Here is a 57671-nt window from a genome sequence, read left to right as displayed (position 1 = left end):
ATGCGCGTCGAGCGGTCGGGCGTGGCGGCGATCTGGTCGAGCGCCTTGCCGACCTCCGCCGCATAGGCCGCGCCGACGCCCGTGAGGCGCACGGAGCGTGTGCCGCGATCGAAGAGCTGGATGCCCAGCCTGTCCTCGATGTTGCGGATGGCGCGGCTGACCGCGCCATGGGTGAGGTTGAGCTCCTCCGCGGCCTTGGAGAAACTCAAATGCCTGGCCGCCGCGTCGAAGGCGGGCAAAGCGGTGAGGGGCGGCAGTCTGCGCGGCATCGGATCGACCTGTGAGTGTTACTCACAAATCCTGCACAAAGAGTCGTTTGTCGTCCAGCCCTCAATGGCCCAATATTCAGGCGTACCAAGCATCCACACCGGCTTTCCGGTTCATCGATGCGCTGAATTGACCAGACAAATGTGAGCAATCGTCATGCTCGCCCCACTCGGGCGACATAGGCAGGCTTGCGCCCAGTGAAACACAGGAGACGGATTATGACCTTGACCCTTCGACCCATCGGCGCCGCGATGAGCGGCCTTGCCATGCGAAGCGCGGCAGCGTTCGAGCGCCGCCGCACGTTGCGCCGGATCTCCCGGCTTTCCGATCGCCGTTTGCATGACATCGGCCTCGAACGCGACTGGGACGGTTCGATCCTTGCTAACGGAATTCTGGCCAATGGGAGGACGATATGACCAGCACCCTGATCATCGGCGCGACCGGACTGCTCGGCAGCGAGATGGCCAAGGCCAGCGCGCGCAATGGCGACAGCCTCCATGTTCTGGTCCGGCAGGCAACGTCGGCCAATGAAGCGCGGATGCGCCCGCTGAAGGATCTCGGCGCCACGGTGCATGTCGGCGATCTCGACGACTATGACAGCCTCGTGCGCGCCGTCGGCAAGGTCGACCGCGTCATCAGCTCGGTGCATGTGGGGTCGGCCAGCGAGATGACGCTGGTGCGCGCCATCAGGGATGCCGGTATCTCCCGCTATGTGCCGTCCGCCGGTTTCGGCCTCGACTTTGCCGCCGCCGCACCCGGCTCGATCGAACCGCTCGACATCAAGCGGGCCGTCTTCGACGCGGTCCGGGAGGCCGACCTGCCCTATACGGTGATCTACACCAACGGCTTCTTCTCGACCTGGGTGGCGACGCTGGGCGACCTGACGCGCTTCGGCTCGTCGCCGCTGCCGCCCGACGAGGTGACGCTCTATGGCGAGGGCAACGTTCCGGCGACCTTCGTCAGCGAGAAGGATATCGCTGCGGTCACCATGCGCGCACTGGAGGATGCCAATGCTGTTCGCAGCGAGATACGGATCGCGCAAAACAAGATCACCCAAGGTGAAATGATCGAGCTGTGGCGGCAAGTGAGCGGCCGTTCGCCCCGCGTCAAGCAGATGAGCGCCGAGGAGCTGGAGGCGCTGATCGCGGCGGTTCCCGGCCTTGGATTGCTGCGCGCATTCTGGATCCGCGGCGAGACCGCGCTCGAGACGGCCACCCCGGAAGCCGGGACGCTTTATCCGGAGCTGAGGTTTGAAAGCATCGAAAGCGCTTTTGTGGCGATGGCTGGCGCGGGTGGGCATAGGTTGTGAAGGCGGCGGACATGGCTGGCGTTGCGACAGCGGTTGACCGCGCTGTCCATCCGGCCGATAGGTCCGCGCAAACAGCCGAGACGCCCGATGCCCAATCTCAAAGATGCGACCCGCGCCGCCGACAGCGCCTGGCAGGAGGATGTCCGCGCCGGCGTGCGCCATGTGCGCGACCTCGCTTCCCTGCCGCTCTCGCCGGCCGAGCGCGAAGCCGCGCAAGCCGCCGCGGCGCTTCACAAAGTGCGGGCGCCAAAGGCCTATCTCGACTTGATCGACTGGAACGATCCCGCCGATCCGATCCGGGCGCAGGTGATCCCGTCGCCTGGGGAATTGGACGAGGCTGAGGGTGAGCTTGGCGACCCGATCGCCGATCATGAATTCAGCCCGGTGCCGCGGCTGACGCATCGCCATGCGGATAGGGTACTGTTGTTCCCGACCTATCAATGCGCGGTCTATTGCCGGTTCTGCTTCCGCAAGGAATCGCTGACGTCGATCGGCCGTGGTTATACGCGCGAGGCGCTGGAGCCGGCGCTGGCCTATATATCGGACCATCCCGAAATCCGCGAAGTGATCCTGACCGGCGGCGATCCGCTGTCGCTGCCCGACAAGGCACTGGCCGAGATCCGGGCGCGCATCGAGGACATTGCCCATGTGCGGTTGCTGCGCCTCCACACGCGCGTGCCGGTGGCACTGCCGTCGCGCATCACGCCAGGGCTGGTCGCGGCGCTGCAGGGTCGGCTGATGGTGACGGTGGTCACCCACTTCAACCACGCGCGCGAGATCACCGACGCCACCGAAGTGGCCTGCCGCGCCTTGCGACAGGCCGGCTTCGTGATGCTCAACCAGAGCGTTCTGCTGAAGGGCGTCAACGATACGGTCGAAGCGCTGGAAGAGCTCTGCCGCGAGCTGATGTACCGGCTGGGGATAAAACCCTACTACCTCCACCATGGCGATCTCGCACGCGGCATGGCACACAGGCGCACCACGATCGCGCAGGGGCAGGCGCTGGTGGAAGCGCTGCGCGCGCGCCTGTCGGGCATCTGCAACCCTGTCTATGTGCTCGACCTGCCCGACGGGGGAGGGAAAGTGCCGCTTGGACCTTGCCATGTCGAGGAACAGGACGGGCAGCGCTGGCGCATACGTGGGCTGGATGGTGCGGTGAGGGCCTATCGAGAGGTGGTTGGCGAATAGGCCAACGCCTATCTGGCAACAAACGCCAGCACGACCACGCGCGGGGCGATACAGTGTGCGAGGCTGACCTTGCGGCCCGTCCTCGTTGTCGCGTGGCCGGTTTCGAGGTCCACGGCGATATCCTCATAGCCCAGCACCTCGCGATCCAGCGGATAGGCGGCCTTGTAGACCGCTTCCTTGGCGGCGAAAAGGATGCGGCCGGCAAGCTGCCGGTCGGCGGCGTCGATCCGGTCTTCGGGAATTGCCACGAGCGAGAAAATCTCATCGGGCAGGGGCAGCGCCGGCTCGACGTCGATGCCGAGCGAGGCGATGCGGCCAACAGGCGCGACCGCCGCCACGGCCATGTCGTCGTCATGCGCGAGCGAGCCCGTTATCCCGTCCGGCCATGCGGGTGCACCGGACGGCGTGCGCAAGAGGGCGAAACCGTCGAAGCCGGCATCCGTCAGCAGTCGGTGCGCGAGCAATCGCGCCGCGCCGCTGGCCCGCCGCATGGACGGCTGGCGAGCGGGGATGGAGCGTGCTTCCGCCGGCAACAGATGGGTCTCGTCGCCTTCGCGGATGATCCGGCAACCGGTGCGGACCCCGGCAGGAGCCATGGCGGCCATGGCGCGCGCCATGGCGATTTCCTCGGACGGATCGGCGGGCGGCGTCATCGGTCGCCGGTGGGCAGAATGAGATCCGCGATCATTTCGCCGTCCTCGTCGAGCCCCTGTTCGACGAAACCGGCACTGCGATAGAGCTGCCGTGCCGCCTCGTTCTCCGGTTCGTAGCAGATCGACACGTGCCTGATGTGGCCGAGCCCGTCGATTTCCTCCAGCACTTCACGCAACGCGGCCTTGCCGTAACCCCGGCCTTGCGAGGCACGGTCGATCATGAAGCGGTAGATGCGCGCCTCGTCATCGTCCCGCGGCGCCTCGTACATCAGGAACCCGACGATCTGGTCGCCTGCCATGACGGCGCGTGGCCGCGCGTCACGATCGGATCTGGCCTCACGCAGGGAGGCTGCATTGCTGGCGACGAAATCCATCTGCTCCGGCGCCAGCTGCAATGCGGTGACCAAAGCGCGATTGGCTGGGGTCACCGGGCCGATCCGGATGTCCGCGGTGCTTCCGGATCGCTCTGCCATGTGGCCTCCGACGATATCGGGATCGAGCGTCAGGACGACGCCCTGGAGCCGTCTTCCATGACCGGCTCGACGAACCGGTGCAGCTTGGCCGGATTGCCGCGCCAGATCGAGTTGGGCTCCAACTCCTCGCCCTTCATCACGAAGGAATCGGCATCGACCATCGATCCCTTGCCCATCACCACGCCGTAATGGACAAAGGCGGAAGGTCCGAGCGTGCAGCCATCGCCGATACGGATGAAGTCGGACTTGAACGCACCTTCTTCCAGCGAGTGGGCCTGGATGACGCAGCCTTCATTGAGCGTGACGTCATCGCCGATCACCACGAGGGAACGCTCGGTCAGGTTGGCGCCGCCGTCATAGACGCGCTTGCCCACCTTGACCCCAAGCATGCGCAGGATCATCGGCCGGAACGGGGTGCCGGCGAACAGGCGCACAACAGGCGAATCCGCGAGCTTCCAGTGGCGCTCGTGGCGCCAGAATGTGACGTCGTAGATCGTCGTTATCTGCGGCTTCAGCTTGCGAAAACCGAGGCTTGCCCGCTCGACAAAGATGTAGAACGGAATGGTGATCGCCGAGGTCAAAAGCACCGCCACGAAGAGGGCGATCTCAGCCCATTCGGTGTAGTAGTTCAGTGCCCGGTCCCAGATCGCAAGCGTGGCGAACAGCATGACCCATTGCGTTGCCATGAACAGGAGGATCGTCACCAGATTGTGACGGTTCTTGAGCGGGATGCGCTGGCGTCGGTCTTGCTCGTCGATGCCGGCGATGAGTTCCTTGTCGCGGTTCACCATGCGCGGGATTTCAAAGGGCGGCGAGCCCAGAAGGCCGACATTCTCGCGCAGTGGCCCGTCGATGGGGACCATCACCTTGGTGCCGAGCAGGACGTTGTCGCCCGTGCGTCCATCCGGCGGATAGTAGATGTTGTTGCCGAGATAGTTGCGCTCGCCGATCCGGGTCGGCTCGAGCCGGAACGCGGAAGCGGACTTGTGCATGTTGATCATGAAAAGCCCGTCCGACACCATGGTCTGGGTGCCGATCTCGCACAGGAGCGGGTTTTCGTGCTGCTGGTTGGAGCCGAAATTGGAGCCCGTCTGCACCACCTTATTGAGGTTCCAGCCGATGGCGCTCATGTAATGGACGATGGCCGAGCTATCACCGAACAGCAGCCCGAGCACGCGGGAGTTGCTCGAGAACTCGGCAACCGTCTGCAGCCAGTAGCGGAAGCCATAAAGCGTGTAAGTACGGCCGGGTTTCAGGATCAGGCTGAACAGGCGCGGCACCACCGTGGCGGCGAAAAAGGCCGCGGCGATGTAGCCGAACAGTGTGACCGTGGTGCCGATCGCCACAATGCCGATGGTCTCCTGATAGTCGTCGCCGACATTCTCCCAATAGCTGTGGAACAAAAGCGGCAGCGGGGTGACGATGGCAAACAGGCCTATTAGCTGCACGGCCTCATAGAGGAAGCGCCGGATGCGGGGAGGATTGACGTTGCGCACCTTGCAATAGTCCGCCGTGGTCGGCACCGCGGGCGATCCATGCCAGTGTTCGCCGTCGGGGATGCTTTGCCCGTGCTGCAGCGAGGAAGAATGACCGAGCTGGCCGCCGTCGCCGATCGCGGTGTCGATGTCGAGCGTGCAGCCGACGCCGACGAAGGCGTCGCGGCCGATGGTCAGCGGCCCGGTGTGGATATAGCCGGCCTGGGCGCGATAGCCGAGGATCAATGATTCCTTGCGCAGGATCGTTCGGTCGCCGATCGAAATCAGGTCCGTGCACACCGGCACGGCCCGGGATTCGATGACCACGTTCTTGCCGATCCTGGTTCCCAGAAGCTGCAGGTAGAGGCTGTAGAGCGGGCTTCCGCGGAACAGCACGACGGGTGCCGTGCGGATCAAGGTTTTGACCACCCAGAAGCGATAGTAGCGCAGGCCCCAGATCGGGAACGCTTCCGCCTTCCAGCGGCCCACCAGCACCCATTTGGCGGCAATGGCGAAGCCCGACATGCCGAAGAACACGCCGGCAGAGAGCACCACGCACCTGACGTAAAGCTGCAGCGGGTCGTCGAGCGTGTCATAGACCCAGTTGAGGCCGTCATTGATCGCCCACAGCGCCACGTAGCTGTAGAGCGCGTAAAACAGCAACTGCGCCGCGCCGCAGGTCCAGTAGACGAAATTGGACGCCTGGCGGGTGAGAACGGGCTCGTTGGTGGCCGTCGTCATCTCTTCCGCGACGCTCAGGTGCTTGGCCAGGCGCGCCACCGTCGGATAGAGATAGATGTCGCGCATCGACGTCGTCGCCCATTCCTTGCGGGTGCGCACACGCGCGCAAAAATGCGCCATCAGCAACGAGTTGGCGCCGAGATCGTCGAAGAAATTGTCCTCGACGGACACGTCGTCGAACTTCAGCACGGCGCATAGCGCGTCGGCCAGGAAACGCTCGTCGTCATTGCCGGGCGGCACCATGGCGCGATCGGCCGAGAGCCGGATGCTGGTTGGTTTGGGCAACTGGCGAAGGTCGACCTTGTTGGAGACCGTCATCGGGATCGCCGGCAGTTCCTCCAGATAGGAGGGCACCATGTAGTCGGGCAGCCGCCGCTTCATCGTCTGGGCAATGTCGGCGCGCGAGAGCGCCGGCTGGCCGACCTTGGGCGCGTAATAGGCAACGAGTTCGACGCGGCCGGGCTCGATCTCCCAGGTGGTGACGGCGGCCTGCGCGATCTCGGGCTGGTCGAGCAGCACGGCCTCGATCTCGCCGAGTTCAATGCGATAGCCGCGGATCTTCACTTGGGTATCGATGCGCCCGGCATACTCGATCTCGCCGGCGTCACTGATCCGGCCAAGGTCGCCGGTGCGGTAGATGCGCTTCGACGGGTTGTTCGGCAGGCCGAGGAAATCGGCGATGAACTTCTGTTCGGTCAGGTCCGGCCGGTTGAGATAGCCGGCCGCCAGCCCGATGCCTGCAATGCCGATCTCGCCCAGTTCGCCAGGTTCGGCGAGCCGCGGCAGCGAAGGGTCGAGAATGACGATCGAGTAGGTGGGCAGCGGCGCGCCGATCGTCACCGGCCGGTCCGGCGTCAATGCACCCATGGTTGCCGTGACGGTCGCCTCGGTGGGGCCATAGGTGTTGAGGATCTGCCGGCCGGGCTTCGACCAGCGCACCACCAGATTGTGCGGGCAGGCCTCGCCGCCGACCAGCAGCGTGCGCAGGCTGGGCACGTCCGATGTCATGGACGACAGAAGCGTCGGGCTGCAGGCCATGCAGGTGATGTCGTGATGGCGCAGGAAATCGCCGAGCTCTTCGCCCACGAGAGGCATCTGGCCTGGTGCCGGCACGACCGTCGCGCCGGCGACGAACGGCACCCAGATCTCCTCGGAGGAAAAATCGAAGGCGATGGTCATGCCCTGGTAGACGCGATCGCCCGGCCGGTAGCCGTAGGATGCGGCGGCGACGCGGATGAAGTTGACGAAGCTCTGGTGGCGGATGGCCACGCCCTTCGGCCTGCCAGTCGTGCCGGACGTATAGAGGATGTAACAGATGTCTTCGACCGCCGTGGGGGCCGGCGCCTTGTGCGTCTTCAGCGGCGCGTCGGACTGGGCTGATATTTCGGCGGCGGCGCTGTCGATCAACAGGTGCGGAACCGGCAGCTGGTCGGCCCGCGAAGCGTAGGTGGCGATGGTGACGACCAGGCTGACGCTGGCGTCTTCGATGATGAGCGCCATGCGCTCTTGCGGAAAGGCGGTGGCCAGCGGCACGAAGGCGGCACCCGCCTTCGCCACGGCGAGCAGGGCCACATAGGTTTCCGCGGACCGGTCGAGGATGAGCCCGACACGGTGACCCGGCCGCACGCCGCGCTTGACCAGCAGGCGAGCAAATTGGTTGGCGCGCTTGTCCAGCTCCCGATAGGTCCAGGTGCGGCCCTCGGAGATCACCGCCGGCAGCGTGGCGAATGTTCCGGCGAGTTGCTCGAAGACTTTGTCGAGCCGCTCGTCCGGTTGGCCTGCCCGGGCAAAATCGGCGCCCGCCAGGACCTGGCCGTGCGCTCCGGAGGCAATTCCCGCAAGTGCATCGACGCTGTCGGAGCTGGTCTCGGGCCCTGCGCCCAATCGTGCCGCTTCCCTGTCCAGTTCGGCGATATCGATACCGTGGTCCATTTCCAAACTTTCTCGTCCTGGCAAGCCGTTACAGGCACATCTCGGTCACGCCGCCGCGCCGGCGGGCATTGCCGGCTGTACCGTCGCTGCAATTTGATCGTTGTTCATGGAGGGGGAACGACTGAAGCTTCCAGAACGGAAGATTCCGGAATTCAGACCGGCGATCGCCGGCCGCACCCTCTTTGGCCGGGCGGTTATCACGGAATCGACCGCCCTGTCTTCACAGTTTCGGGAGCACGGGCGTAGGGCGCAAGCGCGCGCATTGCCTGGGCGCTGCCGGCGGCGAGCGACATGCCAGGCAGGGCACCCATCGATCCGTTCGAACCTCGTTGCATTGCCGTACCCAATTCCGTGCCCCTGTGTCCGTGCGCCTGCATCCGTGCACTTGTGCGGCGGCCAGATTTCCGGCCGTTGAGGGATGCTTATGCCATCCGATCTTTTCGCCAGTTTTTCCGAACTGTTGAATCTTGTTTCTGAATTGTGTCTGGGCAGCTTTCCGTAGGGCCGCTTTCTGCGGTTTCAGCCCTTCCAGAAAAATCTCATAGCGCCCGGGAATAAAGCGCGGCCCTTGCGGGTCTTCTCTGCAAGCGGGGCAATCTTGCGGTCCGCGACCCATAGAAAACGAAACAAGGATTTACCGAAATGACCAAGCTCGCTCTCAGCGTGGCTGCGATGTTGCTTGCCTCGACTTCTGCCTTTGCCGGCAGCGACCATTTCAACGCCAATGCCCCCAACCAGCCGGGCGTCGCCGTCGACACCAATGCCACCGCCTCGATCCCCTACACGGCACGTCCTCACGGCGTCGACACCAAGGTGACGACCAAGCCGAGCCGGCCGGCGACCAAATCCGATGCGGACGAACCCGGCCAGGGCATCTGGGGCAACTGAGTTCACGGGTCGACACCCGATCCCGGCGGCGCCAATCCGATCCGCGACCAGCGACGGAGGGCCAGGGCTTGGCGCTCCGTCATTCCCTTCGACCTTTCGCCTTAGCCACCACTCAACAGAGGAGATCATCATGTTCAGCATGTCACGCCGCACAGTGCTTCAATCCGCCGCCGCCGCTGCCGCCTTCGGCCTTGCCGGCAAGCTGGAATTCACCCGTCCCGCTTTCGCGCAGACGCCGGTGGAACCCACCGTCGGTTTCTACAAATACACGGTCGGCGATATCGAGGTGACCGCCGTCTATGACGGCATCTGGAAGAAGCCGCACGACCCGGCCTTCATCAAGGATGTTTCGGTCGACGATACCAAGGCAGCGCTCGCCAAGGCGGGGCTGACGACCGACTTCATGCCCATTCCGCTCACCGTAGCCGTGCTCAAGATGGGCGGCAGGCTGATCATGATGGATGCCGGCTCGGGCGTCGGCCAGTGGCAGGCCAACGCCACGCACCTGCCGGCCAACATGGCCGCCGCCGGAATCGACTACAAGGCGATCGACACCATCATGATCTCGCATTTCCACCCCGACCATGTCTGGGGCCTCATGGAGAAGGGCACCAACACGCCGGTGTTCCCCAATGCCGAGCTCATCGTCAACGCCACCGAATACAATTGGTGGACCGACCCGAGCAGGCTGGCGAAGCTGCCCGAGGGCCGCAAGCCGGCGGGCAAGCGCATCGCCGAAAACTTCCCGAAATGGAAGAACTGGAAGCTGGTCGAGGATGGCGCCGAGGTCGCGCCCGGCATCCAGATCATCGCCGCCCCCGGCCACACGCCCGGCCATTCGGTGTACCTCGCCAATTCCGGCAAGGAACAACTGATGATCTCGGCCGACACCATGTATGTGCCGGCGCTTCTCGCACCGCATCCGGAATGGCAGGGCGCCTATGACCAGGACGGGCCGACGGCGATCGCCACGCGCCACAAGATCATCGACCGGGTGATCGCGGACAACATCCGCATTTCCGGTTCGCACTTCCCGTTCCCGGGCACCGGCGTCTTCGTCAAGGACGGCAATGCCTACGGCTTCACGCCTGTCGAAATCTGAGCGCGAGCTCCCAACCCAAGCGAGACAGACAATGAAACAATCCTTTTTGGGCAAGCACGCCCTGTTCGGCCTGCTCGGCGCCATTGCCGTGCTGACCGTGGTTCCCGTCGCAACCATCATCCCAGCCTATGCGGTCGACGACATCGAGGGCGCCGACGCGCCCGACCTCACCGCCGTCAAGGCCAAGATCGACGCCAAGGATTACAAGGGCGCGCTGGCGGACCTGCGCGACCTCGCGCAGGACAACCAGCAGGCCGACGTCTACAATTTGCTCGGCTTCACGCTGCGCAAGACCGGCGACTTCACCACCGCGCTGACCTACTACAACAAGGCACTGGAGCTGAAACCCGACCACAAGGCCGCCCGCGAATATCTGGGCGAGCTCTATGTCGAAACCGGCGACATGGCCAAGGCCGATGAGCAACTGGCCTCGCTGCAGAAACTGTGCCCGACCGGCTGCGACGAGCTTTCCGACCTGCGGAAAGCCATCGATACCAAGGTGACGAAGTAAGTTCTCCCCCCGGATTGCCCCCACTTGCGAAGGGCAATTCGGGGCAATCCGACCTCCCCCTCGGGGAGAGGAGGCGCCGCCTTTCTCTTCTCCCCGCTGGGGAGAGGTGGCCGCGAAGCGCCCGGATGAGGGGCTTGGCGCTAACCCACCAAAGTTCGGGCGCTCGTGGCTGGCGCCCATTGCCGGAGCCGGCGCCTCTCCCTCGAGCCGGCTCCGGCCCTTTCAAGCATCACATTCGGCAGGCGCCGTCCTCGCGCGGCGCATGCACGGTGTCAAAATATCGGAGGCTGACCATGACCCTGAACGAACGCGCCGAGAAGCTGCACGCCCTCGCCATCAAACTCTATGTCAGGGATCTGACCCTGCTTGTCGGACGCCTGCTCATGTCCTTCATCTTCCTGCATGAGGGGGTGACACTGGCCACCCATTTCGACGGCGCCACCAAGGCGATGGCCGCGCAAGGCGTCGGTCTGCCGCTGTTTGTCGCCACCATCGCGTTGCAACTGGGGGCAGGGCTCTCGGTGGCAACGGGCGTGCTGACGCGGCTGGGGGCGATCGGCCTCGGCCTCTTCTGCCTGGCAACGGCCACACTGTTCCACACCAACTTCGCCAGCCAGAGCGAGCTGCTGAATTTCGAAAAGGATCTGGCGATCGCCGGCGGCATGTTCGTTCTGGCCGTCGCCGGCGCCGGCCGGATCTCGCTGGATTGGCTGCTGGCCCGTACCCTGCAGCAGCGCCAGCGCGATAGGGAAACGGTGGCGTCGCTGCTGGCGGTCGAGAACCAGTTTTCCCCAGAGGTGAGGCTGCCGGTCTGAGGAGGAGCTGAGCCCGCGCGACCCGTTCAAGCGCCTGCGACACGTACTTTGCTGGAACCAGCCTTGATGCTCCGCATTCTATAAGCAGGGGCTGAAGGAGCGTGACGTGAAAGCGATTTTGGCATTGGTCGGCGGCTTTGTCTTGACCCTTGCGGTCTTCGGCAGCGGGCTGGGCTTTGCCGCCTGGCTGCTCGCCGCCAAGCCCGCGCATGAGGCAAGGCCGACTGTCAGCGTGGCGGAACTGTGGACCAGGGACGCGCGGCCGGTGAACAAGGCGGCGCAAAATCTGCAACGCTTGCCAGCCGACCAGCCCGCGCCGCCCGATATCGCCGTCAAGCCGCGGGCACCCGATCCGGCCGCGACCGGATCGATCGCGCCGGCTGCTGGAGCCGACGCGCTGCCGGCGTCCCATGTCAGTTGGTGCGCGAACCGCTACCGCTCCTACAATCCGGACGACAACAGCTACATGTCTTATAGCGGGCAGCAGCGCCCCTGCGTCTCGCCCTATCTCGACGCCGGCGACGACCAGGGCGCGCAGCCATCGGCAGCCGTCAGCTATGTCGAGGGGGGTGTCGCCCCGGCGGTCGCCACGACGGCGCTTTCCGCCGACCATGTCGATTCCTGCTTCAGCCGCTACCGCTCCTACAGGCCCGACGACAACAGCTATCAGCCATATTCCGGGGGACCCAGGCGCCAGTGCGAGTAGCCGCCGGTGCCATGCAGGCCTGGCTGAAGGGTTGCATCTTGTCATCCCGACGATCACGCAAATTTTTTGGATCGTTCGCACCGGCGCGGCGTTCATGCCTCACATGAGTGGAGGAATGACATGAGCGACGACGACCGCGACGACAAGATCAGGAACCGCGCCTACGAGATCTGGCAACGCGAAGGCGGCGGCGATGGCGACCATGAGCGGCACTGGAGCCGGGCCGAGATGGAGATCGACAGGGAAGCCGCCCTGCCGCTGACGGCGGATGACGCGCTGCCACAAACCGGCGAGATCGCGAGCTCCGACGTTCTGACGGTGGAGGAACTGGCGATCCGCGCGGGCATATCGGGCGAGGAGGCGCAGGAGCTGATCGACCGTCTCGGCACCGACCGCGCCGCGATCGAGCAAGCCGCGCGCAGCCTCAAGCCAAAGCGCGGGCGCTGAACGCGCGAGCCTTTCGAAACAACGCGTTGGTGCAACTCGATGACAAGATGATTCATCGAGCCACCGAGCGCAAAACCATGATCGCCCCGAAGCCGGCGCTCTCTTGGAGCACTATCCCTGGTCATCTCCGACAATGTCGGAACCCTTGGCCGCCTCGGAGGTTCACCCTGTCCCACCGCAAAGGAGATGCACTCATGGACCACGCCAATCACGTAAGGCTCAGCCGCGCCGAACTGACCCCGGATACGCTTGAAGGCGCGACCATCTACGGCCCCAACGACGAGAAGATCGGCTCCGTCGACCATATGCATGGCAGCAGCCAGGTCGTCATCGACGTCGGCGGCTTCCTCGGCATCGGCGCCAAGCCGGTCGCCGTCGCCGCCAACGAACTCGATTTCATGCGCGACGAGGACGGCGACGTTCACGCCGTGACCAGCTGGACCAAGGACCAGCTGAAAGCCATGCCCGAACACCGCGACTGACAATAGGAAGGGCTCGGCGATCGTCGGGCCCTTCGTCCTTTCCTGAGGAGAGACCGATGATCAGGAAGTTGAAAGACGGAAAATATCGGCTTTATTCAAGGAAAAAGGACGAGAAGACGGGCAAGCGGCGGAATCTGGGCACGTTCGACAGCCGCGAAGCGGCGGAGAAGCACGAAAGGGAAGTGCAGTATTTCAAGCGGCATTGAAGGGATCGCTGTTGCATAGCGGTACACAGAGACCGAGGCCGCTGTAGGCCTGTCGGCCTCCTAGGGGGCCAGCAAAGCGCGGCGGACCTTTCAGCCGCGCTTGCAAGCCATATGGAACCAAATACGCGGCCACGCGTTAAGGGCTTCGGCCTGATCCGGCCGGGGGTTCGCGTGGAGGGGTTTTTGGGCGCATCTCGGTTACCAAAAGAACAACTGGACTCTCGACAAATCCTTAGCGCTCTCAAAGCTTTTCGAAACGGCGATTTCTCCGTCCGCATCGAAAACGTCTATGATGGGCTGAGTGGCGAGATTGCAGACACGTTCAATCAAATCGTCGAACTCAATGACCAGGTGACGCGGGAATTCGCGCGGCTCAGCCGGGTGGTCGGCAAGGACGGGCGCATCAGCGAGCGCGGCCATGTCAGGAACGCCAAAGGTAGCTGGGAATCGAGCGTCCGATCGGTCAACGACCTGATCGAGGACATGGTGCAACCGACCGCCGAGGTGGCCCGGGTCATCGGCGCCGTCGCCAAGGGCGATCTGTCCCAGACCATGATGGTGGAGATCGACGGCAGGCCGCTGCGCGGCGAATTCCTGCGGATCGGCAAGATCGTCAACACAATGGTCGAGCAACTCGCCTCGTTCACTTCGGAGGTGACGCGCGTGGCGCGCGAGGTCGGCACCGAGGGCAAGCTAGGCGGTCAGGCCCGGGTCAAGGGGGTGGCGGGCACCTGGAAGGATCTGACCGACAATGTGAACGCGATGGCGACCAACCTGACGAGCCAGGTGCGCAACATCGCGGAGGTGACCACCGCAGTCGCTTCGGGCGATTTGTCGAAGAAGATCACCGTCGACGTGAAGGGCGAGATCCTGGAGCTGAAGTCGACCATCAACACCATGGTCGACCAGCTCAACTCGTTTGCCGGCGAGGTGACGCGCGTCGCGCGCGAAGTCGGCACCGAGGGAAAGCTCGGCGGCCAAGCCCGCGTCGAGGGCGTCGGTGGCACCTGGAAGGACCTGACGGACAGCGTGAACCTGATGGCCGCCAATTTGACCGGCCAGGTCCGCAATATCGCCGATGTGACGACCGCGGTCGCGCTCGGCGACCTGTCGAAGAAGATCACCGTCGACGTGAAGGGAGAGATTCTGGAGCTGAAGTCCACCATCAATACGATGGTCGACCAGCTCAACTCATTTGCCGGCGAGGTGACGCGCGTTGCACGCGAGGTCGGCACGGAGGGAAAGCTCGGCGGGCAGGCGCAGGTGCGGGGTGTCGCCGGAACCTGGAAAGATTTGACCGATAACGTCAATTCTATGGCGGCCAACCTGACCGGCCAGGTGCGCAACATCGCCGAAGTGACCACCGCGGTGGCTCTTGGCGATCTGTCGAAGAAGATCACGGTCGACGTGAAGGGCGAGATCCTGGAGCTCAAGAACACCATCAACACGATGGTGGACCAGCTGAATTCCTTCGCCTCGGAAGTGACGCGCGTCGCGCGCGAAGTCGGCACCGAGGGAAAGCTCGGCGGTCAGGCGGAAGTCCGTGGCGTCGGAGGCACCTGGAAAGACCTGACCGACAACGTCAATCTGATGGCCGCCAATCTCACCGGCCAGGTGCGCAACATCGCCGATGTGACGACGGCCGTCGCGCGGGGTGATCTCTCCAAGAAGATCACGGTCGACGTGAAGGGCGAAATCCTCGAGCTCAAGAACACCGTCAACACGATGGTGGACCAGCTCAACTCATTCGCCTCCGAAGTCACGCGCGTTGCCCGCGAAGTGGGCTCGGAGGGAAAACTCGGCGGCCAGGCCCATGTCGAGGGGGTCGGCGGCACCTGGAAGGACCTGACCGACAACGTCAACGCCATGGCCGGCAACCTGACCGTGCAGTTGCGCGATGTCTCCAAGGTCGCGACCGCGATCGCGACCGGCGATCTCACCCAGAAAATCACCGTCGATGCGCTGGGAGAGATTCTGCAGATCAAGGACGTCATCAACACGATGGTGGACCAGCTGAACTCCTTCGCATCCGAGGTGACGCGCGTGGCCCGCGAAGTGGGGTCGGACGGCAAGCTTGGCGGCCAGGCACAGGTCCGCGGTGTCGCCGGTACGTGGAAGGACCTGACGGATAACGTCAACGCCATGGCCGCCAATCTGACGGGCCAGGTCCGCAACATCGCGGAAGTGACGACCGCCGTTGCGCTGGGCGACCTGTCGAAAAAGATCACGGTCGACGTTCGCGGCGAAATTCTCGAGCTCAAGGACACCATCAACACGATGGTGGATCAGCTCAACTCTTTTGCCTCGGAAGTGACGCGTGTCGCGCGCGAAGTCGGCACCGAGGGGAAGCTTGGCGGCCAGGCACAGGTGCGCGGCGTCGCCGGCACCTGGAAGGACCTGACCGACAACGTCAATTCGATGGCCGAGAATCTGACCGGCCAGGTGCGCAACATCGCCGATGTGACGACCGCGGTGGCGCGAGGCGATCTGTCGAAGAAGATCACCGTCGACGTCAAGGGCGAGATCCTGGAGCTGAAGTCCACCATCAACACCATGGTAGACCAGCTCAACTCATTCGCGGGCGAGGTGACGCGTGTGGCGCGCGAAGTCGGCACCGAGGGCAAGCTCGGCGGCCAGGCACAGGTCGAGGGCGTGGCGGGCACCTGGAAGGACCTGACCGACAACGTCAACCTCATGGCGACCAACCTGACCAACCAGGTGCGCGGCATCGCCGATGTCGTCACCGCCGTGGCGCAGGGCAATCTCAAGCGCAAACTCGCCGTCGATGCCAAGGGCGAGATCGCGTCCCTGGCGGACACCATCAACGGCATGATCGAAACGCTGGCGACCTTCGCCGATCAGGTGACCAACGTCGCCCGCGAGGTCGGCATCGAGGGCAAGCTCGGCGGCCAGGCGAGGGTGCCTGGCGCCGCCGGCCTGTGGCGCGACCTGACCGACAACGTCAACCAGCTGGCGGCGAACCTGACCACCCAGGTGCGGGCCATCGCCGAGGTGTCGACCGCGGTCACCAAGGGCGATCTTACGCGTTCCATCAGCGTCCAGGCTTCCGGGGAGGTCGCGGCGCTCAAGGACAACATCAACGAGATGATCCGCAACCTGAAGGATCAGACGCTCAAGAATGCCGAGCAGGATTGGCTGAAGACCAACCTCGCGCGGTTCTCGCGCATGCTGCAGGGCGAGCGCGATTTGGCCACGGTGTCGCGCATGATCATATCGGAACTCGCGCCGCTGGTGAATGCGCAGTATGGTGTTTTCTACGTGACCAATCGCGACGAGGAAGAATCTTATCTGGAACTGGCCGCGTCCTACGCCGCCGAGGGCAAAGCCAAGATCCGCCAGCGTGTGGACTTCCGGGAAGGCCTGATCGGTCAAAGCGCGGCCGACAAACGGGCGATCATGCTCGACGAGGTTCCCTCGAGCTTCCTGCGCATCAGCTCGGGCCTCGGTGAAGCGCCGCCGGCCAGCGCCATCGTTCTGCCGGCATTGTTCGAGGAAGAGGTCAAGGCGGTCATCGAACTCGCTTCGTTCAGCCGCTTCAGCGACACGCATCGCCTGTTCCTCGAGCAATTGATGGAGTCGGTCGGTATCGTGCTCAACACGATCGCCGCGACCATGCGCACGGAAGGGCTTCTCAAGCAGTCACAGCTTCTGACGTCCGAACTGCAGTCGCGCCAGACCGAGCTCACCAAGAAACAGGAAGAGCTTCACGCCACCAACGAGGAATTGCAGGAGAAGGCGCAGCTTCTCGAGAACGAGAAAAAGCAGGTCGAGAACAAGAATCTCGAGATCGAAATGGCCAGACGCGCACTCGAGGAGAAAGCGGAACAGCTGGCGCTGACGTCCAAGTACAAGTCCGAATTCCTGGCCAATATGAGCCACGAGCTGAGGACGCCGCTGAACTCGCTGCTGATCCTGTCCAACCTGCTCGCGACCAACCAGCAGGGCAACCTGAACGACAAGCAGATCGAGTTCGCTCGCACGATCAACTCGGCGGGCACGGATCTGCTCAGCCTCATCAACGACATACTCGATCTTTCGAAAATCGAATCCGGCACGGTTTCGATCGAGCTCAACGACATGCCGCTCGCACATCTGCGCCAGCATATGGAGCGAACCTTCCGGCAGCTTGCGGCCGACAAGGGGCTTGGGTTTACGATCAAGATCGATCAGATCCTGCCCGAGACGATCCGCACGGACGAAAAACGGCTGCAGCAGATCGTCCTCAACCTTTTGTCCAACGCCTTCAAGTTTACCTCTCAAGGCGACGTGACGCTCAGCATCCATGCCGAGCGGACCGGCCGCGCAAACGGCGCGGCGGCACTGCCGCAAGCGCTGGCCATCGCCGTCACCGACACGGGCATCGGCATTCCGGAGGACAAGCAAAAGCTGATCTTCGAGGCGTTCCAACAAGCCGACGGCACCACCAGCCGCAAATATGGCGGCACTGGCCTCGGCCTCTCGATCAGCCGGGAAATCGCCCGCCTGCTCGGCGGCGAGTTGCGCGTCGAAAGCCAGCCTGGAACGGGATCGACCTTCACGCTTGTCATTCCCTTCGACGGCCCGCGCAGCAGCAGTCTTGCACCGCAGGTCGAGCTTTCGCCGGCCGCCGTTTCCGTTGCGGCCAGCAGCACGACAGGAACGCCGGAACTCGCCGACGACCGTGATGCGATCGATCCATCGGACAGGGTGGTGCTGATCGTGGAGGACGACCCCACTTTTGGCGGGCTGCTGCTTGGTCTTGCGCGATCGGCCGGATTGAAAGGCGTGCTCTCCACGGCCGGCTCGGGAACGCTGGCGCTTACGCGCAAGCTCATGCCCGATGCGATCACGTTGGATCTCGGCCTTTCGGACATTGATGGCTGGGTGCTTTTCGACCTTTTACGGCACGATCCGAAGACCAGGAACATACCCATCCACGTTATCTCCGGCGCCGAAGACATCGAGCTCCTCACGCGCCGAGGCGCCGCAAGCGTTTCCAGCAAGCCGGTGTCCGCCGGCGAACTTTCGCGTGTCTTCGACGACATTCAGTCGAGGACGCTCAGGACACAACGCAATGTGCTGGTCGCGGATCCGGACCCCGAGCGTCGCCTGGCGCTGGTCGAAGCCATTCGCGACGGCGTCACGTCGGTCACCGCCATCGGCCGTGTCGCGGCCAATGCCGACGGGGGTGGTATTGCCGGATATGATGCCGTCGTGTTCGGTTTTGGCCGTTCGGCCAAGGACAACGCCCAGATGCTCGATGAGATCATGTCGCAGTTCGGCGATTTTGTCCCGCGCCTGCTCTTCTTCACGCCCCATCCGGACGCCTTTCAACAGCAGATCGCCCTGCATCCGCCGCTCAGCGATGTTCCGCGTGCCGACAACTTTGCCCAGCTTGGCTTGTTGATGTCCGCAGCCCTTCCAGGCGACAGGCCCGACAAGGAAATCCTGGCTTCCGAACAACTCGACAACGCCGATCTGGCCGGGGCCAAGGTTCTGATCGTCGACGACGACATTCGCAACATCTATTCGCTGACCAGCGTGCTGGAAACCTACGGTATCGAGGTGCAGCATGCCGAGCGGGGGCGGGACGGCATAGCCATGCTTGAAGAGGCACCGGACGTCGACGTCGCCCTGATCGACATCATGATGCCCGAGATGGACGGGTACGAGACAATGCGCCGGATACGCTCCCAGCCGGAAATCGCGCACATTCCGCTGATTTCCGTCACGGCCAAGGCGATGAAAGGAGATCGCCAGAAATGTCTGGACGCCGGCGCGTCCGACTACATCGCCAAGCCCGTCGACCTCGACCTGCTCCTCGCCCTGCTGCGGGTTTGGGTCGGTCGCTCGCGCTCGCGAGTGGGGACATCGCGGGCAGACGGCGACGACCGCAATCTGATCGCGCCCCGGCGGATTTAGCCAATGGCGGCGATGGAAGCAGAAAGCAGCGAACCGTTCGAAAAGCTGGGGCCGGTTCGCGTTCTCGCTGTCGACGACGACGCGCGAAATCTCCTTGCCATTGAGGAGGCACTTGACGGGGTCGGGCAGGTGATTTGCGCCCAGTCGGGCGACGAGGCGCTGCGCTTTCTGCTCAAGGACGACTTCGCCGTCATTCTGCTGGATGTGCTGATGCCCGGTCTCGACGGCTACGAAACCGCTTCGCTGATCCGGAGGCGCGAACGTTCGAACGCCACGCCGATCATCTTCCTGACCGCCATCAACAAGGAAGAAGCACATATGTTGCGCGGCTATGACGCCGGCGCGGTGGATTATCTGTTCAAGCCATTCGACCCGTCGATGCTGCGGTCCAAGGTCATGGTCTTCGTCGATCTCTATGAAAAGACGAGGGAAATCGAACGGAATGCTGCCAGGGAGCAACTGCTGCTTGAGCGAGCGCTGAAGGCGACCTCCGACAAGCTCGACGCCGAGCGGGCGCTGCGGCATTCCGAGGCCCGGCAGGAGGCGATCCTCGCTTCGCTGCCGATCTGTTTTCACGCCCGCGCGGCCGAGGCGCCATTCGCCGCAAGCTATGTTTCCAAGGGGGTCGAGCGGTTGACGGGATTTTCTCCGGACCGGTTCATGGCGGATCCAGATTTCGGCATCAGCCGGGTCCATCCGGCTGATAGGGACGCGGTGACAAGATCGCTTTCGGCCGCCCACGAGACCGGCTCTTATGCGTGCGAGTTCCGCTGGCGATGCGCCAATGAGGAATACCGGATATTCCTCGACCAGGGAGTGGTCGCCAGGGATGGCGCCGGGCTCGAACTGCTGGGCACCATGCAGGACATCACCGAGCAGCGCCATCTGGAAAGCCAATTGCTGCAATCGCAGCGGCTCGATGCGATCGGCAAGCTGACCGGCGGACTTGCCCACGATTTCAACAATCTGCTTGCGGCGATCCTCTCCGGGCTGAGCCTGCTGGAAAGGCAAGTGAGCCTCGACGGCAAGGCGGCCCAGGTTCTCGACATGACGCGCCGCTCCGCTTCCCAGGGCAAGGACCTCATCCAGCGCATGCTCGCCTTTTCAAGGCGCCAGGATCTGAAACCGGTTGCCGTGCGGATGTCGAGCCTGGGAGACACGATGACCGGCCTTGTGGCGCCGATCCTGGGCGGCCTGGTGCGCTTCGACTGGCATGTCGGTGACGACATATGGCCGGTGCATGCGGACCCGGCGCAGCTTGAGCTTGCTTTGATGAACCTGGTCTTCAATGCCCACGACGCGATGCCTTCCGGCGGGACAATCTGCGTCAAGGCCCACAATCGCAGCGTCGGCCACACCGGCCAGGGGCTTGCCGCGGGCGACTATGTCAGGCTTGCGGTCGAGGACACCGGGACAGGTATCGCCGCGGATGTCATCAGCAAGGTGATCGAGCCGTTCTTCACGACAAAGCCGATCGGGAAGGGCACGGGTCTGGGCCTCAGCACTGTCTATGGTTTCGCCAAGCAATCGGGTGGCACGCTCAGGATTGACAGCGAGCTTGGTCACGGCACCACCATGGAGCTCTGGCTGCCCCGTTCACGCGAGGCGCAAGACGTCACCGCCAGGGATGAGCCCGTTTTCGAAGCCAGTGCCGCGAACGATGCCGGCACGGACCTCCCGACGGCGGCCGAGGATCAGTTGCCGACTGTTCTGCTCGTCGACGACAGTCAATCCCTGCGGGAGTTGACGGCGATGTCGCTGCGGCAATCGGGTTTCGACGTGACGGCGTTTTCCGGCGGCGCCCAGGCACTGGCCGCCATCGAAAAGGAACCGGACCGTTTCGACGTCATCGTAACCGACTTCGCCATGCCGCTGATTTCGGGCATCGACGTCATCCGCTTCGCCCGAAGCCTGCGCGCGGATTGGCCGGCACTCATCGTCACGGGCTACGCCGATGCCGAGAAGATCTCGGACCGCCCTCACGACGTGGCGTTGATCAGCAAGCCCTTCGAAGATGCCCACCTGGTAGCAGCCATTCGATCAGCTTCGCGCCGCCGCTGATGCCCTTGCTTCGGAGGAGCCGCACCTGCCGTCGGTCTTCGCAGGCGCTTAGCCGACCTCCCAATTTCTCGCACCAGCTGCCGAGTTGCCCTCTCCACGTTAACCATTCGTTAACCATTAACCCCCTAGCGTTTACCTCTCAGTAAGGATTCGCTGGCCGTGACCTTTGCCGCCCCCGTCGAAACAAAATCCATTCGTTTTCGCGCCCGTTCTTTCGTGGCCTTTACGCTCACGCCGGAGGCGCCGATTTCCGCCTGGCTGGAGGGGCTGGATCACTGGATCGGCAATTCGCCGGGGTATTTTGCGGGACGGCCGGTGGTGCTCGATCTGAACGTGCTGAAGCCCGAAATCGCCGACATCGGGCTGCTGGTTGCTTCGCTCGGTGCGCGAGGCATCCGGGTCTATGCGATAGAGCTTGAAGGCGCCTCGCTCGGGCTTGACCTGCCGCCGTTGCTTAGCGGCGCCAAGGAGGCCACCACGGATGGCCTGCTGTCGCAGCCCGGCCGCAAGGGCAAGGCGGAGGCGGCTGATGAAGCCGGCAAGCTGGAAACGGTGTTTTCGGATCGCGGCAAGGATGCCGGCAAGGCCGGCGAAGTCAAGGCAGGCGAGGGCAAGGCCGGCGAAGCCAGGGCCGAGGCGGGCAAGGGCAAGGCAGCCAAGGCCGCGGAAGCAGGCGCGATCGAAACGGTCCAGGCCGGCACGCTGATGGTCAAGTCGCCGATCCGCTCGGGTCAGTCGATCTTCCATCCGCATGGCGATGTCATCGTTTTGGGCTCGGTCGCGTCCGGCTCCGAAATCATCGCGGCGGGCTCTATCCATGTCTATGGCACCTTACGCGGCCGCGCCATCGCCGGCTCGCAGGGCAATCGCTCGGCACGCATCTTCTGCCGCAAGAACGAGGCTGAGCTGATTTCGGTCGACGGCTGGTACACCACCGCCGAAGAGATGGAAGGCGTCTCGCGCGGCAAGGCCGTGCAGGCCTTCCTCGAAGGCGACATGCTCGCCGTCGTGCCGCTGAACTAGGGCGGCGCGATGCTGACGCCCGGCTTCACGGTTCCGGCCCGGACAAGCGCCGAGGCACCATCGCCGCGCGCAAGCCTCGGACCGGTTTGGGATGGCATGATGGCAGGCTCTGACAACAGCCGTGCGGCGCACGGCACAACAAACGACAACAGGCAACGGAGGCTTTTTCCATGGGCAAGGTAGTGGTCGTCACATCGGGCAAGGGGGGCGTCGGCAAGACCACCTCGACGGCCGCGCTGGGTGCCGCGGTCGCCAAGACCGGCAAGAAGGTGGCGCTGGTCGATTTCGATGTAGGCCTGCGCAATCTCGACCTGATCATGGGCGCCGAGCGGCGCGTCGTGTTCGACCTCGTCAACGTCATCCAGGGTCAGGCCAAGCTGTCGCAGGCACTGATCCGCGACAAGCGCGTCGACACGCTGTTCCTGCTGCCGGCGTCGCAGACGCGCGACAAGGACGCGCTGACCGAGGACGGCGTCGGCGAGGTGATCGACAAGCTGCGCTCGGTCTTCGACTATGTCTTCTGCGACAGCCCGGCCGGCATCGAGCGCGGCGCGCAGCTCGCCATGCGCTTTGCCGACGAGGCCGTCATCGTCACCAATCCGGAAGTGTCGTCGGTGCGCGATTCCGACCGCATCATCGGTCTGCTCGACGCCCGCACCATGCGCGCCGAACAGGGCGAGCAGATCGCCAAGCATGTGCTGGTCACGCGCTATGACGCGGCGCGCGCCGCGCGGGGAGAAATGCTCTCGATCGACGACGTGCTGGAAATCCTGTCGGTGCCGCTGCTCGGCATCATCCCGGAAAGCCAGGATGTGCTGCGCGCCTCCAACCTCGGTTCGCCGGTGACGCTGTCGGAACCGCTCAACAACGCCGCCAAGGCCTATCTCGAAGCGGCACGGCGGCTTGAAGGCGAAGACTTACCGGTGGTGGTTCCCTTCGAACGCAAGGGTTTCCTCGACCGTCTGCTCGGAAGGAGGGCCGCATGAGCATCCTCGACCTCTTCAAGCGGCGCACCAGCGCGCCGGTGGCGCGCGAGCGGCTGCAGGTGCTGCTCGCCTATGAGCGCCGCAGCCGTGGCCAGCCCGACCTCGTCTCCATTCTGCGCGAGGAAATCATGGCTGTGATCGCCAAGCATGTGCAGATCGACCAGGACTATCTCCAGGTGTCGATGGATCGGGGCGAGACCATGTCGACGCTGGAAATCGACATCCAGATCCCCAACAAGAGCGCCGTGCCGCTGGCCATGGCGGGGTAAAAAACGGTGCGCCTTTTCCTCGCCCCGCTCCACAGGGGGCGAGGAACCCGGATTGCCGGGCCGGCAGCGCCGGTTTTCGTCCAGATCAGTTCAGCAAAAATCTCGACCTGAAGCCCGCGGCGCTGTTGCGATTGGGATAATCCTGATCCGGTATCGCAACGCCCAGATGAGTGCACAGCGGTTCCCAGCCGTCGCCAAGAGCGTGGACCAGCAGCCGCTCCCGTGGCACTTCGGCGTACACGGCACGGACATTGGCCTCGTAGCAGGCAATGGCATGCGCTCGATCGCCGGGCCGGCCGCCGAACACCTGCCTGGCGATCAGGGCGAGGCCCAGCGATTCTTGATCGACGCTTTGCTCAAGTCCCGCCGCGATCGTTTTTTCAAAACTTTCCCACCAGCTTTCGGCCGAGCGGTAGGTCAGGATCACCCTGGCATTCGGATAGAATTCGATTAGGTCGCGCCAGTAGTACGCCGAAGGCCAGTCCAGGCAGGAGACATAGCCCGACAGCAGCTGGTTCCAGTCCGGCGCGGCACCTTGGGCCAGCGCACGCCACATCCGTTTCTGCTCCTCGTTGCCGATCACTTCATGCATGTGATGACAGGGGCCGTAGCCGAGAATGGCCAGCGCCTCACGCATCGAATCCGTGCCCGTTCGGCCAAAGCCGGTTCCGATCACCTTGATCGACATCTCCATCCCCTCCCGTTCGACCTGCAAGCCGTTTGCTGGCAGCATATCAGGCTGCACACCGAATATGCACGAGAAGCGTTGACATCGCCGCGAACGCTACGGTCTGTGCCAGCCCGGGACCCGGCACTGGCTGTCGCGGCGGTGCAAATCCCCAAATGTCTGAAATTTACATTTCCCTAGGGGGGCTTCCCCTGCGGAATAAGCGGATGTAAGGATACATATTAGCAGTTTGTTAAATATCTGGTTTTCTTTGCGTAAGAGGGAGTTCCGTATGAACTTCAAGAGCCTGATCAAGCGTGCTGAAGACGTAGACGACGCACTCCAGGAGTTGCAGGACGATCTGGCGGACGCCCTGGATGCCAGCCTCGACAGCGAATTCGAGGCACCGCCGCAGGGCGACGATATCCCCGATGACGCGTCAACCGTCTCGCCACCCCAAGCCGATGCGGCGCAAGCGGAGGGCGCGGACAATCCCGACGATGCGGGCAACACCGACACCGCCGAAACCACGCCACGACTGACGCCCCATGCCCAGACCCGGCTCGCGGCGTTGAACGCCTTCGAAGGAATGTTCCACGACGCCAGGGATTATCTGGATGAGATCAACGGCAAATTGTCGGAAATCTCGACCTCGCATCATCTGACGCGCGAATTCCTCAACATCCTCCACACCGACATTCTTCGCGCCAATGAGCTGGAGCTCGCAAATGCCGGCCTGATCGCCGAGCAAAGAGCGCTGTCGGAAAAGCTGCACGACACGGCGGCGAAGCTGCGCGAGCGTGACAGCACGTGCGAAGTGCTGCAGCAGCGCGAGACAGACCTGGTCCAGGACCGGGACGCGCTTCGCACAGCGCTCGCGGCGGCAAGGCTCGAGCTCGCCGAGATGGGCAATGCCAGCGCCAAACGCGACGCGGAATTCGGCGACATCGCCAACCGGCTGACGGCAAGGACGGTCGAGGCCAACAGGCGCTTGCGCGAGAGCAAGATGCTGCGGGAAAAACACGTCAGCCTGTCGGTCGAGCTCGACAAGGTGCTGAAGCGGGAGAGCCAGGCGCGCCACAGGCTGGACGAGCTTTCGGCAGTCCACGCCAGCGAAGCGGCGCGCCTTGCCGAACTGATGGCGGCGCTTGGCAAGAGCGAGAAAGAGGAGATCCGGCTGCAGAAGGCGCTCGAGGCCACACAGGCGAAGCTGGCGGAAAAGACCGAAACGGCCAGCCTGATGGAAGGCGACTGGGAAGCCGAACGGGCTCGCGGCCAGACGGAGATGCGCGGATTGCGGTCCGAGATCCAAGACCTGGAATCGCGGCTGGAGCGGGCCTCGAACGAGAACAGTGCGGCCGCCGCCGAAATCGCCAGGCTCAAGACCGACCTGGACGACGCAGTGGCCGAAAAGAAAATCGCCGATGAAAGATTGTCCGCGCTCGCCGACGAGAACGAAGCCGACAAGCTGAGCCTTTCGAAAGCGAACGCCAATCTTTCGCAACTTGCGCTGCAACAGGCATCGGAGGACATACAACGGGATGTCCAGCGGCAGGAATGCGAGGATTTGCGGGCCGAAATCGCGTCGCTCAATGCCCGGATCAAGGAATTGCTGCCCTACGAGCGGCTCCACAAAGCCACCAACGGCAAATCGCGCGAGGGCGAGGTGGTGGAGATCGCTGCCGTGGTGGCCGAGAAAGCCCGTGCAACGGGCAGGCGTCCCATCCGCAGGAATCTGCGCGCCACGTCGTAACGCGCTTCGCAGGCCTCGTTGCTTGGCAGTCCCCGCATTGGGCTGCCTTTCGCGATGTGGACGGGCCTGACCCAATCACACCGCCGCGAACACCACCGTCTGCGCCAGCCCGCCGCCCTGGCGGTTCTCCAGCGTCACGGTGCCGCCGTAGCGCTCGATGATCTCCTTGGCGATGGCGAGGCCGAGGCCGGCGCCTGGAATGGATTGCTGGCGGCCGGGGTCGACGCGGAAGAAGGGCTCGAAGGCCTTGTTGATGAGGTCGGGCGGAATGCCCGGGCCGACGTCCGATATGGAGAGCACGGCGCGCCTGTCGGCGAGGTCGAGCGCGATCGTGCAGGCCTTGCCGTGGGTGGCGGCGTTGACGACCAGATTGCGCAGGGCGCGGCGCAGGCCGAGCGCGCCGGCGCGGACCGCAACCCTGTCCAGATGCCCGATCGAGACGGAATGGCCGAGCGTGACCATCTCGGCAGATATGTCGCGCACCATCTTTTCAAGGTCGAGCGGTTCGACGGCATCCTGGTTCACCTCCTCGCGCACCAGGCGGATGGCGCTGTCGGCGATGCGGTCGAGCTCGTCGAGGTCGTGCAGCCACTTGTCGCGCTCCTCGTCGAGGAATTCGGCGCGCAGCCGCATGCGCGTCATCGGCGTGCGCAGATCGTGGCCGGCGGCGGCCACCAGCCGCATGCGGCTTTCCATGGCGGTCTTCAGCCTGGACGAGAGCTGGTTCAGTGCGTGCGCCGTGGCCTTGACCTCGGCCGAGCCCACCTCCGGCACCGGCGCCAGCACGCCGTCCCTGCCGATCTTGGAGACGGTGGCCTCCAGCATTTCGAGCGGCCGGATCAGCACCGAGGTGAAATAGACAGAGACGGCGGTGGCGCCGGCCACGATCAGCGAGATCCAGCCGGCCAGAACCAGCCATTCGCGCCTGGGCGGGTCGATATGTGCTATTTCGAGGATCGCCCACCGGCTGTCGGGCAGGCGCATCGAGGCACGTTGGCTGGGTTCACCCGGTTTGTCGCTGACGATGGCCAGCACGTCGAAGCCGCGGCGGCGCAGCAGATCATTGAGCATCGCCGTCTCCTGCCGGTCCACCTTGCCATCCGCCGGCCGGTCGCTGAATTGCACCCGCAGCACATCGGGTATGGGCCCCGGCAGCAGCCGCACCACGAGTTCCATCTGCTGGGCAACCCAGGGCACGACGAGTTCCGGCGGCGGCCCGCCGCCGCGCACGCTGAGGACCGCCGCCGTCGCCAGGCCGACGACGCCGACGATAGAGGCGACCAGCAACAGGATGAGGCGGCGGCGCAGCGAGTTCACGCCTGCGCCTCCACCGTCTCGACGCGCGCGGTCAGCTGGTAGCCGCCATTGCGCACCGTCTTGAACAGCGGCCCGTCGCCGGTGTCGGTGAATTTGCGGCGCAGCCGGCTCATCAGCACGTCGACCGAGCGTTCGAGCGGGTCGCGTTCGCGGCCTTGTGTGAGATCAAGCAGCTGGTCGCGCGAAAGCAGCCGGCCGGGGCGGTCGAGGAACACCTGCAACAGGTCGAATTCGGCGCCGGTGAGATCGACGGCCGCGCCCTGCGCATCCGTCACCTTGCGGGTGTCCGGCTCCAGCCTGTAGCTGGCGAAGCGGTAGGCGCGGGGCGGAGGCGCGGGCGCCGCTTCTTCCGGCGTCGAGCGCCTGAGCACGGCGCGGATGCGGGCGGTGAGCTCGCGGGGGTTGAACGGCTTGCCGAGATAGTCGTCGGCGCCGAGTTCCAGCCCGATGATGCGGTCGACATCCTCCTTCAGCGCCGTCAGCAGGATGACGGGAATATGCGGCTTGCGATCGCGCAAGCCCCGGCAGATGTCGAGCCCCGAACCATCCGGCAGCATGACGTCGAGCACGGCCAGGTCGAACTGGCCAGTGGCCAGCTTCTGCTCGCATTCGCGCCTGTCGGCCGCTACCGAGACGCGAAAACCCTGGCCGTCGAGATAGCGCCCGAGCAGCGTGCGGATTTCGCGATCGTCGTCGACGACGAGGATGTGGGGTTGTGACTGCATTATCGTGCCCTTGCCCATGATCCCGGGTTTGTCCTGATTATAGGGAGCGCCCGTGCAAGCGGCATGGAAAATTGCAACCCAATGTTTCTGGCCGGGGGATGGCAACATTCGGAAACAAATTGCCCTTTTGCGGAAACCTTCGGCAACATGCCGACGCGAAGCAGACAAACACGCTTCCTATCCTCCTGACGTCCAAAGCATGGATGAAAGGAATACCGTATGCGAAGCAGACTTCTTGCGCTCGGCCTGTTTTCCGCCGCCGCCATCCACCCCGCGCTGGCGGCGCAGCCCGACCCGGGCGCGGCGCCAGGCGGGCCGCCGCCTGCCATGGCAATGCAGGATGGAACGGACCATGGCTCGATGCCGCATCCTTCGCAAGGATGGGGTCCGCAAGGTTTTGGCCCGCACAGTTTCGGCCCGCAAGGCTTCGGCCCCCGCCGCGTGGGGCCGCCGCCGGAATTCATGCTGGCCGCCCGGCTCGCCGCGCTCGAAACACGCGTCGGCATCCGCAGCGAACAGCTCGACGCCTGGCGCGACTACACCAGCGCGCTGCAGGCGGTGCTTTCGCCACCGCGGCCGGACCGTGGTCCGGGTGGCACTGGCGGGCCTGGAGGGCCGGATGGCGGGCCGCAGGCGAAAGGCCCCGATGCAGGGCCGGCCGGCAAGCCCGATCCGTTCGCCTTCCAGGAAAGGCTGGCAGACGACGTCACGGCGCGTGCGGCTTCGGCCGCCAAGCTGAAGGACGCGATCGCCGAGCTGCGCGCCAAGCTCACGCCTGAACAGCTCGAAATCCTCGTTTCGGCGGAACGCCCCCATGGACCACCCCCCGGTCCATGGGGCGGCCCGCCGAATGACGCAGTCGGTCCGGCAGGCCCGCCCAATGATGGCCCGATGCCGCCGCCCCAGCCCGGGAACGGCTGACAACCGACCGGCTGCGCCGGCCGGCCCCGGTACCCAACCCGTTCCCGGGCCGGCCGGGTTTCCTTCTCCGGGATGGCGGATCGCGCCTTCCCGGATTCACCCCATGCAACAAGGCACGACAATGTGGGAAGCCCTGATGCTGCTGCGGCTGATCGCATCGGCCAGCCCGAAATATTCGTTCGGCCGGCGCATCGATCATGCCGCAACGCCGCCGGCCTTGCCGGTCGACACGCTGCAAGGCGCGATCCGGCTGGAATTCGCCGCCTGGCGCCTGTCGCTGCCGATCTCGCGGCACGCCGATGGCCACGGAAACCATGACCGCAAGATCGCGTGAGACCTGGCAAGGCGCTTGGCATGTCGGTGCTGATCGGCATAATGGCGCGGAGGGCATCGCGGCCAGCCATCCGATCCTCGGGTGCGCTCCAGCCACGAAGAAGGAGCGCGACATGAGCCGCTTCGAAGCACTGCTCGACGCCGCCCGCAAGTGGGCGCGACCCCTCGTCACGACATCGTCCGTCTCAAGCCTCACCTGCGACCGCCGGCGTTCGGCCTCGCTTTGCATTGGCCAACGCCCATGCGGTCACCGCACCTCCAGCGAAAGATCATTCAGCCATGTCCATGCAGTCTAGGCAGTCCTCCCCGCCAGTTCGCCGACTCGCGTCCTGGACGGCGCTTGCCGCGGCTCTTCTCCTGGCGGCCTGCTCACAAGAGGGCGGCAAGGCTCCCGCAGGCATGGGCGGCGTCGGCAAACCGGAAGTCGGCGTCGTCACGCTGCATCCGCAATCGGTGGCGATCACAGCCGAACTGTCGGGGCGCACGGCGGCCTCGCTGATCGCCGAGGTGCGTCCACAAGTGAACGGCATCATCCAGCAACGACTGTTCAAGGAAGGCAGCGAGGTGGCGGCGGGACAGCCGCTCTACCTCATCGACCCGGCGAGCTACAAGGCGGCTTATGACAGCGCGGTCGCGGCGCAGCAGAAGGCGGCGGCGGCGGTGCCTACCGCGCAGGCCAAGTTCGACAGATACGCCGGCCTGTTGAAGCAGAACGTTGTTTCCAAACAGGATTATGATGACGCTGCCGCCACGCTTGCGCAGGCGCAGGCGGATGTGGCTTCCGCCAAGGCGAGCGCCGAAACCGCGCGCATCAGCCTCGACCGCACCTCGATCACCGCGCCGATCGCCGGCCGCATCGACAAGTCCACGCTGACACCGGGCGCGCTGGTGACCGCCAACCAGGAGACGGTGCTGACCACGATCCGCTCGCTCGATCCGATCAATGTCGACGTCACGCAGTCGAGCACCAATTTGCTCAACCTGCGCCAGGCGATCTCGGAAGGGCGGCTGAAGTTCAGCGGCCCCAATGTCAGCGTCAAGCTGAAGCTCGAGAACGGCACCATCTACGCGCAGACCGGCAAGCTGGAATTCGCCGGCGCCAATGTCGACCAGACCACCGGCACGTTCGCGCTCAGGGCCGAGTTTCCCAATCCCGACCGCCTGCTTCTGCCGGGCATGTATGTGCGGGCGCTGGTCGAGGAGGGCGTTGCCCAGAACAGTTTTCTCGTGCCGCAGCGCGCCGTCACCCGCAATACGAAGGGTGAGGCGACGGCCATGGTCATCAATGCGCAGGGCAAGGTCGAGACGCGCGTGCTTGCCGTGCGCAACACCGTCGGCAACAGCTGGCTGGTCGACAGCGGCGTGGGCGATGGTGACCGTGTCGTCGTCGAGGGCCTGCAGCTCGTGCGCCCCGGCGGCGATGCGACCGGCGTCGAAGTGACGATCGACGAGGCGACCGGTGAGATCAAGGATCGCGGCCAGACCTCCGCCTTGCCGGCCCCATCCAAGATGGCCAGCACCGGCCGGCAACCCGCCGCGTCGACCGGGAACTGAGACGATGTCAGCATTTTTCATCAACGGGCCGATCTTCGCCTGGGTGATCGCCATCGTGATCATGCTGGGCGGTCTGCTCGCACTCACCACGCTGCCGATCTCGCAATATCCGCAGATCGCGCCGACCACCGTCAATATCAGCGCTACCTATCCGGGCGCGGACGCCCAGACGGTCGAGAACTCGGTGACCAAGGTCATCGAGCAAGGCATGACCGGCATCGACAATCTCGACTACATGACGGCGACCTCGACCGCGACCGGTTCGGCGTCGATCACGCTGACCTTCACCAGTTCGGCCGACCCCGACACCGCCCAGGTGCAGACGCAGAACAAGCTGCAGCTGGTGCAGTCGCAATTGCCGCAGGTGGTGCAGAGCAACGGCATCACCGTCTCCAAATCCTCGACCGGCTTCCTGATGGTCATCGGCTTCGTCTCCAGCGACGGCAAGATGAACTCGACCGACCTCGCCGACTATGTCGACGCCACCGTCAACGACACGCTGAAGCGCGTCGAAGGCGTGGGCTCGACGCAGCTCTTCGGCTCGGGCTATGCGATGCGGATCTGGCTCGACCCCGACAAGCTGGCCAAATACGCGCTGATGCCAAGCGACGTGGCGAGCGCCATCGAGGCGCAGAACACGCAGGTTTCGGCCGGCCAGCTCGGCGGTCTGCCGGCGCGCAAGGGCCAGCAGCTCAACGCCACGGTGACCGCCAAGAGCCGGCTGCAAACCGCCGAACAGTTCCGCAACATCATCCTGAAGAGCCAGACGGACGGCTCGCTGGTCCGGCTGAACGACGTCGCCACCGTCGAACTCGGCGCCGAAAGCTATACGACGCAAGCCAACTACAACGGCAAGCCGGCGGCGGGCGTCGCCGTCAACCTGGCGACCGGTGCCAACGCGATCAGCACCGCCGAAGCGGTGCGCTCGACGATAAACCGGCTGAGCTCGACCTTCCCGCAAGGCGTCGAGGTCGTCTATCCCTACGACACCTCGCCCTTCGTGCGGCTGTCGATCGAGGAGGTGGTCAAGACGCTGGCCGAGGCGATCGTGCTGGTGTTCCTGGTGATGTTCATCTTCCTGCAGAATTTGCGGGCGACGATCATCCCGACCATCGCGGTGCCGGTGGTGCTGCTGGGCACGTTCGGCGTGCTGTCGCTGTTCGGCTATTCGGTCAACACGCTGACCATGTTCGCCATGGTGCTGGCCATCGGCCTGCTCGTCGACGACGCCATCGTCGTGGTCGAGAATGTCGAACGCGTCATGCAGGAGGAAGATCTGTCGCCGAAGGAGGCGACGCGAAAATCGATGAACGAGATCACCGGCGCGCTGGTCGGCATCGCCACCGTGCTGTCGGCGGTGTTCGTGCCGATGGCCTTCTTCGGCGGCTCGACCGGCATCATCTACCGGCAGTTCTCGGTGACCATCGTCTCGGCCATGGTGCTGTCCGTGCTGGTGGCTCTGGTGCTGACGCCGGCATTGTGCGCCACGATCCTGCGGCGGCCGAAGGACCATGCCACGCAGATCGGTCCGTTCGGCTGGTTCAACAGGATGTTCGATCGCGGCACGACGGCCTATCGCGACGGCTCGCACGGCATCATCAACCGGTCGTGGCGATTTCTTGCCATCTTCCTCGCCATTGTCGTCGCCATGGGCTGGATGTTTGCGCGGTTGCCGAGCTCGTTCCTGCCGGAAGAGGACCAGGGCATCCTGATCACCAGCGTGCAATTGCCGGTCGGCGCCACGCAGGACCGCACGGAGCGCGTGCTGAAGCAAGTCACCGACCATTATCTCAACGACGAAAAGGGCGCCGTCGACGGGGTCTTCACCGCGTCGGGCTTCGGCTTCGGCGGAGCCGGGCAGAATGTCGGCATCGGCTTTGTGCGGCTGAAGGATTTCGCCCAGCGCAAGTCGCCCGCAATGGCCGCGCAGGCGATCGCCGGCCGCGCCATGGGCGCGTTCTCCAAGATCAGGGATGCGCAGGTCTTCGCGCTGGCGCCCCCGGCCATCCAGGGCTTCGGCAACACCAACGGCTTCGATTTCTACCTGCAGGACGTCAACGGCGCCGGCCATGACGCGCTGATCCAGACGCGCAACCAGCTTCTGGCCTTGGCTGGGCAGAGCAAGGTGCTCGCAAACACGCGTCCCAACGGCCAGGAGGACCAGCCGCAATTCTCGGTCGACATCGACCAGGAGAAGGCGAGCGCGCTGGGCGTCAGCCTTGCCGACATCAACAACACGTTGTCCAGCGCCTGGGGCAGCGATTACGTCAACGACTTCATCGATCGCGGACGGGTGAAGCCGGTCTACATGCAATCGGACGCGAATTTCCGCATGCAGCCGGAGGATCTCGACAAATGGCAGGTCCGCAATTCAAGCGGCGCCATGGTGCCGTTCTCGGCCTTTGCCTCCAGCCACTGGACATTCGGTTCGCCCCGGCTCGAACGCTATAATGGTTCGGCCGCGGTCGAGATCCAGGGCGCGGCGGCAGCGGGCGTGAGCTCGGGTGCGGCGATGGACGAGATCGACAAACTCGTCGCGCAACTGCCGGCCGGCTATTCGCATGAATGGACCGGGCTGTCGCATCAGGAGCGGCTTTCGGGCAACCAGGCGATGTCGCTCTATGCGATCTCGGCCTTGGTCGTGTTCCTGTGCCTGGCCGCGCTCTATGAGAGCTGGTCGATCCCGTTCGCGGTGATGCTGTCGGTACCGATCGGCATCTTCGGCGCGCTGCTGGCGGCAAGCCTGTTCGGCCAGACCAACGACGTCTATTTCAAGGTCGGCCTGCTGACCACGATCGGCCTCGCCGCCAAGAACGCCATCCTGATCGTCGAGTTCGCCATTGAACGGCAGGCGGCCGGCATGGGGCTGGTGGAGGCAACGCTCGAGGCGGCGCGACAGCGGTTGCGGCCGATCCTGATGACGTCGCTGGCCTTCATCCTCGGCGTCACGCCGCTTGCGATCGCCAGCGGCGCCGGCTCGGGCGCGCAGAACTCCGTCGGCATCGGCGTGATGGGCGGCATGATCGCCGCGACCGTGATCGGTGTGTTCCTGGTGCCGCTGCTGTTCGTCACGGTGCGGCGCATCTTCAAGGGCAGGGTGGCCAAACCAGATCCCGGGCAGGATAAGGGCGAAACGCCGGTGACGGCCAACCAGCAGTAAGGGTTCTTCACATGAGAGGTTTTGAACGTGGCTCGGTGGCCGCGAGGCCCAGCGCTCGCTCTACTCGGCCGAGGATTCGCTGTTGCAGAGCCGCGTCCTTCTGGCGACCGACTACATCGCCCTCAACAAGGCGCTCTGCGGCGGCTGGGACGGCGCGGTCGACAGCGCCAGGCCCGAAATCGTCGACGGCAAGACCGGTCCGCGGCTGGCGAAGGTGGCCGGCCAGAGTTGACCGGTTCGGGTTCCTGCAGGGGTTCCAGGCTGGGGAACGCTTGCAATGCGATGCCATCATCAAGGTGAATTATCTTGGCGACGGCCTGGATTTCACCATGGCGCTGCCGTTGCGCGGGACCAGGCCGGCGCGGGCCTAGTCCTGATGCCGGTGAAAGTGGCACTTTTGGCGATAGCTCGCGCATCGCTTCGCTGATATTGGTGGCGTCCAGAAAATTCCTGGATGCAAGAGATGATATCGAATTCAGATAAGGCGGAAACGGTCGAGCAGTTGCTGGAAACGCCCGACCTTGCCAGCGCGCTGGAAAGCGAACAGTTCAAGAAGTTCCTCGACCAGGTGCCGATTGCCATCGCCGTTTCGGACCTCGGCGGGCAGGAACGTGTCGTCTATGCCAATCCGGAGTTCGAGAAACTGTCGGGCCTGAAGGCGGCCAGCCTCGCCCAGAAGCATTGGGCGGCACTTTCCGGCATTGGCCTGCACCAGCAGAAGGACAGCGCGCTGTCTGATGCGGTGGTCGACGGGACCGATTTCGTCGGCACGTTCCGGCTCGAGCGGGCCGAGGACAAGCCTGCGATCGTCGACGTCTATTCCAACGTCATCGAGGATGACAACGGCAAGGCCTGCTTCCGGCTGGTGGCACTGGTCGACGTCTCGGCCCATGGCGAGACCGAAGATGCGCGCTCGATCGAGGAGCGCGTCCGCGAGAAAGACACGCTGCTGCGGGAGTTGCAGCACCGGGTGAAGAACAATCTGCAGATGATCACCGCCCTGATCCGCCTCGAAACGCGCAATGCGACCGAGCCGGACCGGAAACGCTTCGAAAGACTGGCCGGCCGCGTCGACGCCTTGGCCATCCTCTATCAAACGCTATCGGGCGAGGAGCACAAGGAGGAGGTCGATCTCGGCGTCTATCTGAGCCAGATCGCGTCAGCCGTGATGAGTTCGCATGCTGTCGAGGGCATTCGCCTCGACATGAAGGTGGACACCTACCCGGTTTCGATCAACGTTGCCATGCCCACCGGCCTGGTGGTCAACGAATTGCTGACCAATGCGCTCAAGCATGCATTTCGCGGGCGTGACAGCGGCACGATCACGTTGCACAGCGTCGTGAACGGGGATGGCTGCCGCGTCGTCGTCGCCGATGACGGGATCGGGTTGCCGGAAGGCGAGAGCTGGCCCAAGCAAGGCAAGCTCGGCGCGCTCATCGCACAATCGCTGACAGAGAACGCCAAGGCTGAGTTCGACGTGACTTCCAGCGCCGACGAAGGCACGCGGGTCACGATCGTGTTCAAGCGCTCCGCCGCCGCGGCCTAGGGCAATTCCAGGAAACCAACTGGTTAGGGCGGGTTCGGCGTTCTGCCAAATCCAGTCTGGAGCGGCGATCCTGCGCATGCTGCGCGACGACGATCCACAGTCGTGCCGAACTGGCGCGGCGCACGGCGCTTTCGCCCACCACGCTGACCGACTACGGCGCATCTGCTCAGGGCAGGGACCGTCGTCGAACTCAACCAGGCCGCCGCCAGCGACGCGTCCGTGGGCCGGCGGCCATCGGTGTCGCGCCGGTGCCCGATGGGCTGTCGGTGGCGGAATCGCCCTACGGCATCGGCCGCCTCTGGCCGTGCCCCTATCGAGGCATCCGCGCTGTCTCACGACAGCCGGGCCGGTTCATCCTATTGCATGCTGCCGGGCAGGTTTTCGCCTCGCGGCATGGAGGATGAAGCACAAGTGACATCAATGCCGGTTGCCAGCCGCGAAGCCGCACCCTTGCCGGTCGCGGCGCTGATGGGCGCCATGGTGTCGATCCAGATCGGCGCCACCTTCGCCAAGACGCTGTTTCCGGTGATCGGCGCGCAAGGCACGACGACGCTCAGGCTGGTCATCGGCGCGCTGATGCTGATCGCGGTGCTGCGGCCCTGGCAGGTACGGCCCTCGCGCGCCACCATGCCGTGGCTCATCGCCTATGGGGTGACGCTGTGCGCGCTCAACCTTCTGTTCTACGCGGCACTTGCCAGGATCCCGCTTGGCGTCGCGGTGGCGCTGGAGTTTTCCGGTCCGCTGCTGGTGGCGACACTGACCTCTCGGCGGGCCAGCGACTTTGCCTGGATCGCGCTTGCGGTCGCCGGCATCGTGCTGTTGTCGCCCTTCATCCACTCGCTCAAGCCGCTCGACCCGATCGGCGTGATGCTGGCGCTGGCGGCCGGCGGGTTCTGGGCGCTCTATATCGTTCTGGCGCAGAAGGCGGGCGCGGAACTCGGCACCCGCACCACCGCCTATGGCATGGCGATCGCCGCCCTGCTGGTGCTGCCCTTTGGCATTGCCGAGGCGGGAAGCGGCCTGCTCGCGCCGTCGATCCTGGTCAGCGCGCTGCTCGTCGGCCTGTTCTCGAGCGCGCTGCCGTTCTTCCTGGAGATGGTGGCGCTGACCCGCATGCCGGCGCGCATCTATGGCACGCTGACCTGCCTCGAGCCGGGGCTTGGCGCGCTGGCCGGGTTCCTGTTCCTGCGGGAAAGCCTGACAACGCCGCAACTGGCCGGCATCGCCGCCGTGATCGTGGCCGCCGCCGGCACCGCGCTGACCTCGAAGCCGCCGGTGCCGTCGCCGGAGTAGGGGGCGGACGCCAGGACCGCCCGGCGACGTCAATTTGGCGCGAGCCGGCGGCCTGTTGTCGTCAGAACTTGACGCTGAGGTTTGCCTTGGCGCCGTTGTCGACGGCGCCACCACCGAACTGCCCGGAATAGGACAGGCCGAGCGTGGCATTGGGCGACATTTTCATGTCGACGCCGGCTTCGATTACCGCCGCGTTCCTGGCGATCGGTATGCCGGCGATGGTGAAGGCGTCGCCGCCGGCGAAGGCGAAACTTGAGGTCGGCGTGACGTCGCCGAAAGCGTGGCGCCAGCCGAGCATGCCGCGCGCGGTGGCATTGACGCCGCCAAGCCCAAAATCGGTCGAGCCGCGCAAGCCGAGCGTGGCGAAGGTGACGTTGCTGCTCGCGCCAGCGCTGGTCAAGGCCGCCGCACCGCCGGTTTCGCTGAAGCCGTCAGTGTGCAGGCTGACATAAGCGAGGTTGGCGAAGGGTTCGAACTTGAAGGCCCCGCTGGTCTCGGCCTTGTAGGCGAGATCGCCGAACATCTGCGCGGTGCCCGCATCGTAGTTGGCCGAGAGCTGATCGGCAAAACCGGTGAAGGCGACGGAGCGCTTGGTCGAGAGGCTGCTCCAGCTGTAGGCCGCACCGGTGCGGAAGGCGATGGCGCCCCAATTGGTGCCGCCATAGAGGCCGAGATGGTAGCTGTCGCTCTTGCCGGAGGAATTGCGATCGTCGGCGTTGAAGGAGGAATGGCTGTAGCCGCCGAGAACACCGACGCGCCAGCCGCCGACCAAAGTGTCGGCGCCGGCCAGCAGGCCGCCGGTCGAGCGGTCGAAGGCGGCGGCGTTGCCGTCGCTGTCGCTACTGCCCGTGGAACCGAACGCCTGGCCCCAGACGGCGAAGCGATCGGTATCGGCGGCGACCATCTCGGGGCCGCCCTCGCCATAGGCCATGACCGGAAGCGCCGCCGCGCCGGCATCGCCGAAGGCGGCAGCGATGCGGCTGTTGGCGGCGTCGCGAACGAAGCGGGAGTCCTCGATCAGCAGGCCCTTGGCCGAGGCATGGATTTCGCCGGAAAGCTGGTCGAAAGCGTCCTGGGCGGCTGCCTCGCTCGACAAGGCAAAGATGGCATCGAAGAGCGGATTGCCGGCGCCAAGGCTTTCGGCGCCGCCGCCGGTGGCGATCTGGTTCGGCGTCAGGCCTACACTGGCAAAGCTTGCCTTGGCCAGGTTGAGATAGACATTGTTCGCGTCATAGGTGAGCGTCGGCGCAATGAAGATCGAGCCGTCTTCGAGACTGGCCTTGTCGAAGGTGCCGGTGACACCGCCCGCCGCCGTGACGATCGTATAGGTCGTGCCGGTCGCATAATCCGGATAGGGTATGACGTCGACCGTGCCGCCGCCAATCGTCACCGTACCGGTGGCGTTGATCCGATCGGATGTGCCGCCGATTTCGACTTCAACTGCGTAAGTCGAACCGGCCAAGAAGGCTGTGTTGCTAACATTGATCGTGCCGATCGAATTGCCCGGTGCAAAGGTGCCGCCCGAAGCAATGGTCACAATGCCTACCGTGCCCGACCCGCCAAGCAGGCCGCCGGTGACATTTATCGCGCCGCCGAGCGAGCCGTTGACATAGAGGCCGCCGCCGAGAACGTTCGTCGTCCCGGTGAAGCCGGAGGAATTACTGGTCAACTTGGTGTTGCCGGCGATCTGGTTGATCGTTCCCAGTCCGCTGATCGCCGAAGCGAAGCCATTGTTCGCGCTGGTATGGTTGAAATTGAGCGTGCCGGTGCCGGAGCCGAACTGCAACGTTGCCGAATCGAGGACGCCGGCGCCCGCCGCCGCGGAGCCCGCCGCGCCGCCGATGTTAAGCGCGCCGACAGAGCCGGCCTGGCTGGCGATCACGGTAGAGCCGTCCACCAGAGCGGTGCCGCCGTTGGAGAGCGTCACCGAAGCAGTGCCGCCGAACCCGATATCCAGGTCGCCGTGCATCTCCCACAGTGAGGCCGGGCCATCAACGGTTGCCTGGCCGGTGGCACCGGCGGCGAACGCCATGTAGGTGCCGCCGCCGGATGCGACGCCGCCATTGGTGACGGCAAGAGTGCCGATTCCCAGACCGCCAAGGTACATGCCGTTCTTGTTGGTCCATTTCGAGCCCACGCCGTCGACGGTAATCGCACCGGTGGCTGTCGCCGCCTGGCCGACAAAGACGGAATCTGCATCCGCTGAACCGCCGCTGGAGATGGAAAGTGCCGCGTGACCGGCGCTTCCCAGGACAAGATTGTCATCGGTGCTCCAGGAGGATCCCGCCCCGTCCACCGTCACGGTGGCGGTTGCGGTTTCAAACACTGCGAGGAGCGCGGCCTGGTTGAGGACATGGCCGCCATCTGCCACCTGGAGCGTGCCGGCGCCCTTGAAACCGAGGAACAGGTCGCCGGAATTCGTCCAGCTCGAACCCGGTCCATCGACCGTGACGGTGCCCATGGACCCGACGTCGTAGCCCGCAGAGCCAGTCTGGTTGCTAACGGCGCCGCCATTGGTGATGTCGAGCGTGCCGGTTCCTGATTGGCCGACAATGAGTTCGCCCGTATTCGCCCAGGTCGAGCCGGCGCCGTCGACGAACGCCATGCCGATGGAGCCCGTCTTCGCGCCGACAGCGGCCCAGGTGTTGCTGACCACGCCGCCGTGAGTGATCCCCAGTGCGCCGTTACCCAAATTGCCCACAATCAGGTTGGAGCTGTTTGTCCAGATCGAGCCGGCGCCATCGACGAACGCGATGCCGGTCGAGCCCGTCTGCGCGCCGATCATACCGATGGTGTTGCTGACCGCGCCGCTATTCGAGACCGTCAGCGTACCCTGGCCCTGGAAGCCGATGAAGAGGTCCGAAGTGTTGGTCCAGGCCGAGCCGACGCCGTCGACCGCCACCAGGCCCTTGGAGCCCGCGGCATAGCCGGCATAGCCCACCGAACTGGTGACCGCGCCGCCATTCGTGACCGTCAGCGCGCCGAAGCCCGCGTTCCCAACCGCAAGGGCCGCGTTCGCCCAGGTCGAGCCAGCACCGTCGACAGTTGCCGTGCCACTGGAGCCCGCCAGGTTGCCCAGGATACCGCTCAGATTGCTGACCTTGCCGCCGTTCGAGATTTTCAGCGCACCGGTGCCCTGATCGCCGACGTATAGGTGGGAGGAGTTTGTCCAGGTCGAACCCGCTCCGTCGACCGTCACCGTGCCGGTGGAGTCTACATGCCAACCGATGGTGCCCATGGCATTGCTGACCACGCCGCCATTGGTGATGTCCAGCGTGCCTGTGCCAAATTCGGCGATATAAAGATCTCCGCTGTTGGTCCATGTCGAGCCCGGGCCGTCCACCGTTACGGTGCCGGTGCCCGGGCCGTAGCCGACATGACCCACTTTGTCGCTCACAGCGCCGCCGCTGGAGATCGTCAAGGTGCCGTTGCTGTTCGTACCCAAGGCAAGGAAAAGGTCCGAACTGTTGCTCCAGACGGAGCCTGCTCCAGTGACGCTCACGGTGCCGCTCGCGTCCGAAGCGTAGCCGAGATAGCCGGCAGTGTCGGAGAGGGTGCCGCCATTGGTGATCGTCAGCGAGCCCGAGTAACTCGAAATGGTGCCGACAAACAGATAATGAGCGGCCGCATTCGCCGCATTGACCACGGTCGGGTGCGGGAACACCGGATCGAGCATAACATCGTCGCTCGATGTCGGAACAGCGGCGGGGTTCCAGTTTCCGGCGGTAAACCAATCCGTGGAGGCGGCGCCGGTCCAGATCTCGGCTGCCGATGCGGGGATCGGCAGGCCAAGGCAGACCAGTGCCGTCGACGCCAGCGCCAGGTTTTTCAATGCGTTGGCCTTATGGCCTCCAAATGCATTCCGCGGCATTCGATCCCCTGACATGACAGTCGTTTCACCCTGAGGCTGACATGTCATTGGAGCCCGGCCTTGTCTTGGGCAGGGCCGCACCGGAATTGGACTGGAGTGAAAAGCAGCGTGTTTTGCGCGCATTGTGGCAGTTCGGCGTCATCGGTGGCGCAAGCCGCTGCGGAACGGCCTCGCACGGGCGGTACCGGACTGCTGGCGAAGGCTGCAAAACTTATCTGGCGCTTGTCGGCGTATAGCCGAAACGGCGACGAAAGCAGCGGTTGAAGTACGATACGTCGCTGAATCCGCTTGTCAGGGCGATGTCACTGACCCGCATGTCGCGGTGTTTGTGCGAGAGCATCCTGTGGGCGCTCTGCAGACGCAGTTCGAGAACGCGTTCGGAGAAGCTCATTCCCGTCTCCTGAAGGAGGTCGTGGACGTAGCGCACCGACAGGCCGAGTTGTAGAGCGACACTTTGGGCGGAGATGCCGGGGTCGATAAAATCCTCGGCGATCCTTGCGAGGACGGCCTCCAGCCTGGCAGCGCGCAGGCCCCGAAGCCCGGCCAGTTCGGCAGCCCGACCTTTTGCGCCGGTCGCCAGGCCGATCAGATCCACGATCGTGTCCGTCGCGTGCGTGATCAGATCCGCGGAGGCAAGCGGGCTGCCGCTTTCAAGAAGCAGGCAATAGCGTTTGAGAAGCTCGAGGGCTTCGCTGTCGGCGCCGATCTTCAGCCCCAGCCTGTCATCGATCTGCGGGAAGGCGCGCAGGAGGATCGCGCGTGGGACCACCACATTCGTCCAGACATTGCTGTCGGCACCGTTCATTTTCAGAGCTTCCGATGCGGTGACAAGCACGGCCTCTCCCCGGCCGACGGCATATTCGCGGCCGGCATGTACCCCTGGCAGCATGGTGTCGGCCTTGTTGATCATCAGCAGATAGCCGTCCTTGTCGTCATTGGCGATGTTGCTCGCTTTGCGTGTGGCATGCTTGACGGGTCCGGACATCTGGCCGAGAACCGCTGAACCGACGGCCGTGGCTTCGATGGCTTCGAAGTGCAGGTTTTCCGGACTGTCGTATTCGGCCGACCGTATTTCCGCGACAGGGATGTCTTGCCACGGGGAAAATCGTTCTCGTTCATCAAGATGCGGTGGCAACCGAGCCGATGAAAGCACCGTCTTTCGCGACAATGGGGAACCTCGACAACTGTCCACGGCTTAAAAAATATCGAACGCGATGCTTTCCATTGCGACAATAACCGGCAACAGTGGCGGCCCGGCGTTCAAGCGACCAAGTTCAACCCATAGTCGAGAGCGGCCGCGACTTGCGTCATCCAAAAGTATGATGTCACAAATTCCTCCGAGGCGAGATCGGGGCGTGCCTGGAGGTGTGATGGAAAGGCTGAGCAGCGAAGTCCTGAGTTCGATTATCGGCGATATCTACGATTGCGTTTTGAACCCGGAAGGCTGGGCCGGAGTCATGACCCGCGTCACGAAAGCTGTCGACGCGGCCTATACCACCATCGCGCTTGCCGGCACCGCCCATAATAGCGGCCGTTTCGCGGCTCAGTCGCCCTGGGATCCCGTACGGATGCGGGCCCTCGAGGAAGACTATGACTTTGATGGAATTCCCGGGCTGAAGGCAGCGGTCGTCGGCGATGTCGACCGGCCCGTTGCGACGCTGTCGCTCATGAGCGAAAGCGAACTCCAACTGACGCCGTTTTTTCAGAACTGGGCCAAACCGCAGGGACTGCGCGAGGCTTGCATCACCAAATTCGTTCATACGCCGGACCGAATCGGGCTTCTGGGCTGCACCACGCGAGCCAGCAGGGGAGGCATCTCGATCGAAGAGCAGCATTTCCTGGCATTGCTCTCGCCGCATCTGCGCCGTGCTTCGCTGATCGGCGATCTGCTCGACCAGGGCCGCATCACCATCGATCTTTATCGTCAGGCGCTCGATCATTTGGCTGTGCCTGTCGTGCTTACCCACGCCAATGGAGCAATCCTCCATGCGAATGCGGCCGCCGAACAGATGTTTTCGGTGCAGGGGCCCATTCTCTCCAGGAACGGCCTGCTCCAGGCACAGAATCGGGTCGTGGCCCGCGCCCTGCTCGACGCGATCGCCAGCACGGCGAGCGCGGATGCCTCGCTTGGCGCGCGCGGCATAGGGCTGCCGGTTTCGGCCCAAGGCCAGCCGCCCGCCGTTGCCTATGTGTTGCCGTTGACTGAAGGAACGGCGCGCGCGGTTTTCCGGCCGGCATGCGCGGCTGTGTTCATATCGACGACGACATCGGCTTCTCCCCTCCCGGAGGCCGTTCTGACCACGCTGTTCGATCTTACGCCCTCGGAGGCGCGGGTGCTGCTGCGGATCGGCAGCGGATTGTCAGCGTCCAAGAGCGCGTTGGCGCTCGGCATTGGCGAAAACACCTTGAAGACCCACCTCAACCGAATCTTTGCCAAAACCGGCACGAGACGCCAAGCCGACCTCGTCAAACTCGTGTCGGACATCGGCATGCCGCTGGCGGCTCATGGGCCCTGAAGCGCGCAGTCTCTACCGCGAGCGGGTCAGCGGCTTTACCGCCAGGGCGGTTCCGGCGCGAAGCGCTTGCCGATCCAGTCGGTGAAGGCGCGGGTCTTGGCGGCTTTTCCCTTGGCCGAGGGCGTGACGACATAGACGGCGCCTTCATCCGCCAAGGTCCACTCCTCCAGCACAGGCACCAGCCGTCCATCGGCAAGCTCGCGCCCGACCAGCCAGTCGGTGCTCATCATCAGGCCGATCCCCTGCACGGCGGCCTCGACCAGCACCTCGGCATCGTCGCTGACCAACGGCCCGGAAACCTCGACGCGCGCGCGCCGGCCCTCGCGGTCGGTCATCTCCCAGGCCGGAAAGGTCTGGAAGCCCGAGAAGCCCAGGCAGGAATGATCGAGCAGCGCCTGCGGCGTCTCCGGCGTGCCCCTGCGGGCGAGATAGGAGGGAGCCGCGCAGAGCAGCCTGCGTCGCGTCGCCACCTTGCGTGCCACCAGGCGCGAATCCTCCAGGCTGCCCAGCCGCACGGCGACGTCGAAATTCTCGGCGACCAGATCGGTGAAGCGGTTGGAGAATTCGGCCTCGATGCGGACATCGGGAAATTCGGCAAGGAATTGAGGCAGCAGCGGCCCGATCCACATGCGCCCGAACGTGCCGGGCAGCGCCAGCCTGAGCACGCCGCGCGGGCGGCCTCCGGCATGCGCGGACGCGACGGCCTCGGCCTCGTCGACGGATGCAAGGATGGCGCGCACGCGCATCAGGAATTCGGCGCCCGCTTCGGTCAGCGAGACGCTGCGCGTCGTGCGCGAGAGCAATCTCACCCCCAGCCGCGTTTCCAGCGATTGCAGGCGCCGCGACAGAATGGTCGCGTCGCGCCCGACCCGCGCCGCCGCTTTGGTGAAGGAGCGCGCCTCGGCGATGGCCGCGAACGCAGCCATCTCGGCAAGGGCAGCGGGTTCGTGAGATTGCTGCATCATTCACAGTTCTCAATTTCGCGAAACGAGGATTATCCAGAGATAACGCAGCAAATAGGTTCACTCAACCACCAATCGTCCACCGGAGTGAAACCATGAAAGCCATCGAACTCAGCCAGCCCAGGCTGGACGCCTTCCGCGCCGCCACCGTTGCAACCCCCGAACCGCAGCGCGGAGAGGTGCTGATCCGCCAGCGTGCGGCGAGCCTCAATTTCGTCGATGTGGCGGTGGCAAGCGGCAATTATCCCGGACCGAGCTTTCCGCTCATCCCCGTAGCCGACGGCGCCGGCGAGATCGTCGCGCTGGGCGAGGACGTTGCGAAATTCGCCATCGGCGATCGCGTCATCGCCCATGCCAAGCCGCGCTGGATCGGTGGGCCGCCGCGGCCTTACGAAATGACGCAGATGCGCGGCATTTCGCTGCCGGGGTCACTGGCCGAATATGTCGCGTTGCCGGCCAATTCGCTGGTGCCGGTGCCGGCTCATCTTTCCTTCGAGGCGGCGTCGACGCTGCCCATCGCCGGCACCACCGCCTGGAACGCCATCCGCGCCGCCGATGTCGGGCCGGGCTCGGTCGTCGTGCTGCTTGGCACTGGCGGCGTCTCCATCTTCACCCTGCAGCTCGCCAAAGCCGCCGGCGCGACCGTCATCATCACCTCGTCGTCGGACGAAAAGCTGGAGCGGGCGAAGGCGCTCGGCGCCGATCATCTCATCAACTACCGCGCGACGCCCGAGTGGGATGGCAAGGTGCTGGAGCTGACCGGCGGCCTCGGCGCCGACCTTGTCGTCGAGACCGGGGGCAGTGCCACCTTCGCCCGCGCCGTCAACGCCACCGCGCCCGGCGGTACGTTGTTCACCATCGGCTTCGTCACCGGTGCCGAAGCCACGATCAATCTGCTGCCGATCATCATCAAGGCGCTGAAGGTGGTCGGCAACAACACCGGATCGGTGTCCGATCTCAGCGACGCCGCCCGCGCCGTCGGCGCGGCCCGGATCGAGCCGGTGGTCGACAAGGTGTTTTCGCCCGACGAAGCGGCCGAAGCCTACGCCCACATGGCCGCCGGCGGCCTGCACTTCGGCAAGCTGGTGTTCGGGCTGGAGTGGTGATCGGCGCAGGCGCTTTTTTTTCAATGTTGAAAATTGGCGGAACCGCCGCGACATCCAATCTCCCCCACGAGGGGGAAGATTGGCAGCCTCACCGTCAGATCAGCTTCTCCAGCGTGATCGGCAGATCCCGCACGCGCTTGCCTGTGGCATGGAACACCGCGTTGGCAATGGCCGGCGCCATGCCGACGATCGCCAGCTCGCCGACGCCCTTGCCGCCGAGCACCGAGGAGTGCGGGTCGGGAATCCCCACCGAGATCACCTCGATGTCGGGGATGTCGGCATTGGTCGGGATGAGATAGTCGGCGAGGTTGTTGTTGACGATGCGGCCGCGGCGGCGATCGACGATGCCTTCTTCGAGCAGCGCCTGGCCGATGCCCATGATGATGCCGCCCTTCCACTGGCTCTCGGCGAGTTTCGGATTGTAGAGGCGGCCCGAATCCAGCGCCGACACGACGCGCGACACACGCACCGTGCCGAAATCCTCGTCGACGCGCACCTCGACGAAATGCGCGCACCAGGAATGGCGCGAATAGTCACCCTCCGTGTGTGGCAGCGCCATGGCGATGGTGGTGTAGTTCTTGTAGCGATCCTCGACGCTCGAATTGGCCGGCATGGTGTCGCCCGTCGCCTCGATGCGGTCGCGGCCGACGCTTTTGAGCAGTTCGGCGATCGAGACGTCGGGGCCGTCGCCCCGCGGCGCGGTGATGCGGCCATTGACGACGACCAGCGTGTTGGCCTGCAGCGCATGGAAGGGCGAGCGCGGATCGCTGATCGCCAGGCCGACCAGCTGGTCGAGTGCCGAGGTCGCGGCCTTGTGGACGGCGCCCGTCATCACGCCGGCCAGCCGCGAGCCGCCGGCGACGCCGGCGCGGGGGAAGCGCGAATCGCCGAGCTTCACCACCACGTCGTCGGCCGCAACGCCGACCGTTTCGGCGGCCGTCTGCGCCAGGATGGTGTAGGTGCCCTGGCCCATGTCGATGGAGGAGCTTTCGACCTCGACCGAGCCGTCGGCCAGGATGCGCACGATCGCCTCGCCATAGGCGCGCCGCACCGGATAGGTGCCGGCGGCCACGCCCCAGCCGACCAGATGGTTGCCGTCGCGCATCGAGCGTGGCTCAGGCGTGCGCCTGGCCCAGCCGAAGCGTTCGGCACCCGCTGCGAAAGCCTCGCGCAGCTGCCTGGTCGACCAGGCTTTGTTCGCATGCGGATCCTGTTCGGCGTAGTTGCGCAGCCGGATTTCCAGCGGATCGATGCCGACCTCGTAGGCGAGCTCGTCGATGGCGCTTTCGATGCCGAAGGCCGACGGGTTTTCACCCGGTGCGCGCATGGCGCCCGGCACCACCGAATTCACCCGCACGACATTCTGTTTCGAGGAGAAGTTCGGCGTCGCGTACATGATCGAGGTGACCGAGCCCAGCGGCTCGACCCACATGCCGTCGATGGAGGTTTCGTTGACGCCGCGATGCACGATCGACTGGATTCTTCCGTCATGGTCGGCGCCGATCGTCACCGTCTGCCGCGTCGCGGCGCGGCCGCCATAGCCGGTGAAGGTCTGCGGCCGCGTCATGACCAGCCGCACCGGTCGGCCGAGCATTTTCGCGGCACTTGCGGCAATCGCGCCATGGCTGAGCGCCAGCGCCTTGGAGCCGAAGCCGCCGCCGACATAGGGCGACACCAGCCGCACATTCTCGAACGGCACGCCGAACCATTCGGCATAGGTGCGCGCCATGCCGTCCAGCCATTGGCTCGGCTCCCACACGGTGAGATGGTCACCCTCCCAGCGAGCGATCAGGCCATGCGGTTCCATCGGCGCCTGGTATTCGCGCGGTGTGTTGTAGGCGGCGCAGATGCGCACCGGGGCGGAGGCGAAGGCGGCGGCCGCGTCGCCCCATTCCTTGGTCATGGCGTCGACCGGGATGCCGTCGCCGGCCTTGCCGTCGCTGAGGTCGACGATGGCCGGCGTCTCATCATAGCTTACCTTGACCATCGCCGCGGCGGCCACGGCCTGCTCGAAGGTCTCGGCGATGACGGCGGCGACGTGCTGGCCCGAGAAGGTGACGTCGTGCGCCAGCGGACAATAGGGTTTGTCCGGCGGTGGCGTGCCGAACCAGTCCGAGGCGGTTTTCAGGCTGATGATCGTGTCTGGTGTCAACACCTTGAGGACGCCCGGCGCGGTCTCGGCCTCCGCCGTCTCGATGGCGCGCACCTTGCCGGATGCGATGGTGCTTTCGACCAGCACGGCATAGGCGAGCCCTTCGAGCTGCTGCTCGACGGCGTATTTCGCCGCACCCGTGATCTTGGCCGGGCCGTCGACGCGCGACAGCCGGCCGCCGACGGCCTCCACCTGCGCGCCGTCGGACGCGTCGCCATGTCTTCCGACGTAAACAGTGCTTGCGATGTGAACGGTCATGCCGCTTCTCCCAATTTGAGGATGGCGCGTGCGACGACGCGCGGCGCGAGTTCGATCTTGTAGCGGTTGGCGCCGTGGTCGACGGCGCCTTCGACGGCGAGCAGGCTGGCCGTGCGAACAGCGTCCGGCTCCAGCACCTTGCCTTTCAGCGCGGCTTCCACGGCTCGCGCCCGCCAGGGTTTGGTCGCGACGCCACCGAGCGCCACGCGCAGGTCGCGGATGGTGCGCCCGTCGGCCTCCAGTTCGAGCCCGACAGCGGCACTGGCCGCGGCGAACTCATAGGACTGCCGGTCGCGGATCTTCAGATGGGTCGAACGGCGGGCGACGGCGGAAGAAGGGATTTCGATGGCGGTGATCATCTCGCCCGGTCCGATCGCGTGTTCCCTGTCGGGCGTCGTGCCTGGCAGCAGGAAAAAGTCCTCCACCGGCACGCGCCGTTCGCCGAGATGGACCGTTGCGTCGAAGGCGGCGAGCGCGGTGGCGAGGTCGCCGGGATACATGGCGATGCAAGCCTCGCTGGTGCCAAGCACGGCATGGCCCCTGGTAACGCCGCCGATCGCCGAACAGCCGCTGCCTGGTTCGCGCTTGTTGCAGGCGGCAAAGTTCGAGGGATCGCGGAAATAGGGGCAGCGCGTGCGCTGCATCAGATTGCCGCCGATCGTCGCCATGTTGCGGATCTGCGCCGAGGCTGCCTGCCAGAGCGCTTCGGAGATGGCGGGGAAGCGGCTCTTGATGTCGTCATGGTCGGCGACATGGCCCATCCTGGCGAGCGCGCCGATGACGGCGCCGCGCTCGTCGATCTCGATCTGGTCGAACCCCTTGAGATGGGTGATATCGACCAGCGTGTCGGGCTCGGCGACACCGCATTTGGCGAGGTCGATCAGCGTGGTGCCGCCGGCCAGAAGCATGGCGCCGGGCAGCGCGGCCGCCTGGCGGGCGGCATCAGCCGAGGTGGCGCGAAAATAGGAAAAATCCCTCATGACGCGGCCTCCAGCGCCGCCTGGCGCACGGCGGCGACAATGTGTGGATAGGCGCCGCAGCGGCAGAGATTGCCGGCCATGTATTCGCGGATTTCCTCGTCCGAGCCGGCATGGCCCTCGCGGATGCAGGCCACCGCCGACATGATCTGGCCTGGCGTGCAGTAGCCGCACTGGAAGGCGTCCTGCTCGAGGAAAGCAGCCTGCACGGGATGCAGTTCGCCCTCCCGTGCAAGCCCCTCTATGGTGGTGATGGCGCGGCCCTCGGCCTGTGCGGCCAGCGTCAGGCAGGCCAGCACGCGCTCGCCGTCGACATGGACGGTGCAGGCGCCGCACTGGCCGTGGTCGCAGCCCTTCTTGGTGCCGGTCAGGCCGAGCCTGTCACGCAAGGCGTCGAGCAGCGTGACACGCGGCTCGAGTTCCAGCGTGTGATGCTGGCCGTTGATATCGAGATGGACGGGAATCGTGGTCTTGCTCGTCATGGGCGTCTGGCTCCAGTTGCTTGACGCTGGGGGAATGAATTGAAACTGGGCAGGGCGCTCCAACCGACCGCTTGCCTGCCCTAGAGCCGGATGATTTCAGGTCCGTTCGACCTGAAATCTGAATCCGCCTCTAAATCAAAGAGATAGAGCATGATGTCGTCCGAAAACCGGTTCCCACTTTTCGGCATCATGCTCTGGCGCAGGCCTGTCGTTTCGGGCGGACCGCTCGTCACCCCAGCAGGTCCTCTATCCGGATCGGAAAGCGCCGTGGGCGCACGCCGGTCGCGTGCCAGACCGCATTGGCGATGGCGCCGGCAGTGCCGGTGATGCCGATTTCGCCAACGCCCTTGATGCCGAGGGCGTTCACGTGAGGGTCGTCCTCGTGAACCAGCAGCGCCTCGACCGAGGGCACGTCGGCATTCACCGGGACATGATAGTCCGCCAGGTTGGCATTCTGGATGCGGCCGGAACGCCGGTCGGTGACGGCTTCCTCATGCAGCGCGAAGGAAACGCCCCAGATCATCCCGCCATAATACTGGCTGCGCACCAGCCGCGGATTGATGACCCGTCCGGCGGCGAATGCGCCGACCAGCCGGGTGACGCGGATCTGGCCGAGATCCGGGTCGACCTTCACCTCGGCGAAGACGGCCCCATGCGCGTGCTTGGCGTAAGTCTCCTGGGAGGCCGGGTCCGGAGCGCCTTTGCCCCGGCCCTCGATTTCGGTCAGGCCCGCGCGGACGAGGATCTCGGCATAGCTTTCGCCGCGGCTTTCGTCATCGCGCCGGTAAAGGCGTCCGCCGCGTGCAACAACGCCTTCATTGCCGGCGCCGAACAGCGGCGAGGCTTCGTCGCCGGTGGCGAGATCGGCAAGGTTGGCGATGACGGCCGCACCCGCATTGTGGATGGCCATGCCGGCCGTCGCCGTGTGACCCGAACCGCCGGCGATACCCGCATTGGGCAGGTCGGAACTGCCGGCCCTGAACTCGACCTGGTCGATGTCGAGCCCCAGCCCGTCTGCTGCGATCTGGGCAAAAGCCGTCCAGGCGCCTTGGCCCATGTCCTGGGCGCCGGTCTCCATCAATCCGGTGCCGTCGGCCCTCAGCACCGCGCGTGCCTCCGCCTGGAACATGAGTGCAGGGAACGTCGCCGTGCCCATGCCCCAGCCGGTGAGGAAACCGTCGGCGTCGCGCATCCGCCGCGGCTGCAGCGGGCGACCCGCCCAGCCGAACGCCTCGGCGGCCTGTTCGTAACATTCGCGCAGCGCCTTGGAGGAGAACGGCTTGCCGGTCATCGGTTCGACCTCGGCGTAATTCCTGAGCCGGAATTCCAGCGGGTCCATGCCGCAGGCATGGGCCGCCTCGTCGATGGCGCTCTCAAGCGCGATCGATCCGGTGGCCTCGCCTGGCGCCCGCATGAACAGCGGCGTGCCGGTGTCGAGCCGCACGGCATCGTGCGAGGTGGCGATGGCCGGACTGGCATAGAGCGTGTGCGAGGCGTCCGCCGCCGGTTCGAAGAAATCGTCGAACGTGCTCGACGTGGTCCTGGCGTGATGGGAGATCGCGGTCAGCAGCCCTTCGCCATCCATGCCCATGCGCAATGTCTGGCGGGTCGGGGCGCGGTGACCGACCGGGCCGTACATCTGCTCGCGCCGGAGCACCAGCTTGACCGGGCGGCCGACGAGACGCGCCGCCAGGATGCCGAGCACTTGCGGTCCGGAAATCATGCCCTTGGAGCCGAAGCCGCCGCCCAGGAAAGGGCTGCGGATATGGACGTTTTGCGGCGCGATGCCGAACAGGCCGGCGATGCGGCCCTGCGCCATGGCCAGGCCCTGGCTCGGCGTGTCGATCGACAGCCGGTCGCCATCCCAGGCAGCGACGATCGCGTGGGGCTCCATGGCGTTGTGGTACTGGGCCGGCGTCTCGTAGGTCGCCTCGATCCGCGTCCTTGCCGATTTGAGGCCGGCCTCGACGTCGCCCTTCTCCTGCACCGCCGGGTTGCCGACGCCGACGCCGCGCGGCACGAAGCTTTTGGCGCCGTCCAGACCAACGCGCGCCGGCAACTCCTCATAGCGCGGCGACAACAGCGCCGCGCCTTCGGTCGCCGCTTCCAGCGTCCGCGCGATCACCACGGCAATGCTCTGGTTGGGGTAGCGAACCCCATCGTTCTGCAGCAGGTCGAGCCGGAACATGAAGGGATGGTCCTTGGCATCCGGATCGACGGCGAGCGCCGGCCGGTTCAGTGGCGTCATCACCTCGACCACGCCGGCATGCGCCTTGGCCGCCTCGACATCCAGCGAGACAACCCGGCCGCGCGCTATACTGGAGACGGCAAGCACGGCATAGAGCATGCCGGGCGGATTGTTGTCGGCGGCAAAGCGCGCGGTCCCGGTGACTTTCAAAAATCCGTCGCGACGGGTCAGCGGCTGGCCGATGCTGGAGCCCTGGCGCGTATGGGCAGGCTGTTGGTTGAGGCCGAGTTCAAGCGTCATGACGCACTCCGGGGAGGGAGGAAAAAGGGGAAGCAGGCAAAGCGGGCATCAGAGCGGGCGTTCCCGCCTGTGCGGACATCAGCGCCCTGACGACAATGCGGCGGGCAAGCTCGATCTTGAACGCATTGTCGCCGGAGGGGCTGGCGTCGACCAGAGCCGCATCTGCGGCCCGAACGAAGCTCGCTTCATTGGCATCGGCGCCGAGCAGCACCGCTTCCGCCGAGCGCGCCCGCCATGGCTTGGCCGCGACACCGCCGAGCGCCAGCCGCGCGGCGCTGATCTTGCCGTCGGCGACGGTCAGGGCCGCGGCAGCCGAAACGACGGCGAAGGCGTAGGAGGTGCGTTCGCGCAGTTTCAGGTAGCGGGCGTGGGCAGCGAAGGACGCCGCTTCCGCTGGCAGGCGCACCGCAACGATCAGGTCGCCCGGCTGCAGCACGGTTTCCCGCTGCGGCGTGTCGCCCGGAAGCCGGTGGAATTCCTCCAAGCTCACGTGGCGCCGGCCTCCCTTGCCCTCGATCTCGACGACGGCGTCCAGCGCCACCAGCGGCACACAGAAATCGGAGGGATGGGTGGCGATGCAGGCATCGCTCCAGCCAAGCACCGCATGCAGGCGGTTCTCGCCGCCAAGCGCCGAGCAGCCGGAACCGGGTTCGCGCCTGTTGCAGGCGCTGGCGGTGTCGTAGAAGTAACTGCACCGCGTGCGCTGCAACAGATTGCCGCCGACAGTGGCGGCGTTGCGAAGCTGCGCAGAGGCGCCCGAAAGCAGCGCTTCGGCCACCGCCGGATAGGCTCTGGCGAAGGCCGGATCATGTGCGAGATCGGCATTGCGGACCAGCGCGCCGATGCGCAGGCCGCCATCATCGAGCGTTTCGATGCGATTGAGTTCCGGCAGGCGGGTAATGTCGACGATCCGTTCGGGGCTGGTGATGCCGCCCTTCATCAGATCGAGCAGATTGGTGCCGCCGGCGAGATAGGCCGAACCCGGTTCGGCCGCCGCCGCTATGGCGTCGGAGACGGTGGCCGGCCTGATGAAATCGAAGTCTCTCATGCCGCGGTCCTCCTGCGTGCCTCGGTGGTGGCGGTGTCGGCCATGTTTTTCTGGGCTTCCATGTTTTTTTGGGCTTCCAGGACGGCCTCGACGATGCCGCCATAGGCCGCGCAGCGGCAGATGTTGCCGCTCAGCCCCTCGCGGATGCGCTCGGGATCATCGCCAGCCTGTCCTTCGGCGATCAGGCCGAGCGTGCTCATGATCTGCCCGGGCGTGCAGAAACCGCACTGGAAACCGTCATGGGCGATGAAGGCGGCCTGCACAGGGTGCAGTTCGTCACCGTGAGCGATACCTTCGATGGTCAGCACTTCGGCGCCGTCATGGCTGACCGCCAGCGCCAGGCAGGAGTTTATGCGCTTGCCGTCGACCAGCACCGTGCAGGCGCCACACTGGCCGCGGTCGCAGCCCTTCTTCGTGCCGGTGAACTCAAGCCGCTCGCGCAGCAGGTCAAGCAAGGTGACGCGTGGGTCGACCTCCAGTTCGTGTCGATGTCCGTTGACGGTAAGCGAGATGGGAAGGCTGGTCATGGGCGTCTGGCTCCAGTTGCTTGACGCTGAGGGGAATGAAGTGGGGTAGGGGCGGGGAAGGGCAAGGTCAGGCGACGGCCAATCTCCTGCGGGTTGGGAAAGTGGCGGGTTGCGGCTTCGGAAGACGTGACATACCGGTTCCCCTGATTATATGATGTAGGTTCTCCACTAAAAGCGGAGGTGCCTCCGTTTATTTACGTGGGGGCTGGCCAGGCGTGGTTCAAGCCCCCATATCCCTGGTGGAGAAAAAAATTGGCTTTTGAGCCCGTCACAACCGCTGACCAAAAAACCGCCGCCGCCGACAAGCCGTTGCGTGCCGATGCACGGCGCAATCGCGACCGGCTGGTCGAGGTGGCGGCTGCGGTCTTTGCCGAGCGCGGCATCGACGGCTCGCTGGAGGAGATCGCTCGGCGCGCCGGCGTCGGCATCGGCACGCTCTACCGGCATTTTCCGACACGCGAGCACTTGGTCGAGGTGGTCTACCGCCGCGAAGCGGAGGGGTTGTGCGCGGCGGCCGGCGAGCTCGCTGCAAGATATCCCTCCGATGTGGCGCTGGAAGAATGGATGCGCCGCTTCGTCGACTACATCGCCACCAAGCGCGGCCTGGCGACCAGCCTGCGCATCCTGTTCACCACCAATTCGACGCTGTTTTCCGACACGTCGGGACGGGTGTCGCAGGCGCTGCGGCAACTGGTCGAGGCGGCGGTGGCCGACGGCACCATCCGCGGCGATGTCGATGCCTCCGACGTGCTGCATGCGCTCGGCGGCATCTACTCGGCGCCCGACACGCCCGAATGGCGCGACCGCTCGCGCCGCCTGGTCAAGCTCCTGATGGACGGGTTGCGGTTCGGGGCGAGGAAGGCTGGATGAGAGGGCGAACGCCGCTTGCCCCGGCATGAGGCGAGCGATGACAAGCGCTGATCGTGCGATCGTGTTTGGGGGCGGCTGAATTTGGCTCCGGCATGGCAGCTCGGCGACTGCTCCGGGTCCAGGAACAGGATCAGTCGGCCCGCCGTCGATCGGCCACCAGACTTCCTGCCGTCGCCGGCTGCTCGAGCCGGCGAACCGCGCTCGGAAACTCCTTGAAGATCAACGATCGCAGCCAGCGATGCACGGGATCGGCATCCATGCGGGGGTGCCATGCCTGGGTGATGGTGAAGCCTGGGATTGCCACCGGCAGATCAAACATCTGGGTACGGCCTGTCGCACCCAGATGGTACGAGCGCGGCACCAGTCCAACGAGATCGGATGCGGCTGCGACCGCGACGACCGCCGGATAGCTCGGCACCACCAGATCGACATTTCGCGAAAGGCCGAGTTCGGCGAGTGCTTCATCGATCGGTTCGATGAAATGGCCTCGCCGGGATGAGACCACGTGCCGGCACGCGGCGTAACGCTCAGCCGCTATTTCGGTCTCCAGAAGCGGATGCCCGGTTCTCGCCACGCCGACAAAACGGTCCTCGAACAACGCCTGACCGCGCAATTCGGCACCATCACCCGAAAGCACGCCAATATCGAGGTCGATCGTGGCTTCTCTCAGCAGTTCGATGCGCTTGTCCGGTCGGGGCGCGAAGCGCAGCCTTATGCCGGGCGCGGCACTGGTGACAAGGGCATGGAGGCGCGCGGCGTAGAGCAGCACGAAGGCTTCATTGGCCCGGATGGTGAAATCGCGCCGCACCTGGCTGATGTCGATCTCCGGCGAGGGACTGAGCACGGCCCGGACTGCCAACGTCAGCGTGTGCACCTGTTCGGCAATCGCTTCGGCATGAGGCGTCGCCACCATGGCGCGTCCCGCCGAGACCAGGATGGGATCGCCCAGCGCCAGCCGCAATCTCGACAGTGTGCGGCTCATCGCGGACGTGCTGAGGCCAAGTTTCTTGGCGGCGCCCGAGACGCTGCGCTCCCGCAGCAAGGCGTCAAGCGCCACCAGAAGGTTCAGGTCGAGATCGAGCATGAGAGAGCCTAACGAGGTGAGGCGTTTGACGCAACGGTCAATTTACTCCGTTGCGTCTGGTGCAATTATGGGGTGAGCGGTATCGATGCGGCGACAACCAACGAAGCGGAGCCTCCGATGTCCATAGCCGCAACGATCAATCCCGCCCATGACGGCCTGCCGTCGCCACGCCGCTACCTGGCCATCGGTGTCCTGCTGATGACGCTGGTGCTCGTCGTGCTGGACGGCGCCATCGCCAATGTCGCGCTGCCATCCATCGCGGCGTCGCTCAATGCCAATGCCAGCAGCACCGTGTGGGTGGTGTCGAGCTACCAGCTTGCGGTGCTTGTGGCTCTTTTGCCTTGCGGCGCGCTGGGCGAGATCCACGGCCCCCGGCGTGTCTTTCTTCTGGGTGTCGCGCTGTTCACGGTGGCTTCGGCGGCCTGTGCCTTCGCCGGCAGCCTGCCTGTTCTTGTGGCTGCCCGGTCCATCCAGGGGCTGGGGGCGGGCGCCATCATGGCGACCGGGCCGATGAACCTGCGCGTTTCGGTGCCGCAGCGGCTGCTGGGAACCGTCATCGGCTTCAACGCGATGACGATTGCGATTTCCGCGGCCGCCGGCCCTGGTGTCGCCGGCGCGATCCTCTCCGTTTCCAGCTGGCCGTGGCTGTTCGCCGTCAACATCCCGATCGGCATCATCGTCCTGTTGTCTGGCGGGTTGCTTGCGCATCTGGATGGCGTGAAGCGTCACCTCAACCTCGTGGCATTGCTGGCCAACACACTGATGTTCATCCTGTTCTTCACGGGCGCCGACCGCATCGCCGGTGCGCCGGTCAGCGGGTCGATCCTGATCGGCTGTTCCGTCCTGTGCCTCGTCATCTTGTTGTCTCTCGAACGCAGGAGTGCCGCACCGATCGTGCCGACCGACCTCTTGGCCGATCCAGCCTTCCGGGTAGCCGTCATCGCTTCGATCTCGTGCTTCACCGGGCAGATGCTCAGCTACGTGGCGCTGCCATTCTACCTGCAGCACACCTTGCACATGAGCCCGGTCCAGGCGGGCCTCTACATGATGCCATGGCCCATCGCAACGATCATCATCGCGCCGATTTCGGGGCGGCTGGCCGATCGTTTCAAGACAGCGTGGCTGTGCGCCGCCGGCGGCGGGTTGCTGGCGATCGGCCTTCTGATCGCGGGCCTGGCACCGCCCGGTCCAAGGGCGATTGCCTTCCTGGTCGGAACCGTCGTCGCGGGCACGGGTTTTGGTCTTTTCCAGACGCCGAACAACCGCATCCTGCTTCTCTCCGCACCCAAGGCGCGCAGCGGTGCGGCGGGAGCCATGCAGGGCACGGCACGGCTGTTGGGACAAACGCTTGGCGCCATTTCGATGTCGATCATTTTCGCGACCGTGCCGCTGACAGGCGCACCCAGCCTCGCGCTGGTCCTGGCCGGCATCTGCGCGGCCATCGCCTGCCTGGTCAGCCTGAGCCGCGCTCGCTACGAGACGGTGGCATGAGACCAGCTGGCGCTCGACACGCTGTCCTCGATGCGCGCGCAAGGCATCGACATTCCGATACCACGGTCGATCTCGGCCTGCGGTCGGCAAGCGAGATCGCCAAGGGCGTTCCGCTCAAGGCTATCGGCTCGTGGCGTCCCGATGACAAGGGCGTCGCCGAGGCGCTTGCCATGATGAAGGCGCTTATTGGCGAACCCACGCCGGCGTCGATCGGAGTCCAGCCCTTGCCGACGGTGCAGTCCGGTGCTGCTGGAATCCTTCAAGACGGTCTTCCACAACCACTCGCCGGGCGGAACTGGCGGACGCCTGCAACTCGCCAAGCCGAAGTGCAATTTAAATTGGGGGAACGATCACGGGCGCGGGCGAGATCCCGTGCCCATGGCGGCGTCCTGCGCACACCGCGGCGACGGCTCTTCGCCCTGTGCAAACGATATGATAGGCGTCAGGCTACCGGTGGTCCGATTGCCGCCCGTTCGTGATTGAGGGGCATTTCAATGTATGTAGGCCGTTCCTACAAGGTGGTCGATTTCGCACTGTGGTCACGGCGCAGCGTCCTCTACATGGTGGTGGTGAGTGGGCTGGCCGTGGCGGCCTACCGCTTTCCGGGCATTGCCGGGTTCTCCGTGCCATGGTCGGTGGTGCTGGTGCTCGGCACGACGGTGTCGTTGGTCGCCGGCTTCAAGAACTCGCAGGTGTTCACCCGCAGCAGTGAGGCGCTGCAGGCCTTCACGCAGATCACGGCCAGCAGCCGCGTATGGTCGAATTTCTGTCGGGATTTCCTCGATGCGCCGACGGCCAGGCAGCTCATCTACCGCCATATCGCCTGGATGACGGCGCTGCGATACGCGCTGCGGCGGCCGATGCCGTGGGAATCCATGGGGAAGGCCGCCAATATCGAATACCGACGGCGTTACCACATTCAGGAGGACAAGGGTTCGATCGCCGACGAATTACGCCCGCTGCTGGGCGACCAGACCGCGGATGTCCTGAAATCGCCTCGTCCGGCGATAGCCCTGCTCGAATTGCAGTCCGTCCAGGTCAACGCACTGTTCAAGGACGCCAAGGTCCCGCCGCAGATCCATGGCGAACTGACGAAGCTGATCCGCGACTTCCA

The 57671-nt window shown here is 65.0% G+C and carries 45 protein-coding genes and 1 pseudogene (2 of these 46 cut by a window edge); 29 read left to right on the top strand and 17 right to left on the bottom strand.

Features of this window, described 5'->3' with window-relative positions; translation table 11 throughout:
• Positions 1-269 carry the beginning of a transcriptional regulator GcvA gene (locus tag FJ954_RS23290; protein ID WP_140663410.1) on the bottom strand. Its footprint begins 628 nt before the window's first position, so the window shows 269 of its 897 coding nt (coding positions 1-269); the start codon lies at positions 267-269; its stop codon lies off the left edge, out of view.
• A 216-nt stretch (positions 270-485) separates the two neighbouring features.
• Here FJ954_RS23290 and FJ954_RS23285 point away from each other — a divergent pair, with 216 nt between their 5' ends.
• From FJ954_RS23285 to FJ954_RS23275, 3 genes are all read left to right on the top strand, one after another.
• Complete coding sequence (locus tag FJ954_RS23285) at positions 486-683, top strand: DUF1127 domain-containing protein (protein ID WP_140663408.1); 198 nt, start codon at positions 486-488, stop codon at positions 681-683.
• A complete protein-coding gene (locus FJ954_RS23280) occupies positions 680-1576 on the top strand; it encodes an NmrA family NAD(P)-binding protein (protein WP_140663407.1) in 897 nt (298 codons plus the stop codon). Before FJ954_RS23285 ends, FJ954_RS23280 begins: the two co-directional genes overlap by 4 nt.
• An 87-nt stretch (positions 1577-1663) precedes the next feature.
• Entirely contained in the window at positions 1664-2764 is a 1101-nt protein-coding gene (locus tag FJ954_RS23275; RefSeq protein ID WP_140617971.1) for a KamA family radical SAM protein, read from the top strand.
• Between the two features lie 8 nt (positions 2765-2772).
• Here the strand turns inward: FJ954_RS23275 and FJ954_RS23270 are convergent, their stop codons facing one another.
• From FJ954_RS23270 to FJ954_RS23260, 3 genes are read right to left on the bottom strand one after another with little or no spacing between them, the layout of a single operon-like run.
• A complete protein-coding gene (locus FJ954_RS23270; RefSeq protein ID WP_140663406.1) occupies positions 2773-3417 on the bottom strand; it encodes a 4'-phosphopantetheinyl transferase superfamily protein in 645 nt (214 codons plus the stop codon).
• Positions 3414-3890 carry a GNAT family N-acetyltransferase gene (locus tag FJ954_RS23265; protein WP_140663404.1) on the bottom strand — a complete coding sequence of 159 codons (477 nt, stop codon included), beginning with the start codon at positions 3888-3890 and terminating at the stop codon, positions 3414-3416. The genes FJ954_RS23270 and FJ954_RS23265 overlap by 4 nt, the downstream gene beginning before the upstream one ends.
• Positions 3891-3919: 29 nt before the next feature.
• Positions 3920-8038 (bottom strand): Pls/PosA family non-ribosomal peptide synthetase, encoded by a 4119-nt coding sequence (locus FJ954_RS23260; protein ID WP_181177902.1) that lies wholly within the window; start codon positions 8036-8038, stop codon positions 3920-3922.
• 642 nt (positions 8039-8680) lie between these two features.
• On the opposite strand from FJ954_RS23260, the gene FJ954_RS23255 reads away from it, so the two are divergent.
• The 13 genes from FJ954_RS23255 to minE all read left to right on the top strand — a co-directional run bounded on the left by FJ954_RS23255 (position 8681) and on the right by minE (position 23456).
• Positions 8681-8926 carry a DUF680 domain-containing protein gene (locus FJ954_RS23255; RefSeq protein ID WP_140663400.1) on the top strand — a complete coding sequence of 82 codons (246 nt, stop codon included), beginning with the start codon at positions 8681-8683 and terminating at the stop codon, positions 8924-8926.
• Positions 8927-9056: 130 nt separating this feature from the next.
• Positions 9057-10028 carry an MBL fold metallo-hydrolase gene (locus FJ954_RS23250; RefSeq protein ID WP_140663398.1) on the top strand — a complete coding sequence of 324 codons (972 nt, stop codon included), beginning with the start codon at positions 9057-9059 and terminating at the stop codon, positions 10026-10028.
• 31 nt (positions 10029-10059) lie between these two features.
• Entirely contained in the window at positions 10060-10539 is a 480-nt protein-coding gene (locus FJ954_RS23245; protein WP_140617977.1) for a tetratricopeptide repeat protein, read from the top strand.
• Between the two features lie 293 nt (positions 10540-10832).
• Positions 10833-11354: a DoxX family protein gene (locus tag FJ954_RS23240; RefSeq protein ID WP_140663396.1), complete on the top strand. Its 522-nt coding sequence runs from the start codon at positions 10833-10835 to the stop codon at positions 11352-11354.
• Between the two features lie 106 nt (positions 11355-11460).
• Positions 11461-12060 carry a BA14K family protein gene (locus FJ954_RS23235; protein ID WP_140663394.1) on the top strand — a complete coding sequence of 200 codons (600 nt, stop codon included), beginning with the start codon at positions 11461-11463 and terminating at the stop codon, positions 12058-12060.
• A 120-nt stretch (positions 12061-12180) separates the two neighbouring features.
• The gene (locus tag FJ954_RS23230; protein WP_140663392.1) at positions 12181-12507 is read left to right on the top strand and encodes a DUF2934 domain-containing protein; all 327 of its coding nucleotides are present in this window, start codon (positions 12181-12183) and stop codon (positions 12505-12507) included.
• Between the two features lie 194 nt (positions 12508-12701).
• On the top strand, positions 12702-12989 hold the full coding sequence (locus tag FJ954_RS23225) for a hypothetical protein (protein ID WP_015316916.1): 288 nt from the start codon (positions 12702-12704) through the stop codon (positions 12987-12989).
• 56 nt (positions 12990-13045) lie between these two features.
• Positions 13046-13195: a hypothetical protein gene (locus FJ954_RS23220; protein WP_127204769.1), complete on the top strand. Its 150-nt coding sequence runs from the start codon at positions 13046-13048 to the stop codon at positions 13193-13195.
• A 183-nt stretch (positions 13196-13378) separates the two neighbouring features.
• Entirely contained in the window at positions 13379-19117 is a 5739-nt protein-coding gene (locus FJ954_RS23215) for a HAMP domain-containing protein (RefSeq protein ID WP_246681130.1), read from the top strand.
• A 3-nt stretch (positions 19118-19120) separates the two neighbouring features.
• Positions 19121-21178, top strand: a complete 2058-nt coding sequence (locus FJ954_RS23210) for a response regulator (protein ID WP_140663389.1) — start codon at positions 19121-19123, stop codon at positions 21176-21178.
• 159 nt (positions 21179-21337) lie between these two features.
• On the top strand, positions 21338-22201 hold the full coding sequence (gene minC / locus FJ954_RS23205) for a septum site-determining protein MinC (RefSeq protein WP_140663387.1): 864 nt from the start codon (positions 21338-21340) through the stop codon (positions 22199-22201).
• Between the two features lie 170 nt (positions 22202-22371).
• Positions 22372-23187 carry a septum site-determining protein MinD gene (gene minD / locus FJ954_RS23200; protein WP_015316922.1) on the top strand — a complete coding sequence of 272 codons (816 nt, stop codon included), beginning with the start codon at positions 22372-22374 and terminating at the stop codon, positions 23185-23187.
• Positions 23184-23456 carry a cell division topological specificity factor MinE gene (gene minE / locus FJ954_RS23195; RefSeq protein ID WP_023774842.1) on the top strand — a complete coding sequence of 91 codons (273 nt, stop codon included), beginning with the start codon at positions 23184-23186 and terminating at the stop codon, positions 23454-23456. Before minD ends, minE begins: the two co-directional genes overlap by 4 nt.
• 85 nt (positions 23457-23541) lie before the next feature.
• Here minE and FJ954_RS23190 read toward each other — a convergent pair whose 3' ends face one another.
• Positions 23542-24144, bottom strand: a complete 603-nt coding sequence (locus FJ954_RS23190) for a sulfotransferase family protein (protein WP_140663612.1) — start codon at positions 24142-24144, stop codon at positions 23542-23544.
• Between the two features lie 271 nt (positions 24145-24415).
• Between FJ954_RS23190 and FJ954_RS23185 the strand changes: the two genes are divergently transcribed.
• Positions 24416-25876, top strand: coding sequence for a hypothetical protein (locus tag FJ954_RS23185; protein ID WP_140663385.1), 1461 nt, complete (start codon positions 24416-24418; stop codon positions 25874-25876).
• Positions 25877-25951: 75 nt separating this feature from the next.
• On the opposite strand, the gene FJ954_RS23180 is transcribed toward FJ954_RS23185, so the two are convergent.
• Both FJ954_RS23180 and FJ954_RS23175 read right to left on the bottom strand, forming a co-directional pair.
• Positions 25952-27193, bottom strand: coding sequence for an ATP-binding protein (locus FJ954_RS23180; RefSeq protein ID WP_140617984.1), 1242 nt, complete (start codon positions 27191-27193; stop codon positions 25952-25954).
• On the bottom strand, positions 27190-27918 hold the full coding sequence (locus FJ954_RS23175) for a response regulator transcription factor (RefSeq protein WP_140617985.1): 729 nt from the start codon (positions 27916-27918) through the stop codon (positions 27190-27192). The genes FJ954_RS23180 and FJ954_RS23175 overlap by 4 nt, the downstream gene beginning before the upstream one ends.
• Before the next feature lie 219 nt (positions 27919-28137).
• Between FJ954_RS23175 and FJ954_RS23170 the strand changes: the two genes are divergently transcribed.
• From FJ954_RS23170 to FJ954_RS23140, 7 genes and pseudogenes are all read left to right on the top strand, one after another.
• The gene (locus tag FJ954_RS23170) at positions 28138-28839 is read left to right on the top strand and encodes a hypothetical protein (RefSeq protein WP_140617986.1); all 702 of its coding nucleotides are present in this window, start codon (positions 28138-28140) and stop codon (positions 28837-28839) included.
• Positions 28840-28942: 103 nt separating this feature from the next.
• Positions 28943-29173 (top strand): hypothetical protein, encoded by a 231-nt coding sequence (locus FJ954_RS23165; RefSeq protein WP_224527071.1) that lies wholly within the window; start codon positions 28943-28945, stop codon positions 29171-29173.
• 278 nt (positions 29174-29451) lie between these two features.
• Complete coding sequence (locus FJ954_RS23160; RefSeq protein WP_140663383.1) at positions 29452-30726, top strand: efflux RND transporter periplasmic adaptor subunit; 1275 nt, start codon at positions 29452-29454, stop codon at positions 30724-30726.
• A 4-nt stretch (positions 30727-30730) separates the two neighbouring features.
• On the top strand, positions 30731-33886 hold the full coding sequence (locus FJ954_RS23155) for an efflux RND transporter permease subunit (RefSeq protein WP_140663381.1): 3156 nt from the start codon (positions 30731-30733) through the stop codon (positions 33884-33886).
• A 43-nt stretch (positions 33887-33929) separates the two neighbouring features.
• Positions 33930-34118 (top strand): annotated as a pseudogene (locus FJ954_RS23150) (RND transporter); the annotation flags it as partial.
• A gap of 231 nt (positions 34119-34349) precedes the next feature.
• A complete protein-coding gene (locus tag FJ954_RS23145) occupies positions 34350-35432 on the top strand; it encodes a histidine kinase dimerization/phosphoacceptor domain -containing protein (protein ID WP_140663379.1) in 1083 nt (360 codons plus the stop codon).
• A gap of 411 nt (positions 35433-35843) precedes the next feature.
• Positions 35844-36725, top strand: coding sequence for a DMT family transporter (locus tag FJ954_RS23140; protein ID WP_140663377.1), 882 nt, complete (start codon positions 35844-35846; stop codon positions 36723-36725).
• 61 nt (positions 36726-36786) lie between these two features.
• Here the strand turns inward: FJ954_RS23140 and FJ954_RS23135 are convergent, their stop codons facing one another.
• Together FJ954_RS23135 and FJ954_RS23130 are read right to left on the bottom strand one after the other, a co-directional pair.
• Positions 36787-40596: an autotransporter domain-containing protein gene (locus tag FJ954_RS23135; RefSeq protein WP_140663375.1), complete on the bottom strand. Its 3810-nt coding sequence runs from the start codon at positions 40594-40596 to the stop codon at positions 36787-36789.
• A 211-nt stretch (positions 40597-40807) separates the two neighbouring features.
• The gene (locus tag FJ954_RS23130) at positions 40808-41506 is read right to left on the bottom strand and encodes an AraC family transcriptional regulator (protein ID WP_246681129.1); all 699 of its coding nucleotides are present in this window, start codon (positions 41504-41506) and stop codon (positions 40808-40810) included.
• A gap of 460 nt (positions 41507-41966) precedes the next feature.
• Here FJ954_RS23130 and FJ954_RS23125 point away from each other — a divergent pair, with 460 nt between their 5' ends.
• The gene (locus tag FJ954_RS23125) at positions 41967-43112 is read left to right on the top strand and encodes a PAS domain-containing protein (protein ID WP_015316938.1); all 1146 of its coding nucleotides are present in this window, start codon (positions 41967-41969) and stop codon (positions 43110-43112) included.
• Between the two features lie 35 nt (positions 43113-43147).
• Here the strand turns inward: FJ954_RS23125 and FJ954_RS23120 are convergent, their stop codons facing one another.
• A complete protein-coding gene (locus FJ954_RS23120; RefSeq protein WP_140663610.1) occupies positions 43148-44074 on the bottom strand; it encodes a LysR family transcriptional regulator in 927 nt (308 codons plus the stop codon).
• 95 nt (positions 44075-44169) lie between these two features.
• On the opposite strand from FJ954_RS23120, the gene FJ954_RS23115 reads away from it, so the two are divergent.
• Positions 44170-45180: an NAD(P)-dependent alcohol dehydrogenase gene (locus tag FJ954_RS23115; RefSeq protein ID WP_140663371.1), complete on the top strand. Its 1011-nt coding sequence runs from the start codon at positions 44170-44172 to the stop codon at positions 45178-45180.
• Positions 45181-45274: 94 nt separating this feature from the next.
• Here FJ954_RS23115 and FJ954_RS23110 read toward each other — a convergent pair whose 3' ends face one another.
• The 6 genes from FJ954_RS23110 to FJ954_RS23085 all read right to left on the bottom strand — a co-directional run bounded on the left by FJ954_RS23110 (position 45275) and on the right by FJ954_RS23085 (position 53112).
• Positions 45275-47590 carry a xanthine dehydrogenase family protein molybdopterin-binding subunit gene (locus FJ954_RS23110; RefSeq protein ID WP_140663369.1) on the bottom strand — a complete coding sequence of 772 codons (2316 nt, stop codon included), beginning with the start codon at positions 47588-47590 and terminating at the stop codon, positions 45275-45277.
• On the bottom strand, positions 47587-48570 hold the full coding sequence (locus tag FJ954_RS23105; RefSeq protein ID WP_140663367.1) for a xanthine dehydrogenase family protein subunit M: 984 nt from the start codon (positions 48568-48570) through the stop codon (positions 47587-47589). Before FJ954_RS23105 ends, FJ954_RS23110 begins: the two co-directional genes overlap by 4 nt.
• Complete coding sequence (locus tag FJ954_RS23100; RefSeq protein ID WP_015316943.1) at positions 48567-49049, bottom strand: (2Fe-2S)-binding protein; 483 nt, start codon at positions 49047-49049, stop codon at positions 48567-48569. The genes FJ954_RS23105 and FJ954_RS23100 overlap by 4 nt, the downstream gene beginning before the upstream one ends.
• Before the next feature lie 229 nt (positions 49050-49278).
• Positions 49279-51537 (bottom strand): xanthine dehydrogenase family protein molybdopterin-binding subunit, encoded by a 2259-nt coding sequence (locus tag FJ954_RS23095; RefSeq protein ID WP_140663365.1) that lies wholly within the window; start codon positions 51535-51537, stop codon positions 49279-49281.
• The gene (locus FJ954_RS23090) at positions 51527-52585 is read right to left on the bottom strand and encodes a xanthine dehydrogenase family protein subunit M (protein ID WP_140663363.1); all 1059 of its coding nucleotides are present in this window, start codon (positions 52583-52585) and stop codon (positions 51527-51529) included. Before FJ954_RS23090 ends, FJ954_RS23095 begins: the two co-directional genes overlap by 11 nt.
• The gene (locus tag FJ954_RS23085) at positions 52582-53112 is read right to left on the bottom strand and encodes a (2Fe-2S)-binding protein (protein WP_140663361.1); all 531 of its coding nucleotides are present in this window, start codon (positions 53110-53112) and stop codon (positions 52582-52584) included. Before FJ954_RS23085 ends, FJ954_RS23090 begins: the two co-directional genes overlap by 4 nt.
• A gap of 252 nt (positions 53113-53364) precedes the next feature.
• On the opposite strand from FJ954_RS23085, the gene FJ954_RS23080 reads away from it, so the two are divergent.
• On the top strand, positions 53365-53982 hold the full coding sequence (locus tag FJ954_RS23080; RefSeq protein ID WP_140663359.1) for a TetR/AcrR family transcriptional regulator: 618 nt from the start codon (positions 53365-53367) through the stop codon (positions 53980-53982).
• A gap of 130 nt (positions 53983-54112) precedes the next feature.
• Here the strand turns inward: FJ954_RS23080 and FJ954_RS23075 are convergent, their stop codons facing one another.
• Entirely contained in the window at positions 54113-55066 is a 954-nt protein-coding gene (locus FJ954_RS23075; RefSeq protein WP_140663357.1) for a LysR family transcriptional regulator, read from the bottom strand.
• A gap of 117 nt (positions 55067-55183) precedes the next feature.
• Between FJ954_RS23075 and FJ954_RS23070 the strand changes: the two genes are divergently transcribed.
• Together FJ954_RS23070 and FJ954_RS23060 are read left to right on the top strand one after the other, a co-directional pair.
• Entirely contained in the window at positions 55184-56557 is a 1374-nt protein-coding gene (locus FJ954_RS23070) for an MFS transporter (RefSeq protein ID WP_181177901.1), read from the top strand.
• A gap of 494 nt (positions 56558-57051) precedes the next feature.
• Positions 57052-57671: the 5' portion of a bestrophin family ion channel gene (locus FJ954_RS23060; RefSeq protein ID WP_140663355.1), read on the top strand. 379 nt of this gene lie beyond the right edge of the window; only the first 620 of its 999 coding nucleotides appear in the window; it begins with the start codon at positions 57052-57054; the stop codon falls past the right edge of the window.

The organism is Mesorhizobium sp. B2-3-15, from assembly GCF_006442875.1.
Taxonomy (GTDB): Bacteria; Pseudomonadota; Alphaproteobacteria; order Rhizobiales; family Rhizobiaceae; genus Mesorhizobium; species Mesorhizobium australicum.
Note: the sequence above shows the minus strand (reverse complement) of the source record. Positions and strands in the feature narration are given on the sequence as shown.

Excerpts from the sequence above, each read along its gene's own strand:
- FJ954_RS23285 (WP_140663408.1), top strand. The coding sequence starts at position 486 with ATGACCTTGACCCTTCGACCCATCGGCGCCGCGATGAGCGGCCTTGCC.
- FJ954_RS23280 (WP_140663407.1), top strand. The coding sequence starts at position 680 with ATGACCAGCACCCTGATCATCGGCGCGACCGGACTGCTCGGCAGCGAG.
- FJ954_RS23275 (WP_140617971.1), top strand. The coding sequence starts at position 1,664 with ATGCCCAATCTCAAAGATGCGACCCGCGCCGCCGACAGCGCCTGGCAG.
- FJ954_RS23270 (WP_140663406.1), bottom strand. The coding sequence starts at position 3,417 with ATGACGCCGCCCGCCGATCCGTCCGAGGAAATCGCCATGGCGCGCGCC.
- FJ954_RS23265 (WP_140663404.1), bottom strand. The coding sequence starts at position 3,890 with ATGGCAGAGCGATCCGGAAGCACCGCGGACATCCGGATCGGCCCGGTG.
- FJ954_RS23260 (WP_181177902.1), bottom strand. The coding sequence starts at position 8,038 with ATGGACCACGGTATCGATATCGCCGAACTGGACAGGGAAGCGGCACGA.
- FJ954_RS23255 (WP_140663400.1), top strand. The coding sequence starts at position 8,681 with ATGACCAAGCTCGCTCTCAGCGTGGCTGCGATGTTGCTTGCCTCGACT.
- FJ954_RS23250 (WP_140663398.1), top strand. The coding sequence starts at position 9,057 with ATGTTCAGCATGTCACGCCGCACAGTGCTTCAATCCGCCGCCGCCGCT.
- FJ954_RS23245 (WP_140617977.1), top strand. The coding sequence starts at position 10,060 with ATGAAACAATCCTTTTTGGGCAAGCACGCCCTGTTCGGCCTGCTCGGC.
- FJ954_RS23240 (WP_140663396.1), top strand. The coding sequence starts at position 10,833 with ATGACCCTGAACGAACGCGCCGAGAAGCTGCACGCCCTCGCCATCAAA.
- FJ954_RS23230 (WP_140663392.1), top strand. The coding sequence starts at position 12,181 with ATGAGCGACGACGACCGCGACGACAAGATCAGGAACCGCGCCTACGAG.
- FJ954_RS23225 (WP_015316916.1), top strand. The coding sequence starts at position 12,702 with ATGGACCACGCCAATCACGTAAGGCTCAGCCGCGCCGAACTGACCCCG.
- FJ954_RS23220 (WP_127204769.1), top strand. The coding sequence starts at position 13,046 with ATGATCAGGAAGTTGAAAGACGGAAAATATCGGCTTTATTCAAGGAAA.
- FJ954_RS23210 (WP_140663389.1), top strand. The coding sequence starts at position 19,121 with ATGGCGGCGATGGAAGCAGAAAGCAGCGAACCGTTCGAAAAGCTGGGG.
- minD (WP_015316922.1), top strand. The coding sequence starts at position 22,372 with ATGGGCAAGGTAGTGGTCGTCACATCGGGCAAGGGGGGCGTCGGCAAG.
- minE (WP_023774842.1), top strand. The coding sequence starts at position 23,184 with ATGAGCATCCTCGACCTCTTCAAGCGGCGCACCAGCGCGCCGGTGGCG.
- FJ954_RS23190 (WP_140663612.1), bottom strand. The coding sequence starts at position 24,144 with ATGTCGATCAAGGTGATCGGAACCGGCTTTGGCCGAACGGGCACGGAT.
- FJ954_RS23185 (WP_140663385.1), top strand. The coding sequence starts at position 24,416 with ATGAACTTCAAGAGCCTGATCAAGCGTGCTGAAGACGTAGACGACGCA.
- FJ954_RS23175 (WP_140617985.1), bottom strand. The coding sequence starts at position 27,918 with ATGCAGTCACAACCCCACATCCTCGTCGTCGACGACGATCGCGAAATC.
- FJ954_RS23170 (WP_140617986.1), top strand. The coding sequence starts at position 28,138 with ATGCGAAGCAGACTTCTTGCGCTCGGCCTGTTTTCCGCCGCCGCCATC.
- FJ954_RS23165 (WP_224527071.1), top strand. The coding sequence starts at position 28,943 with ATGCAACAAGGCACGACAATGTGGGAAGCCCTGATGCTGCTGCGGCTG.
- FJ954_RS23160 (WP_140663383.1), top strand. The coding sequence starts at position 29,452 with ATGTCCATGCAGTCTAGGCAGTCCTCCCCGCCAGTTCGCCGACTCGCG.
- FJ954_RS23155 (WP_140663381.1), top strand. The coding sequence starts at position 30,731 with ATGTCAGCATTTTTCATCAACGGGCCGATCTTCGCCTGGGTGATCGCC.
- FJ954_RS23145 (WP_140663379.1), top strand. The coding sequence starts at position 34,350 with ATGATATCGAATTCAGATAAGGCGGAAACGGTCGAGCAGTTGCTGGAA.
- FJ954_RS23135 (WP_140663375.1), bottom strand. The coding sequence starts at position 40,596 with ATGCCGCGGAATGCATTTGGAGGCCATAAGGCCAACGCATTGAAAAAC.
- FJ954_RS23130 (WP_246681129.1), bottom strand. The coding sequence starts at position 41,506 with ATGATCAACAAGGCCGACACCATGCTGCCAGGGGTACATGCCGGCCGC.
- FJ954_RS23125 (WP_015316938.1), top strand. The coding sequence starts at position 41,967 with ATGGAAAGGCTGAGCAGCGAAGTCCTGAGTTCGATTATCGGCGATATC.
- FJ954_RS23120 (WP_140663610.1), bottom strand. The coding sequence starts at position 44,074 with ATGCAGCAATCTCACGAACCCGCTGCCCTTGCCGAGATGGCTGCGTTC.
- FJ954_RS23115 (WP_140663371.1), top strand. The coding sequence starts at position 44,170 with ATGAAAGCCATCGAACTCAGCCAGCCCAGGCTGGACGCCTTCCGCGCC.
- FJ954_RS23110 (WP_140663369.1), bottom strand. The coding sequence starts at position 47,590 with ATGACCGTTCACATCGCAAGCACTGTTTACGTCGGAAGACATGGCGAC.
- FJ954_RS23105 (WP_140663367.1), bottom strand. The coding sequence starts at position 48,570 with ATGAGGGATTTTTCCTATTTTCGCGCCACCTCGGCTGATGCCGCCCGC.
- FJ954_RS23100 (WP_015316943.1), bottom strand. The coding sequence starts at position 49,049 with ATGACGAGCAAGACCACGATTCCCGTCCATCTCGATATCAACGGCCAG.
- FJ954_RS23095 (WP_140663365.1), bottom strand. The coding sequence starts at position 51,537 with ATGACGCTTGAACTCGGCCTCAACCAACAGCCTGCCCATACGCGCCAG.
- FJ954_RS23090 (WP_140663363.1), bottom strand. The coding sequence starts at position 52,585 with ATGAGAGACTTCGATTTCATCAGGCCGGCCACCGTCTCCGACGCCATA.
- FJ954_RS23085 (WP_140663361.1), bottom strand. The coding sequence starts at position 53,112 with ATGACCAGCCTTCCCATCTCGCTTACCGTCAACGGACATCGACACGAA.
- FJ954_RS23075 (WP_140663357.1), bottom strand. The coding sequence starts at position 55,066 with ATGCTCGATCTCGACCTGAACCTTCTGGTGGCGCTTGACGCCTTGCTG.
- FJ954_RS23070 (WP_181177901.1), top strand. The coding sequence starts at position 55,184 with ATGTCCATAGCCGCAACGATCAATCCCGCCCATGACGGCCTGCCGTCG.